At 59.8% G+C, this 56790-nt stretch carries 55 protein-coding genes and 1 riboswitch (2 of these 56 running past the window's edge); of the genes, 15 read left to right on the top strand and 40 right to left on the bottom strand.

All coding sequences use genetic code 11. The features are described 5' to 3' along the window. The 3 genes from rdgC to sugE form a co-directional block, all read left to right on the top strand. Positions 1-304: the 3' portion of a recombination-associated protein RdgC gene (rdgC, locus tag ASE98_RS11690; RefSeq protein WP_007969735.1), read on the top strand. The gene continues 617 nt to the left of window position 1, outside the view; only the last 304 of its 921 coding nucleotides appear in the window; its start codon lies off the left edge, out of view; the stop codon is at positions 302-304. Between the two features lie 146 nt (positions 305-450). After that, positions 451-1416 carry a bile acid:sodium symporter family protein gene (locus ASE98_RS11685; protein WP_060541518.1) on the top strand — a complete coding sequence of 322 codons (966 nt, stop codon included), beginning with the start codon at positions 451-453 and terminating at the stop codon, positions 1414-1416. A gap of 119 nt (positions 1417-1535) precedes the next feature. Further along, entirely contained in the window at positions 1536-1850 is a 315-nt protein-coding gene (sugE, locus tag ASE98_RS11680; RefSeq protein WP_060541517.1) for a quaternary ammonium compound efflux SMR transporter SugE, read from the top strand. Positions 1851-1973: 123 nt separating this feature from the next. Here sugE and ASE98_RS11675 read toward each other — a convergent pair whose 3' ends face one another. Together ASE98_RS11675 and ASE98_RS11670 are read right to left on the bottom strand one after the other, a co-directional pair. Beyond that, positions 1974-3848: an MFS transporter gene (locus tag ASE98_RS11675; protein WP_060541516.1), complete on the bottom strand. Its 1875-nt coding sequence runs from the start codon at positions 3846-3848 to the stop codon at positions 1974-1976. Positions 3849-3931: 83 nt separating this feature from the next. Next, positions 3932-5083: a TDT family transporter gene (locus ASE98_RS11670; RefSeq protein WP_060541515.1), complete on the bottom strand. Its 1152-nt coding sequence runs from the start codon at positions 5081-5083 to the stop codon at positions 3932-3934. Positions 5084-5380: 297 nt separating this feature from the next. Here ASE98_RS11670 and ASE98_RS11665 point away from each other — a divergent pair, with 297 nt between their 5' ends. Then, a complete protein-coding gene (locus tag ASE98_RS11665; protein WP_060541514.1) occupies positions 5381-8851 on the top strand; it encodes a hybrid sensor histidine kinase/response regulator in 3471 nt (1156 codons plus the stop codon). 77 nt (positions 8852-8928) lie between these two features. On the opposite strand, the gene rmuC is transcribed toward ASE98_RS11665, so the two are convergent. Both rmuC and ASE98_RS11655 read right to left on the bottom strand, forming a co-directional pair. Next, a complete protein-coding gene (gene rmuC, locus ASE98_RS11660) occupies positions 8929-10293 on the bottom strand; it encodes a DNA recombination protein RmuC (RefSeq protein WP_177336967.1) in 1365 nt (454 codons plus the stop codon). Positions 10294-10468: 175 nt separating this feature from the next. Then, positions 10469-10792, bottom strand: a complete 324-nt coding sequence (locus tag ASE98_RS11655) for a hypothetical protein (RefSeq protein ID WP_082457525.1) — start codon at positions 10790-10792, stop codon at positions 10469-10471. A gap of 992 nt (positions 10793-11784) precedes the next feature. On the opposite strand from ASE98_RS11655, the gene ASE98_RS11650 reads away from it, so the two are divergent. The 3 genes from ASE98_RS11650 to ASE98_RS11640 all read left to right on the top strand — a co-directional run bounded on the left by ASE98_RS11650 (position 11785) and on the right by ASE98_RS11640 (position 14184). Then, positions 11785-12009 carry a hypothetical protein gene (locus tag ASE98_RS11650; RefSeq protein ID WP_007898912.1) on the top strand — a complete coding sequence of 75 codons (225 nt, stop codon included), beginning with the start codon at positions 11785-11787 and terminating at the stop codon, positions 12007-12009. A gap of 274 nt (positions 12010-12283) precedes the next feature. After that, entirely contained in the window at positions 12284-12766 is a 483-nt protein-coding gene (locus ASE98_RS11645) for a hypothetical protein (RefSeq protein ID WP_060541511.1), read from the top strand. 146 nt (positions 12767-12912) lie between these two features. Beyond that, positions 12913-14184 carry an OmpP1/FadL family transporter gene (locus ASE98_RS11640; RefSeq protein WP_060541510.1) on the top strand — a complete coding sequence of 424 codons (1272 nt, stop codon included), beginning with the start codon at positions 12913-12915 and terminating at the stop codon, positions 14182-14184. An 89-nt stretch (positions 14185-14273) separates the two neighbouring features. On the opposite strand, the gene ASE98_RS11635 is transcribed toward ASE98_RS11640, so the two are convergent. The 14 genes from ASE98_RS11635 to cobO all read right to left on the bottom strand — a co-directional run bounded on the left by ASE98_RS11635 (position 14274) and on the right by cobO (position 25824). Then, positions 14274-14825, bottom strand: a complete 552-nt coding sequence (locus ASE98_RS11635) for a glutathione peroxidase (RefSeq protein ID WP_060541509.1) — start codon at positions 14823-14825, stop codon at positions 14274-14276. Between the two features lie 55 nt (positions 14826-14880). Further along, complete coding sequence (locus ASE98_RS27485) at positions 14881-15003, bottom strand: hypothetical protein (RefSeq protein ID WP_007977581.1); 123 nt, start codon at positions 15001-15003, stop codon at positions 14881-14883. Next, positions 15000-16208, bottom strand: a complete 1209-nt coding sequence (locus ASE98_RS11630; RefSeq protein WP_060541508.1) for an MFS transporter — start codon at positions 16206-16208, stop codon at positions 15000-15002. The genes ASE98_RS27485 and ASE98_RS11630 overlap by 4 nt, the downstream gene beginning before the upstream one ends. Before the next feature lie 51 nt (positions 16209-16259). Continuing rightward, on the bottom strand, positions 16260-16664 hold the full coding sequence (locus ASE98_RS11625; protein WP_060541507.1) for a MarR family winged helix-turn-helix transcriptional regulator: 405 nt from the start codon (positions 16662-16664) through the stop codon (positions 16260-16262). A 139-nt stretch (positions 16665-16803) separates the two neighbouring features. Further along, positions 16804-17535: an adenosylcobinamide-GDP ribazoletransferase gene (locus tag ASE98_RS11620; RefSeq protein ID WP_060541506.1), complete on the bottom strand. Its 732-nt coding sequence runs from the start codon at positions 17533-17535 to the stop codon at positions 16804-16806. A 2-nt stretch (positions 17536-17537) separates the two neighbouring features. Further along, positions 17538-18113 (bottom strand): alpha-ribazole phosphatase family protein, encoded by a 576-nt coding sequence (cobC, locus tag ASE98_RS11615; RefSeq protein WP_060541505.1) that lies wholly within the window; start codon positions 18111-18113, stop codon positions 17538-17540. Beyond that, positions 18110-19165: a nicotinate-nucleotide--dimethylbenzimidazole phosphoribosyltransferase gene (gene cobT / locus ASE98_RS11610; RefSeq protein WP_060541504.1), complete on the bottom strand. Its 1056-nt coding sequence runs from the start codon at positions 19163-19165 to the stop codon at positions 18110-18112. The genes cobC and cobT overlap by 4 nt, the downstream gene beginning before the upstream one ends. Then, entirely contained in the window at positions 19162-19683 is a 522-nt protein-coding gene (gene cobU, locus ASE98_RS11605; RefSeq protein ID WP_060541503.1) for a bifunctional adenosylcobinamide kinase/adenosylcobinamide-phosphate guanylyltransferase, read from the bottom strand. Before cobU ends, cobT begins: the two co-directional genes overlap by 4 nt. Before the next feature lie 147 nt (positions 19684-19830). Beyond that, positions 19831-21282: a cobyric acid synthase gene (locus ASE98_RS11600; protein WP_060541502.1), complete on the bottom strand. Its 1452-nt coding sequence runs from the start codon at positions 21280-21282 to the stop codon at positions 19831-19833. Next, positions 21279-22271 carry a threonine-phosphate decarboxylase CobD gene (gene cobD / locus ASE98_RS11595; protein ID WP_060541501.1) on the bottom strand — a complete coding sequence of 331 codons (993 nt, stop codon included), beginning with the start codon at positions 22269-22271 and terminating at the stop codon, positions 21279-21281. The genes ASE98_RS11600 and cobD overlap by 4 nt, the downstream gene beginning before the upstream one ends. Then, entirely contained in the window at positions 22264-23172 is a 909-nt protein-coding gene (cbiB, locus tag ASE98_RS11590) for an adenosylcobinamide-phosphate synthase CbiB (protein ID WP_060541500.1), read from the bottom strand. The genes cobD and cbiB overlap by 8 nt, the downstream gene beginning before the upstream one ends. Further along, positions 23169-23819, bottom strand: a complete 651-nt coding sequence (gene bluB / locus ASE98_RS11585) for a 5,6-dimethylbenzimidazole synthase (protein WP_060541499.1) — start codon at positions 23817-23819, stop codon at positions 23169-23171. The genes cbiB and bluB overlap by 4 nt, the downstream gene beginning before the upstream one ends. Continuing rightward, the gene (locus ASE98_RS11580; protein ID WP_060541498.1) at positions 23816-25216 is read right to left on the bottom strand and encodes a cobyrinate a,c-diamide synthase; all 1401 of its coding nucleotides are present in this window, start codon (positions 25214-25216) and stop codon (positions 23816-23818) included. Before ASE98_RS11580 ends, bluB begins: the two co-directional genes overlap by 4 nt. Further along, positions 25213-25824, bottom strand: a complete 612-nt coding sequence (cobO, locus tag ASE98_RS11575) for a cob(I)yrinic acid a,c-diamide adenosyltransferase (RefSeq protein ID WP_060541497.1) — start codon at positions 25822-25824, stop codon at positions 25213-25215. The genes ASE98_RS11580 and cobO overlap by 4 nt, the downstream gene beginning before the upstream one ends. 81 nt (positions 25825-25905) lie before the next feature. Continuing rightward, positions 25906-26140, bottom strand: a riboswitch (cobalamin riboswitch). 153 nt (positions 26141-26293) lie between these two features. Between cobO and ASE98_RS11570 the strand changes: the two genes are divergently transcribed. Both ASE98_RS11570 and ASE98_RS11565 read left to right on the top strand, forming a co-directional pair. Next, positions 26294-26878 carry a hypothetical protein gene (locus ASE98_RS11570; protein WP_060541496.1) on the top strand — a complete coding sequence of 195 codons (585 nt, stop codon included), beginning with the start codon at positions 26294-26296 and terminating at the stop codon, positions 26876-26878. A 67-nt stretch (positions 26879-26945) separates the two neighbouring features. After that, positions 26946-28259 (top strand): PQQ-dependent sugar dehydrogenase, encoded by a 1314-nt coding sequence (locus ASE98_RS11565; RefSeq protein WP_060541495.1) that lies wholly within the window; start codon positions 26946-26948, stop codon positions 28257-28259. 140 nt (positions 28260-28399) lie between these two features. On the opposite strand, the gene ASE98_RS11560 is transcribed toward ASE98_RS11565, so the two are convergent. The 6 genes from ASE98_RS11560 to ASE98_RS11535 all read right to left on the bottom strand — a co-directional run bounded on the left by ASE98_RS11560 (position 28400) and on the right by ASE98_RS11535 (position 33732). After that, complete coding sequence (locus ASE98_RS11560) at positions 28400-29062, bottom strand: O-methyltransferase (RefSeq protein ID WP_060541494.1); 663 nt, start codon at positions 29060-29062, stop codon at positions 28400-28402. Between the two features lie 18 nt (positions 29063-29080). Then, positions 29081-29617, bottom strand: coding sequence for a C40 family peptidase (locus tag ASE98_RS11555; RefSeq protein ID WP_060541493.1), 537 nt, complete (start codon positions 29615-29617; stop codon positions 29081-29083). A 166-nt stretch (positions 29618-29783) separates the two neighbouring features. Beyond that, positions 29784-30419, bottom strand: a complete 636-nt coding sequence (locus ASE98_RS11550) for a C40 family peptidase (RefSeq protein WP_060541492.1) — start codon at positions 30417-30419, stop codon at positions 29784-29786. A 222-nt stretch (positions 30420-30641) separates the two neighbouring features. Next, entirely contained in the window at positions 30642-31346 is a 705-nt protein-coding gene (hda, locus tag ASE98_RS11545; RefSeq protein ID WP_007898944.1) for a DnaA regulatory inactivator Hda, read from the bottom strand. Between the two features lie 228 nt (positions 31347-31574). Then, positions 31575-32648 carry an AI-2E family transporter gene (locus ASE98_RS11540; RefSeq protein WP_060541491.1) on the bottom strand — a complete coding sequence of 358 codons (1074 nt, stop codon included), beginning with the start codon at positions 32646-32648 and terminating at the stop codon, positions 31575-31577. A gap of 34 nt (positions 32649-32682) precedes the next feature. Continuing rightward, on the bottom strand, positions 32683-33732 hold the full coding sequence (locus ASE98_RS11535; RefSeq protein WP_060541490.1) for a DUF2066 domain-containing protein: 1050 nt from the start codon (positions 33730-33732) through the stop codon (positions 32683-32685). A 386-nt stretch (positions 33733-34118) separates the two neighbouring features. Here ASE98_RS11535 and purM point away from each other — a divergent pair, with 386 nt between their 5' ends. The 5 genes from purM (at position 34119) to ASE98_RS11510 (ending at position 38122) form a co-directional block, all read left to right on the top strand. After that, complete coding sequence (gene purM / locus ASE98_RS11530; RefSeq protein WP_060541489.1) at positions 34119-35177, top strand: phosphoribosylformylglycinamidine cyclo-ligase; 1059 nt, start codon at positions 34119-34121, stop codon at positions 35175-35177. An 11-nt stretch (positions 35178-35188) separates the two neighbouring features. Further along, entirely contained in the window at positions 35189-35839 is a 651-nt protein-coding gene (gene purN, locus ASE98_RS11525) for a phosphoribosylglycinamide formyltransferase (RefSeq protein ID WP_060541594.1), read from the top strand. A gap of 8 nt (positions 35840-35847) precedes the next feature. After that, positions 35848-36561, top strand: coding sequence for a DUF3108 domain-containing protein (locus ASE98_RS11520; protein ID WP_060541488.1), 714 nt, complete (start codon positions 35848-35850; stop codon positions 36559-36561). A gap of 221 nt (positions 36562-36782) precedes the next feature. Next, positions 36783-37199 (top strand): OsmC family protein, encoded by a 417-nt coding sequence (locus ASE98_RS11515; protein ID WP_060541487.1) that lies wholly within the window; start codon positions 36783-36785, stop codon positions 37197-37199. Between the two features lie 62 nt (positions 37200-37261). Next, a complete protein-coding gene (locus tag ASE98_RS11510) occupies positions 37262-38122 on the top strand; it encodes a pirin family protein (protein WP_060541486.1) in 861 nt (286 codons plus the stop codon). 120 nt (positions 38123-38242) lie between these two features. Here ASE98_RS11510 and ASE98_RS11505 read toward each other — a convergent pair whose 3' ends face one another. The 4 genes from ASE98_RS11505 to ASE98_RS11490 form a co-directional block, all read right to left on the bottom strand. Further along, complete coding sequence (locus ASE98_RS11505; RefSeq protein WP_060541485.1) at positions 38243-38971, bottom strand: dienelactone hydrolase family protein; 729 nt, start codon at positions 38969-38971, stop codon at positions 38243-38245. A 67-nt stretch (positions 38972-39038) separates the two neighbouring features. Continuing rightward, the gene (gene htpG / locus ASE98_RS11500; protein WP_060541593.1) at positions 39039-40943 is read right to left on the bottom strand and encodes a molecular chaperone HtpG; all 1905 of its coding nucleotides are present in this window, start codon (positions 40941-40943) and stop codon (positions 39039-39041) included. A gap of 81 nt (positions 40944-41024) precedes the next feature. Beyond that, the gene (locus ASE98_RS11495) at positions 41025-41477 is read right to left on the bottom strand and encodes a PaaI family thioesterase (protein ID WP_060541484.1); all 453 of its coding nucleotides are present in this window, start codon (positions 41475-41477) and stop codon (positions 41025-41027) included. Next, complete coding sequence (locus ASE98_RS11490; RefSeq protein ID WP_060541483.1) at positions 41474-41950, bottom strand: PaaI family thioesterase; 477 nt, start codon at positions 41948-41950, stop codon at positions 41474-41476. Before ASE98_RS11490 ends, ASE98_RS11495 begins: the two co-directional genes overlap by 4 nt. Positions 41951-42108: 158 nt before the next feature. On the opposite strand from ASE98_RS11490, the gene ASE98_RS11485 reads away from it, so the two are divergent. Continuing rightward, positions 42109-42345: a hypothetical protein gene (locus ASE98_RS11485; RefSeq protein WP_034146354.1), complete on the top strand. Its 237-nt coding sequence runs from the start codon at positions 42109-42111 to the stop codon at positions 42343-42345. A gap of 66 nt (positions 42346-42411) precedes the next feature. Here the strand turns inward: ASE98_RS11485 and ASE98_RS11480 are convergent, their stop codons facing one another. The 12 genes from ASE98_RS11480 to sdhC all read right to left on the bottom strand — a co-directional run. Beyond that, a complete protein-coding gene (locus ASE98_RS11480; protein ID WP_060541482.1) occupies positions 42412-42813 on the bottom strand; it encodes an MAPEG family protein in 402 nt (133 codons plus the stop codon). Next, positions 42813-43550 carry a DUF599 domain-containing protein gene (locus ASE98_RS11475; RefSeq protein WP_060541481.1) on the bottom strand — a complete coding sequence of 246 codons (738 nt, stop codon included), beginning with the start codon at positions 43548-43550 and terminating at the stop codon, positions 42813-42815. Before ASE98_RS11475 ends, ASE98_RS11480 begins: the two co-directional genes overlap by 1 nt. 320 nt (positions 43551-43870) lie before the next feature. Then, positions 43871-45184, bottom strand: coding sequence for a branched-chain amino acid transport system II carrier protein (gene brnQ, locus ASE98_RS11470; protein WP_060541480.1), 1314 nt, complete (start codon positions 45182-45184; stop codon positions 43871-43873). A 453-nt stretch (positions 45185-45637) separates the two neighbouring features. Beyond that, complete coding sequence (gene sucD, locus ASE98_RS11465) at positions 45638-46519, bottom strand: succinate--CoA ligase subunit alpha (protein ID WP_060541479.1); 882 nt, start codon at positions 46517-46519, stop codon at positions 45638-45640. Further along, on the bottom strand, positions 46519-47685 hold the full coding sequence (sucC, locus tag ASE98_RS11460; RefSeq protein WP_007919879.1) for an ADP-forming succinate--CoA ligase subunit beta: 1167 nt from the start codon (positions 47683-47685) through the stop codon (positions 46519-46521). Before sucC ends, sucD begins: the two co-directional genes overlap by 1 nt. Before the next feature lie 338 nt (positions 47686-48023). Continuing rightward, a complete protein-coding gene (gene lpdA, locus ASE98_RS11455; protein WP_060541478.1) occupies positions 48024-49460 on the bottom strand; it encodes a dihydrolipoyl dehydrogenase in 1437 nt (478 codons plus the stop codon). A 97-nt stretch (positions 49461-49557) separates the two neighbouring features. Continuing rightward, positions 49558-50778, bottom strand: coding sequence for a 2-oxoglutarate dehydrogenase complex dihydrolipoyllysine-residue succinyltransferase (gene odhB / locus ASE98_RS11450; RefSeq protein ID WP_060541477.1), 1221 nt, complete (start codon positions 50776-50778; stop codon positions 49558-49560). 42 nt (positions 50779-50820) lie between these two features. Continuing rightward, complete coding sequence (locus tag ASE98_RS11445; RefSeq protein ID WP_060541476.1) at positions 50821-53652, bottom strand: 2-oxoglutarate dehydrogenase E1 component; 2832 nt, start codon at positions 53650-53652, stop codon at positions 50821-50823. Positions 53653-53912: 260 nt separating this feature from the next. Next, positions 53913-54617, bottom strand: a complete 705-nt coding sequence (locus ASE98_RS11440; RefSeq protein ID WP_060541475.1) for a succinate dehydrogenase iron-sulfur subunit — start codon at positions 54615-54617, stop codon at positions 53913-53915. Between the two features lie 11 nt (positions 54618-54628). Then, the gene (gene sdhA / locus ASE98_RS11435; RefSeq protein ID WP_060541474.1) at positions 54629-56401 is read right to left on the bottom strand and encodes a succinate dehydrogenase flavoprotein subunit; all 1773 of its coding nucleotides are present in this window, start codon (positions 56399-56401) and stop codon (positions 54629-54631) included. Between the two features lie 3 nt (positions 56402-56404). After that, a complete protein-coding gene (gene sdhD / locus ASE98_RS11430) occupies positions 56405-56773 on the bottom strand; it encodes a succinate dehydrogenase, hydrophobic membrane anchor protein (protein WP_034146346.1) in 369 nt (122 codons plus the stop codon). Beyond that, positions 56767-56790, bottom strand: partial view of a succinate dehydrogenase, cytochrome b556 subunit gene (gene sdhC / locus ASE98_RS11425; protein WP_016773673.1) — the 3' portion only. Its footprint extends 351 nt past the window's final position; only the last 24 of its 375 coding nucleotides appear in the window; its start codon lies beyond the right edge, outside the window — the gene reads right to left on this strand; the stop codon is at positions 56767-56769. Before sdhC ends, sdhD begins: the two co-directional genes overlap by 7 nt.

Here is a 56790-nt window from a genome sequence, read left to right as displayed (position 1 = left end):
CGTGCGCTGCAAGCGCCAGGACCTGACCAGCGAAGAAATCCAGCTGCACCTGAGCACCGGCAAGGTGGTCACCCAGCTGTCCCTGGCATGGCAGGACAAACTGTCATTCGTCCTCGACGACAAGATGGTGGTCAAGCGCCTGAAGTTCGAAGACTTGCTCCAGGATCAGGCGGAACAGGACGGCGGCGACGAAGCCCTGGGCCAGCTCGATGCCAGCTTCACCCTGATGATGCTGACCTTCGGCGATTTCCTGCCGGCGCTGGTTGAAGCGCTGGGCGGCGAAGAGACACCTCAGGGCATTTAAAGTCTTGTGATGATCAAACTGTGGGAGCGGGCTTGCTCGCGAAAGCGGAGTGTCAGTCAACATATGCACTGACTGATAAACCACTTTCGCGAGCAAGCCCGCTCCCACAATGCTTTGTGATGCTACTTAATAATAAGGATCAGGCCATGCGCGCACTGGCTGCATTGAGTCGTTTTGTCGGCAACACCTTCGCTTACTGGGTACTGATTTTCGCGGTCGTGGCGTTCCTGCAACCAACGTGGTTCATCGGCCTCAAAGGCGCCATCGTGCCGCTGCTGGGATTGGTGATGTTCGGCATGGGCCTGACGCTCAAACTCGAAGACTTCGCCGAGGTCGCCCGCCATCCGTGGCGTGTGGCCCTGGGTGTAGTCGCGCACTTCGTGATCATGCCCGGCGTGGCGTGGCTGCTTTGCCAGGCGTTCCATTTGCCGCCGGAGATTGCCGTGGGCGTGATTCTGGTCGGCTGCTGCCCAAGCGGCACTTCATCGAATGTCATGACCTGGCTGGCACGCGGCGACCTGGCGTTGTCGGTGGCCATCGCCGCCGTCACCACCCTCCTCGCTCCGCTGCTGACTCCGGCACTGATCTGGCTGTTGGCCTCGGCATGGTTGCCGGTATCGTTCATGGAGCTGTTCTGGTCGATCCTGCAAGTCGTGCTGCTGCCGATCGTCCTCGGCGTCGTGGCGCAACGCTTGCTTGGCGACAAGGTTCGCCATGCGGTGGATGTATTGCCGCTGGTGTCGGTGGTCAGCATCGTGATTATCGTCGCTGCCGTAGTAGCCGCCAGCCAGGCGAAGATAGCCGAGTCCGGCTTGCTGATCATGGCTGTGGTCATGCTGCACAACAGCTTTGGCTTTCTGCTGGGTTACTTCACCGGGCGCCTGTTCAAATTGCCACTGGCGCAACGCAAATCCCTGGCGCTGGAAGTGGGCATGCAGAATTCCGGTCTGGGCGCAGCCCTGGCCAGTGCGCACTTCTCGCCGTTGGCGGCGGTACCGAGCGCGCTGTTCAGCGTCTGGCATAACATTTCGGGAGCGCTGCTCTCGACCTGGTTCCGCCGCATGAGTGAGAAACAGGATCGGGAAACGGCTGCCCGCCAGGCCACCGACTGAGCCGGAAACTTGATCCCCGGATTAATGCTGGGCACTATATTGCGCAAACGCGGGGACGACCCCGCGGCTCGATTGAGTCATTAATCTGGGGACGACCCCGTCAAGCGATGAGGTCTTTCATGTCCTGGATCATTCTGTTTTTCGCCGGTCTGTTTGAAGTCGGCTGGGCCGTTGGCCTGAAGTACACCGACGGCTTCAGCCGCCCTCTTCCCACTGCATTGACCGTTGCGGCCATGGCTATCAGCCTTGGCCTGCTGGGCCTGGCCATGAAGGAACTGCCGCTGGGTACGGCCTATGCGATCTGGACCGGGGTGGGTGCCGTGGGTACGGTGATTGCCGGGATCATTCTGTTTGGTGAGTCGATGGCGCTGGTGCGGTTGGCCAGTGTGGCGTTGATCATTATCGGGTTGGTTGGGCTCAAGGTCAGCGCCTAGGCCACTGGCCCCTTCGCGGGCAAGCCCGCTCCCACAGGGCCTTTGTTGTTGCACAAATTTTGTGAAAACCCAAGATCACTGTGGGAGCTGGCCTGCCAGCGATGGGGCCAGCACAGCCACCCGCTATCTGACAGCGCCCCGCAACTCCCCCACCAACGCCTGCAATCTGGCAGGCTCCGCCACCTCAACCGCCACCGCCGACCCCGCCACCAACGTCACCCGTGACCATAACCGGCGAAACAACCCTTTGCCCGGATCACGGCTGAAGAAGCTCCCCCACAATCCCTGCAACGCCAGGGGAATTACCGGCACCGGTGTCTCTTCGAGAATGCGCGTCAGCCCACCCTTGAACTCATTGATCTCGCCATCGGTAGTCAGCTTGCCCTCGGGAAAGATACACACCAGCTCGCCGTCCTTCAGATACTGCGCGATGCGGGTGAAGGCCCTTTCGTAGATCTGTATATCCTCCTGACGCCCCGCGATGGGAATCGTCCCCGCCGTACGGAAGATGAAGTTCAGCACTGGCAGGTTGTAGATCTTGTAATACATCACAAAGCGAATCGGCCGACGCACCGCGCCGCCAATCAGCAACGCATCGACGAACGACACGTGATTGCACACCAGCAACGCCGCGCCTTCATCGGGGATCTGGTCGAGATTGCGGTGTTCCACGCGGTACATGGAATGGCTGAGCAGCCAGATCAGGAAACGCATGGTGAACTCGGGGACGATCTTGAAGATGTAGGCGTTGACGCCGATGTTCAGCAGCGACACCACCAGGAACAGCTGCGGGATCGACAGCTTGGCCACGCTCAGCAGGATGATCGAGACGATCGCCGAGACCACCATGAACAACGCATTGAGAATGTTGTTGGCGGCAATCACCCGGGCCCGCTCGTGCTCGGCGGTGCGTGACTGGATCAGCGCATACAGCGGCACAATGTAGAAGCCACCGAAGATCCCCAGGCCGAGGATATCGAACAGCACCAGCCAGGCATGGCCAAAACCGAGGATTTCAATCCAGCCATGTCCCTGGGCACTGTCCGCAATTCCCCCTGAATGCCACCACAGCAACAGGCCGAAGACGGTCAGGCCAAACGAGCCGAATGGCACCAGGCCGATTTCGACTTTGCGCCCGGAGAGTTTTTCGCAAAGCAACGAGCCCAACGCGATGCCAACCGAGAACACTGTCAGGATCAGCGTCACCACGGTTTCGTCACCGTGCATCCACTCCTTGGCATACGCCGGGATCTGCGTCAGGTAAATCGCCCCGACGAACCAGAACCACGAGTTACCGACAATCGAGCGCGACACCGCAGGGGTCTGTCCCAAGCCCAGTTTCAGGGTGGCCCAGGACTGGCTGAAAATATTCCAGTTCAGGCGCATTTGCGGGGTCGCTGCCGCCGCGCGGGGAATGCCGCGACTGGCCAGGTAACCGAGCACCGCAATGCCGATGATCGCGGTGGACACAATGGGCGCGTATTGCGCGGACGACATCATCACCCCGGCGCCAATGGTCCCGGCAAGAATCGCCAGGAACGTGCCCATTTCCACCAGGCCGTTGCCTCCCACCAACTCATCTTCGTGCAGGGCCTGGGGCAGGATCGAATACTTCACCGGCCCGAACAGCGCCGAGTGGGTACCCATGGCGAACAGTGCCACCAGCATCAGCGACAGATGATCGAACATGAAGCCCACAGCACCTACCGCCATGATGGCGATTTCTCCGAGCTTGATCAGGCGAATCAGCGCGTCCTTGGCGAACTTTTCCCCGAACTGCCCGGCCAGCGCCGAAAACAGAAAAAATGGCAGGATGAATAACAGCGCACATAAATTGACCCAGATCGAGCGGTCGCCTTCGATGGCCAACTTGTAAAGAATGGCCAGGATCAACGACTGCTTGAAGACGTTATCGTTGAACGCCCCAAGCGACTGGGTAATGAAGAACGGCAGAAAGCGCCGGGTGCGAAGCAAAGTGAACTGTGACGGATGACTCATTCCATGTGTCCCTGAGTGGCCTGGATACAGCTATTTGAGTGTCGTATATCGATCCAGGCCACACATTACCTAATCTTTGCAGGTTATTTCTTCAATCCTGCAATGCACGGCGAGACAAACAGCTCGCCGCGCCATGCTCCCAGCACCGTACGTTTGCCGACGATCATCCACATCACCGCCAGCAACGCCACCAATACACAGCCGAACACACTGAAGAACGTCAGATTCAAGAGAGTGGCCAGTTTCAACGTCGCCAGAGAATAAACGCCCAAGGGAAAGGTGAAACCCCACCAGCCGAGATTGAAGGGAATGCCTTCACGCAGGTAACGCACGGTGATCAGCACCGCCATCAGCATCCACCACAAACCGAAGCCCCATAGCGTGATTCCGGCCACCAGCCCCAGCCCCGCGGCCGTTTCACCGATACCCGGCAAACCGTTGGCAGTAAAAATCAAGGGTGCATCGCCACCCAGCACCAGCATGCCCAATGCACCGGTGCCGATGGGACCAAGCGCCAGCCAGCTCGAAGCGGCCATGTTTTCGTGGGGCAGCTTATGCAGCGCCATGCGCAACAACAAAATTGTCAGAATGCTGAATGCCACCGGCAAGGAAAACGCCCAGAGCACATAACTGGTCACCAGCATGACCAACTGCGAGTGGGCATCGGCCAGGTGCGGCGCCAGCAGACCACCGCTGGCGGCCGCGACTTCCGCCGCCACCACCGGCAACAACCAGACGGCAGTCATCTGATCGATGCTGTGCTCCTGACGGGTGAACATCATGTAGGGAATCAGCACCCCGCAAGCCAGCGACATGGCGACGTCCAGCCACCACAGCACCTCGGCAAGCTGAATCACCCCTTCCCCCCAGCGCGGCAGGCCGAACACCAGGAAACCGTTGATGATGGTCGCCAGTCCCATGGGAATGGTGCCGAAAAACATCGAAACCGTGGAGTGGCCGAAAATGCGCCGCGCCTCGTCGAAAAACATGACCCAACGAGTCGCGTACACCGCGGTGAACACAAGGAACAGCACGATATTGAAAAGCCAAAGGGCTTCGGCAATGGCACGCACGCCCGGCACGCCGCCAGGTAACTGCGCAAGCGCCAACGCCAGCACGCCGGTGCCCATGGTGGCGGCGAACCAGTTGGGCGTGAACTGACGGATCACTTCCCGCGGGTGCTGCAAATGAGTGAAAGGTTTGATTCCGGGCTTGACGCTATTGGCGCATGTCATGAAGAACTCCTGTCCTCAGGTGAGGTAGGAATCCATCTTAGATCCGCATCGAATATCTATATAACGGGTAATATCTCTATAACTTATCTATTTTACAGATAAGAGTTCAGATCCGCATTTCCATTGGCGGTGCAGAATGGCTCGCGACAGGCCAGTGAAAACACCTGAGCGTCACCACAAACATTCCCTGCGACACCCCGCCACGCCACGACCTTGGTCGACACTGACTAACGCAAGCGGTCGTGCGAGACTGTCTGTCCGGGCGGGAGGCCCGGATGTCTTTCGTCGGGAGTTCCCATGTCGCTGTCCACCGGGCTGATCGCCGCCGTCGCCCTGGCCTATATGGCCATCATGTTCGCCATCGCCTTCTACGGCGATCGTCGCAGCGCGCCCTTGCCGCCGCGAGTGCGAGCATGGGTGTACAGCCTGTCGCTGGCCGTCTACTGCACCAGCTGGACCTTCTTTGGCGCCGTGGGCCAGGCCGCCGAACAGCTCTGGTCATTCCTGCCGATCTACCTCGGACCGATCCTGCTGTTGCTCGGCGCGCCGTGGGTGCTGCAAAAAATGGTGATGATCAGCAAGCAGGAGAACATCACCTCCATCGCCGACTTCATCGCTGCGCGCTATGGCAAATCCCAGTCATTGGCGGTGGTGGTGGCGCTGATCTGCCTGGTCGGCGTCCTGCCCTATATTGCCCTGCAGCTCAAGGGCATCGTGCTCGGCGTGAACCTGCTGATCGGCGCCGGTGCCGATGCCATGGGCACCCGGGCTCAGGACACCGCGCTGATCGTGTCGCTGGTTCTCGCACTGTTTACCATCGTCTTCGGTACCCGCAACCTCGACGCTACGGAGCACCACCGCGGCATGGTGCTGGCGATCGCCTTTGAATCGCTGGTCAAACTGTTCGCATTCCTCGCCGTCGGGGCGTTCGTGACCTACGGCTTGTACGACGGTTTCGAGGACCTGTTCGACCAGGCGATGCTCGCTCCACGCCTTGAGCAATACTGGAAAGAAACCATCAACTGGCCATCGATGGTGGTGCAGACCGGCGTGGCGATGATGGCGATCATTTGCCTGCCCCGGCAGTTCCACGTCACCGTTGTGGAGAACATCGACCCGCAGGATTTGCGCCTGGCCAAGTGGGTGTTCCCGGCTTACCTCGCTCTTGCGGCACTGTTTGTCGTGCCTATCGCGCTGGCCGGCCAGATGCTGCTGCCAAGCTCGGTGCTGCCGGACTCGTTCGTCATCAGCCTGCCGCTGGCCCAGGCGCATCCGGCGCTGGCCTTGCTGGCGTTCATTGGTGGCGCGTCGGCGGCCACCGGCATGGTGATTGTGGCCAGCGTGGCGCTGTCGACCATGGTCTCCAACGACATGCTCCTGCCCTGGCTGCTGCGCCGCAACAATGCCGAGCGGCCATTCGAAGTGTTCCGCCAGTGGATGCTGTCGGTGCGCCGGGTGAGCATCGTGGTCATTCTGCTGCTGGCCTATGTCAGCTATCGCCTTTTGGGATCGACCGCGAGCCTGGCGACCATCGGCCAGATTGCCTTTGCCGCCGTGACTCAGCTGGCACCGGCCATGCTCGGCGCGCTGTACTGGAAGCAGGCCAACCGCCGCGGCGTGTTTGCCGGCCTGGCCGCCGGCACCTTCCTGTGGTTCTACACCCTGGTCCTGCCGATTGCCGCCCACAGCCTCGGCTTGCCCTTGAGCAGCTTTCCGGGATTGGCCTGGCTGCACAGCAATCCGCTGGGCCTGCCGATCACGCCATTGACTCAAGGTGTGGTGCTGTCGCTGGCGGGTAACTTCACGCTGTTCGCCTGGGTCTCGGTACTGTCCCGCACCCGGGTATCGGAGCACTGGCAGGCGGGTCGTTTCATCGGCCAGGAAATCAATGCCCGTCCCAGAGCCCGTTCGATGCTGGCGGTACAGATCGAAGACCTGCTGCAACTGGCGGCCCGCTTCGTCGGTGAAGAACGTGCCCGGCAGAGTTTTATCCGCTTCGCCTACCGCCAGGGCAAAGGCTTCAACCCGAACCAGAACGCCGACGGTGAATGGATCGCCCACACCGAGCGCTTGCTGGCGGGCGTACTCGGCGCATCGTCGACTCGTGCGGTGGTAAAAGCCGCCATTGAGGGTCGGGAGATGCAACTGGAGGACGTCGTGCGAATCGCCGACGAAGCCTCGGAGGTCCTGCAATTCAACCGAGCCCTGCTACAAGGGGCTATCGAGAACATTACCCAGGGCATCAGCGTGGTCGACCAGTCGCTCAAACTGGTGGCATGGAATCGGCGCTACCTGGAACTGTTCAACTATCCTGACGGCTTGATCAGTATCGGCCGGCCCATTGCCGACATCATTCGCTTCAACGCCGAGCGCGGACTGTGCGGCCCCGGAGAAGCCGAAGTGCACGTCGCCCGCCGGCTGCACTGGATGCGCCAGGGCCGTGCCCATACTTCCGAGCGCCTGTTTCCGAACGGTCGGGTGATCGAACTGATCGGCAACCCCATGCCCGGTGGCGGTTTTGTCATGAGTTTCACCGACATCACCCCGTTCCGCGAAGCCGCGCAGGCACTGACCGAAGCCAACGAGGGACTGGAGCAGCGGGTCGCGGCGCGCACCCAGGAGCTGTCCCAACTCAACGTTGCCTTGACCGAAGCCAAAGGCACCGCCGAAGCGGCCAACCAGTCGAAAACCAGGTTCCTGGCGGCCGTGAGCCATGACCTGATGCAACCGCTCAATGCTGCGCGACTGTTCTCCGCAGCGCTCTGCCATCAGGAAGACGGACTGTCCGCCGACGCGCAGAAGCTGGTCGAACACCTGGACAGCTCGTTGCGCTCGGCCGAGGACCTGATCAGCGACCTGCTGGATATTTCCCGCCTAGAAAACGGCAAGATCAACCCTGCCCGCCAGCCATTTGTCCTGAACGAGCTGTTTGACACCCTTGGTGCCGAGTTCAAGGCCCTGGCCCGCCAGCAAGGGCTGACGTTCCGTGTACGTGGCAGTCAATTGCGCATCGACAGCGACATCAAATTGCTGCGTCGTGTGCTGCAGAACTTCCTGACAAATGCCTTCCGTTATGCCAAGGGTCCGGTATTGCTGGGTGTTCGCCGACGCAAGGATGAGTTGTGCCTGGAGGTCTGGGACCGTGGGCCGGGTATTCCTGAAGATAAACAGCAAGTGATCTTTGAAGAGTTCAAGCGCCTCGACAGCCACCAGACCCGCGCCGAAAAAGGCCTTGGACTGGGCCTGGCGATTGCCGACGGGCTCTGTCGCGTGCTCGGCCATACCCTGCGTGTGCGTTCCTGGCCGGGTCGCGGCAGCGTGTTCAGCGTCAGCGTGCCACTGGCGCGCACGCAAGCCGCGCTGCCGGCCAAGGTGGTCGAACTCAACGGTAAATTGCTCAACGGTGCACAGGTGTTGTGCATCGACAATGAGGACAGCATCCTCATCGGCATGAACAGCCTGCTCAGTCGCTGGGGTTGCCAGGTCTGGACCGCGCGTAACCGCGAGGAATGCGCCGCACTGCTTGCCCAAGGGGTACGGCCTCAATTGGCATTGGTGGATTACCACCTGGACGATGGTGAAACCGGAACCGAGTTGATGGCCTGGCTGCGCACCCGCTTGGGCGAGCCTGTACCCGGCGTGGTGATCAGTGCCGACGGCCGGCCCGAGACCGTCGCCCAGGTCCATGCGGCGGGGCTCGATTACCTGGCCAAACCGGTGAAGCCGGCGGCGTTGCGGGCGTTGCTTAGCCGGCATTTACCGTTGTAGGGTTTTCTGATCGTTCCCACGCGTGGGAACGATCAATACCGCGACGCGTTCGAACGATATCTTGATCTTTTGATCCGTTATTCCGGCAGCTCAACCAACCCGTCGACATCCGTCATCGCCCGCTCCAGTAAATCCGCCGGCAAGCTCTTGCTCGCCCGCGCGCCCAGCAATTTGAGCTGCTCACTGCGACTGACCAGGTTGCCGCGCCCCTCGGTCAGCTTGTTACGTGCCGAGCTGTAGGCCTTGTCCAGTTGCTGCAGGCGATTGCCAACCTCATCCAGATCCTGAATGAACAGCACGAACTTGTCGTACAGCCACCCGGCGCGCTCGGCAATTTCCCGGGCGTTCTGACTCTGGCGCTCCTGCTTCCACAGGCTGTCGATGACACGCAGGGTCGCCAGCAGCGTGGTCGGGCTGACGATCACGATGTTACGGTCGAACGCTTCCTGGAACAGCGCCGGCTCTGCCTGCAACGCCGCCGAAAATGCCGCCTCGATGGGTACGAAAAGCAACACGAAATCCAGGCTATGCAGACCGTCCAGGCGTTTGTAATCCTTGCCGGCCAAGCCTTTGACGTGATTTCGCAGGGACAGCACATGCTGCTTGATGGCGATCTGGCCGATGGCCTCGTCTTCAGCCGCCACATATTGCTGGTAGGCCGTGAGGCTGACCTTGGAATCGACCACTACCTGCTTGTCGCCCGGCAGGTAGATGATCACGTCGGGCTGGAAGCGCTCGCCGTCAGGGCCCTTGAGGTTGACCTGGGTCTGATACTCGCGCCCCTTCTCCAGCCCCGCATGCTCAAGCACCCGCTCCAGAATCAGCTCGCCCCAGTTGCCCTGGGTTTTTTGCCCTTTCAAGGCGCGGGTCAGATTGGTGGCTTCGTCGCTCAGGCGCAGGTTAAGTTGCTGCAGGCGCTCCAGCTCCTTGGCCAGGGAGAAGCGCTCACGAGCTTCGGCCTGATAGCTTTCCTCGACACGCTTTTCAAAAGACTGGATGCGCTCCTTCAACGGATCGAGCAACTGCCCCAGTCGTTGCTGACTGGTTTCGGCAAAACGCTGCTCACGTTCATCGAAGATTTTCCCCGCCAGTTCGGCGAACTGCGCACGCAGTTCATCCCGCGAGCCTTGCAGGTCATTGAGGCGTTGCTGATGGCTTTCCTGTTGCTCGCGCAGCTCGGCATTGAGCGAAGCGGCCCGGGCATCCAGCCGGCGCAATTCGGCCTCTTTACCAGCACGCTCGATATTCCACGCATGGGCGGCATCGCGCGCGTCGTCGCGTTCGATTTGCAGCAGTTCGACCTCACGACGCAGGGCGGCCAGGTCTGCCTGCCTGGCGGCGTTGGCCTGGCTCAGATCACCGACTTCATCACGACTGGCTTCAAGTTGCACATTCAGCCCGTCCTGCGCCAATTGCGCCATGGCCAGCCGCTCTTCCAGCAGCAAGACCTCTGCCTGGCTGGAACTTGCCCGACGCTGCAGTTGCCAGGCCAGTACCAGTAATGGCAACGCAGCCCCTGCCAGACCGAGCAAAACGCTGGTCAAGTCCATAGCCATAGCGACTCCTGCCATTGAAATAAAGCCTGAAGGTTAACCAAGGTGTCAGGTCTTGGACAGCTCAGTCTTCGATCAGACCCAGTTCCTGCTGCGCGCGTCGATCCCCGGCGCGAGCGGCCTGGCGCAAAAGGTCCTGGCCGATTCGACGATCCCGGGCGTTGCCGCACTCACGGCACATCAACTGGCCCAGGCGGCTTTGCGCAGCGACTATGCCTTCGCGGGCCGGTTGCTTGAGCAAACGTCCGGCGATGTGTTTGACGTTAGTGTTTTCGCCCAGGCGCGGGCTATCCAGCAGCCACTCGGCCACGCGCATCGAAAAGCGCTTGGGAGGGGTAACAGTGGAGGGTGTAGAGGAAGTCGAAGGCGTTACTGAGCGAAACTTCATAAAGCACTGTGGGGCAGATCGGAAGGCGCGCCACTTTACTCTCTTTTTCTTACAGGTAAAGCTGAAAAAGCCCCAGCACGCCCGTGCTAGAGCAAGCGCTCGGGACAATCCACAGATCCTGTGGATAACTCAGTGGACAACCCCCCTTGAACCCGCGCAAAGCCCTGTGGAATGGGGCTTACAGTCAAACTGACGATTTTTTCACCAGTAAAAAAAAGCGAGATTTTTCATTGACTTAAATTTTGGTTACAGGCACCCATGATGCTGGAACCCGAGATGACAGTGCGGTGACAGTCTGGGCAACTTATGTGCACAAGTGCCTTCGCGACGGTTATATCGGTGCACCGGTTCGGCGCATTTTTCCGTTTTTTTATGGATAAGCCCCGAAAACCCGGCGATAAGCGGGCTCACGATGTTACAAACTTCGATGACCGATGGTCGGATTCGGCCCGGATACGGGGTTCGCCAGTCAGTACCACCCGCACAACCCATTACGGGCAAAACAGCCAAGCGAACCGTGACGAGCAGACTTTTTCGCTATCACACTTCCCTTTACCAATTCAATACGTTAGTATCCGCAGCGTTAGTACCAAGCTGAAAGTCAATTCTGGTCGAACAAATCCCCCCGGTCGGTCTTCCCAACGGAAGACTCCATCGAACAAGCGGGATCGGCCACCTCGATGGTTTCCAGGTAAATCTTGCGCCAACACAGCCTCTGCCAATGCAAAGGGTGTTGCCAGGCTCACTTACTCTGACCGAACCAGCCTGCAAATTGATCAGGATCTTCACCCCGGGCCCAGAACCTTTGCCCTCGATGTGTTGCCTGCCCTCCTAAGTACCTACCTGCCAGCCCAAGCGCGCCAACTTATCAGCGCTTCAAACTGGCTGCTTTGTTCCAGTCGGGTTCTTCGTTCGATCAATGGTGATCGACGTTACTGGAACGTTTTAACGTTGCACGGTTCTTATCCGTGTCATATGCAGGAACACCAATAATGTCTACTCAAATCCACACTCAGGATGCCATTCGCACCCTAACCAACGCTTTTGCTCCAATGAACTGCCTGATCATGGCCGCTCGCAAAGGCTGCTTCAGCTTCACCCTGGTCAACGAACACGGCATCGCCCGTCACAGCGAACGCCTGTACCCCGATCAATACTCCAGCGCCGAGCCGTTGCAGGCCGTGATCGAGCGTACCCGTCAGGCACTGGTTGCCTGAGACGCCAGAAAGGCTGAAAACCTCAAAAGCCCTGCCGAAAAAGCGGGGCTTTTTATTGCCCGAGATTTCATGTTTCAAAGCCATCGGCTAAGCACCAACCGATATAACGGTTATAACTGTCCGCCAGAAATATTTTAAAAACAGGCCTTTACAGCACGAATATGACACTACACTTCAACTCAAGCGGCCCGTCCGCTTCCGGCGAGCCTGAGCCGATCCATTGCTGCCAAAGCCCATTCAGGTATCGCCGCCCAATTCGGTTTTCGAGGGTCTTATGGGTATCGCTGCCAGCGAACTGTGCCGTTATGTGATTCGTCCAACCCTGATTTATCTTGGACGCCATAGCGCAACCGCCGAATCCCTGCTGCTGGGCATCGCCGCCAGTCAGTCGGCCCTTGGCTCCGCCCTGCATGACCGCCGTGGACACGGTTTGTATCGAATCGCTGAACTGCGTCACCAGGCCCTCTGGGACCATTACCTGGCCCTTGATCCCGAACGCGCCAGCCTGGTTCGCGGCCTGGCCAGCCAGCATGCGTTTCTCAGCGGCCCGCACCTGGAACTGACCGTTAATCTGCGTTATGCCACGGCCATTGCCTGGCTACTGATCGAAGAACAGAACCCCCCCCTCCCCGCCCCGGATGATTTGCTCGGTATGGCCAGAATCTGGCGCCAGACCTTTCAACCCCAGGGGCGCCTGCGTGATTTTACGTGCGCCTGGCAAACCTGCGTTGCCCCCCTCAATCAAGTCGCTTGCTGACCCACCAGTTTCGCAAGATCGTGCAACAAGTGCCGAATCTGGTCTGATTGTCCTACAAAACCGCTCTAACTCAAGCGTTACAGCCTATGGCGCTGGGACGAAAATGTTGGTAATTTCCGCCCCGGTGATCACCAGGAGTTCTAATAATGAAAAAAGTAATGCTCAAAACCACCCTTAGCCTCGCTGTTGCCATGGCATCCACCCAGATCTTTGCAAGTGGCTTTGCCATCAACGAACAAAGCATCAGCGGGATGGGTACGGGCTTTGCCGGGCGATCTTCCGCAGCAGACGACGCTTCCACCATTTTTGGCAACCCTGCCGGCATGTCCCGCATCAAGCGCGAACAAGTCACCGGCGGTGTTGCAATGCTCGACGCACACACTGACATCAGCCAGGCAAGCTCCTTCCCGAACGGCGGCAGCAACGACGGCGACATGGTACCGTTCATCGCCGTACCCATGGGCTACTACGTCAAGCCAATCGACGACCAGTGGGCTTTCGGTGTGGGCGTTTACGCTCCGTTCGGTCTGGTAACCGACTACGAAAACGGCTTTGCCGGTCGCTACTTCGGCAGCAAGAGCGAAGTTAAAATCGTCACCGTGCAACCGACTGTCAGCTACGCCTTCAACGACAAGGTTTCCGTCGGATTCGGCCCGACCATCAACCGCATCGACGGCACCCTGGAATCGAATCTGTCGATCACCCAGGCCGCGCCGGACGGCAACGTCAAGATCAAAGGTGATGACACTGCGCTGGGCTACAACATCGGCGTGCTGGTGCAAGCCACCGACAGCACCCGTGTCGGCCTGACCTACCACTCGAAAGTGAAGTACAAGCTCGAGGGTGACACCAAGGTCAATTACAACGTGCTGGGCCTGATCGGCCAGAACCCAAGCCAGAAGTACGACGCATCGCTGGACCTGACCACCCCTGAGTCGGTGGACTTCTCGGTCACTCACCAGCTTGACGACAAGTGGACTCTGTACGCAGGCAGCACCTGGACTCGCTGGAGCCGCCTGAAAGAAATCACCGTCGAAAACAAAGGTGTTCCGGGTATTCTGAACGGTCAGTTCGGTACCATCACCGAAGAGCAGAACTGGCACGACACCTGGGCTCACGCCATCGGCGCGTCCTACCAGTTGAACAAGCAATGGGTACTGCGTACCGGTCTGTCCGTTGACCAGGCGCCGACCAACAACGTCGACCGTTCCCCACGCATCCCGACTGGCGATCGCAAGATTTTCAGCCTGGGCGCCGGCTGGAGCCCAACCGACGACCTGACCATCGACGTGGCGTACTCGTACCTGCGCGAAGATTCGGTCAAGGTCAACAACAGCAACGACCGTGGTCAGACCTACAACGCCAAGTATGAAAACTACGCGAACGGTTTCGGTGTCGGTGCGACCTACCGCTTCTGATGATTCCCGGCGAGCCTGAATCGCTCGCCGATCGAATCAAAAAAGCCCCGCTCTCTTGTACAGAGGCGGGGCTTTTTAGTGGACGCAGTTCAGGGTTTGGAGGCCAGAGCCTGCTCCACTGCGGCAATGAACTCGGGGTCGTCAGGTTTTGTCAGGCTGGAAAAACTGGCAATCACATTGCCCTTGCGATCGACCACGTACTTGTAGAAGTTCCACTTCGGCGCACTGCTCTGTTCGGCCAGGACCTTGAACAGGTGCGTCGCGTCTGCGCCTCGCACCGGTTGCGGCTCGGTCATGGTGAAAGTCACGCCGTAATTGACGTAACAGACCTTGGCAGTCTCGGCGCCATCCTTGGACTCCTGCTTGAAGTCATTGGAGGGCACGCCGATCACCTCCAGCCCCTGGCCCTTGTAGCGCTGATTGAGCGCCTCAAGGCTTTTGAACTGCGGCGCGAAACCGCAGAAGCTGGCGGTATTGACCACCACCAACGGCTTGCCCTCGAACCGCTGGCACAGGTCGATGGATTCCTTGGCGCGCAGCTTTGGCAGTGAGCCCTGCAGCAGCTCCGGGCACTCGCCCGCGTGGGCCAGCCCGGTCATCGCCACCAGCAACGCAGGAACTGCAATCCAGCGCATCAGCATGTCGGTGCATCCTTATCAAGTAGTCAAAAACGAAGTTACTCGCCCTCGCCGCTTGCTAGCAAGCACCCATGCCCAACTGCATCAGCGCCAGCCCGCCCTGATGCCAGCCCCACCAGGACAACGCCAGCAGCAAGGCGCAGACGGCCGCTACAGCGATCCGCGGCCAGAGACTGTTCATATCGCCCCCACCTGCGCTTGCAGACGCGCTACCGGCCGCTCACGCACCGGCCAGTTCAGGGCGGCGGCCAACAGGCTCAAGAGAATCGCCATTTGCCAGATCAAGTCATAACTCCCGGTTCGGTCGTACACGACCCCGCCCAGCCAGCCACCGAGGAACGCGCCGAGCTGGTGAAACAGGAACACTATGCCGCCGAGCATGGACAGGTTTCGCACACCGAACAAGGTCGCCACGGTACCGTTGGTCAACGGCACGGTAGACAGCCACAGGAAGCCCATGGCCATGCCGAACAGATAGGCCGTGGTGGTGGATACCGGTGCCCACAGGAATAGCGTGATGACCACTGCCCGCAGCAGGTACAAACCGGTGAGCAGACGCGGCTTGGACATGCGCCCGCCGAGCCAGCCGGCGGTGTAGGTACCGAAGATGTTGAACAGGCCGATCAGCGCCAGCACCGTGGTGCCGACCGTCGCCGGAAGATGTTGATCCACCAGATAGGCCGGCAGGTGCACGCCGATGAACACCACCTGAAAGCCGCAGACAAAAAAGCCGAACGCCAGCAGCCAGAACCCGGAGTGGGAGCAGGCTTCGCGCAGTGCTTCACCCAGAGTCTGTTCATGGCCCAATACCGGCAACGGCTTGTCCTTGAGCATGCTCACCAACGGTACGATCAGCGCCACCAACAGACCCAGCACCAGCAAGGCCGCCGACCAACCCAGCCAGCCAATCAGCCCCAGGGTGCCAGGCAACATGGCGAACTGACCGAAAGAGCCAGCGGCACTGGCGATGCCCATGCCCAGGCTGCGCTTCTCCGGCGGCACTGCGCGGCCGACTACGCCAAGAATCACCGAGAATGAAGTGCCGGACAAACCGATGCCGATCAGCAGACCGGCACTCAAGGACAGGGTCAGCGGCGAGTCGGAAAGCGCCATGCAGATCAATCCTGCCGTGTAGAACACGCCACCGATCAATACCACTTTCGCCGCGCCGAAGCGGTCGGCCAGGGCGCCGGTGAAGGGCTGGGCCAGCCCCCAGATCAGGTTCTGCAAGGCGATCGCAAAGGCAAAGACTTCACGCCCCCAGCCGAACTCTGCGCTCATCGGCGCCAGAAACAGCCCGAAGCCATGTCGCACTCCCAGAGACAACGCAAGGATCAGCGCACTCCCCAGCAGAACCCAACCGCACGTACGCCACATCGATGTCATTGTTCTTCTCCGGTGCGGGTATATACCCGCTTAAGATCGAACAAACTGGCATCAAGCCAGTTCGTCCAACAGCTTCAACAATATTTCGCGCTTCTCGGCGCCCAGGCGATCGACCAGGCGTTGCTGCGCCGCCTCCCAGGCCGGCAATGCCGCCGCAAGGCGTTCGGCACCGGCGTCGGTCAGCAGGACAATGCGGTTACGCATGTCTTCGCCCTCGACCAGCGTCACCAGACCTTCGCCTTCCAGCACCCGCAAGTTACGCCCCAGGGTGCTGCGATCCAGCCCCATGGCCTCGGCCAGGGTGGAAATACTCGGCTGATCCAGGCGCTGCAGGTTGCACAGCAAAGAATACTGGGCAACGTTGATCCCGAAGCCGTCGAGAGCGCCGTCGTAATGCCTGCTGACGCCACGGGCGGCGCGACGCAGGTTGATGCATAAACATTGGGAATCGAGCATGGTGCGTGTATATACCCGTGAATCGGTTAAATCAAGATACAGGATTGCACAGAAGATCAAAAGATCGCAGCCTGCGGCAGTTCCTACAGGGCAACGCGGTCCCTGCAGGGGCTGCCGCAGGCTGCGATCTTTTAAACCTTCAGGTCAACGCCAACCCCACCAGCACCCCAACCTCCAGCAGTTCGAGCAACGCTCCAGCCGTGTCACCCGTCGTCCCGCCTAATCGCCCTACCATTACTTGGCGCAACCAGACGAATCCAATAGCCGCCAACACCACTGCCACTACACCGCTCAAACCGCCGATCAGCACACACGCCAGCCCGCTAGCCGCCAGTACCCGCCAACCCGCCGCACGCGGCAGATGGTCAGCCAATGCCTGACCCAAACCTGCGGCGCGAACATAGGGGGTACTCAGGAACAGCCCGAGCATTGCACTGCGCCCGATCAAGGGCACAATAATCAGCGCAACCGCCTGCTGCTGCTCGATCAACGCCAGCAGCGCAGCAAATTTCAGCAGCAACACCAACACCAGCGTGACCACCGCTATAGGCCCGCTACGCGGGTCTTTCATGATGGTCAGCGTACGCTCACGGTCGCCAAAACCGCCGAGCCAGGCATCGGCGCTATCCGCCAGGCCATCCAGATGCAGCCCGCCGCTGAGCAGTACCCAAACGCTCAGCAGTAACGCCCCGTGCAGCAACGTCGGTATGCCCAGTAACAGCCAGTTCACCACCCACAGAATGGCGCCAAAGAGCAATCCCACCAGCGGATAAAACAGCAGCGACCGCCCCAACTCCCGGGGCTGCGGCATGCCCGGCAGACGAATCGGCAGGCTGCTGAGAAACTGCAGGGCAATCCAGAACGGCAACATGGTCAGAGCGCTTCCCTTAACAATCCACCGGACTCCACCGTCAGCGAAAACAGCGCCCCATGCCCCACTTCAACGTTGAGCAACTGCTCGCGGGGCAACCCCCGGGCCTGCGCCAGCAACAGGCGCATGACACCGCCGTGGCTGATCAGCAACACCCGCTCGCCTGCGCAGTTCGCGTGCAACCGCTCGATCGCTGCCAGCACCCGGGTCGCAAAGTCTGTGACCGGCTCCCCCTGGGGCGGCGTGAACGAATACGGATTCGCCCAGAACAGGCCGAGGGCTTGTGCATCGGTTTGCATCAACGCCGCAGCGCTCTGCCCTTCCCAGGCACCGAAGTGCAGCTCCTGCAGATCCTTTTCCAGCTGCACGGGCACAGTCAATTGCTCGCCCAGCTCTTGCGCGAATAGCGCACAACGCTGCAGGGGCGAACTGATCAGCCGATCCCACGGGCCCTGCTCAACCACCGCCGCGCGCATCTGCGCCCAGCCCGTGGCGGTCAGGGCATCGTCGAGGCTGCCACGCAGGCCGCCGCCGAGCTCGGTTTCGCCGTGGCGCAGCAGATCCAGGCGCAAGGTCATGCCGGACGATCCGCCACTGCGGCTTCGGCGAACGTCGCCATCTGCCCGTGCAGGTCACACGCCAGACGCAACAACGGCACAGCCAGAGCCGCGCCACTGCCTTCGCCCAGGCGCAGACCGAGATCGAGCAAGGGGTGCGCGTTCAAGGTCTCCAGCACATGGCGATGACCCGGCTCGGCTCCCCTGTGAGCAAACAGCAGCCACTGACGACACTCAGGGTTCAAGCGCACCGCGACCAGCGCAGCGACACTGCAGATGAAGCCGTCCACCAGCACCGCAATACCTTCCTGCGCGCACGCCAGATAGGCACCCACCAGCGCCGCGATTTCAAAACCACCCAGGTTGAACAGGGTCTGCAAGGCATCGCCACGCTGCGCATGGTGCAGCGCCAACCCACGCTCGATAACCTGCGCCTTATGGCTGACACCTGCGGCATCGAGCCCGGTGCCCGGCCCGGTCAAATGGGTCACAGGGCAATCGAGCAAAGCACAGGCCAGGGCGCTGGCCGCTGTGGTGTTGCCGATGCCCATTTCGCCACCGATGAACAATTGTGTGCCCGCCGCTTTGGCCCGCTGCACGCTGTCACGACCGGCCTGCAAAGCCAGTTGGCCCTGGGAACCGGTCATCGCTGGCCCCTGCACAAAGTTTGCCGTGCCGGCGCCGATGTTCAAGTGCCGCACGCCCGGCAGATTGAGCGTCGGCGTGATCGTGCCCAGATCCACCACTTCAAGGGAGGCGCCCAACTGCCGTGCCAGCACACTGATCGCCGCGCCACCGCTGACGAAGTTGTGCAGCATCTGCCCGGTGACTGCCTGGGGAAACGCCGACACCCCCTCGGCGACTACGCCGTGGTCGCCGGCAAAAATGGCGATCCATAGCTGATCCAGGCTCGGTTTGACCCGCCCTTGCAAACCGGCAAGCTGCACTGCCACCGACTCCAGCTCACCGAGAGAACCCGCTGGCTTGGTCAGTTGCTGTTGGCGCGCCTGCGCCTGTTCGAGCACTTGCGCATCGATCGGCTGGCACGGGTTCAGCCACCAGGATTGAGTCATAACGCAGTTCCTTTCAGAGTCAGGGGCAGGCCCGCCACGGTCAGCACGACTCGCTGACAGCGCTCGGCCAGGGCTTGATGCAGCCAACCGGCTTCATCGACGTAGCGGCGAGTCAATTCGCCCAGTGGCACGACACCCATTCCGGTTTCGTTGCTGACAAAAATGACTTCACCCGGCAAGGAAGCCAGGCAGTCGAGCAAGGCTTCGCGCTCGGCGTGCAGGCGTTCGGGGTTGTCGAGCATCAACAGGTTGGTCAGCCACAAGGTCAGGCAATCCACCAGCAGGCAACGGTCACTGCCGGCGTTTTCGCTCAGGACCCGGGCCAGTTCCAGGGGTTCTTCGACCAGCGCCCATTCGGCGGGACGGCGGGCGCGGTGATGGGCCACGCGATCGCTCATTTCACCGTCCAAGGGCTGGCTGGTGGCGATGTAGGTCACCTGAAGCTGACTGTCTGTTGCCATTTTTTCGGCCAGGCGACTTTTGCCGGAGCGCGCGCCGCCGAGGATCAGTTGGAGCATGGTTTATTCCTTAAGAACTTCGGTGAGGATGCAGGCCTATTCGCGGGCAAGCCCGCTCCCACAAGGATCGGGGCTGTTCACAATTTTGGGCACAATCACCGACCCGGTGGGAGCGGGCTTGCCCGCGATGGCGCCCTCAAACTCACCTCAAATCCCACAGAGCTGCCGCAGCTGTCGGGTATCCAGATGCTTCTCCACCAAATCTGCCAAGCGCTCGATATCGCGTTCGCGCAAGGCGTGGTAATCCACCGCCTGCACATCCTGCAAACCTGCCCAGCGCAACAGCGCGCTGCACGCCGCCGGTGACTCGAACAGGCCATGCAGATAGGTGGCGAAGATCTGCCCGTCGGCGCTTTGCGCACCATCACAGCGACCGTCATCGAGTTGCACCGCTGCGTTTTCCAGGGCCGGCCCGGTGGTCACGCCGGCGTGAATCTCATAGCCGGCAACCGGCGCATCTTCAAGCGCCAGGCGACCGCGCACATTGCGCAACTGTTTCTCTTGTTCGAGCTGCGTCTGGAACGCCAGCAAGCCCAGGCCGGCGCTGGAGCCCGGCGCCCCTTCGAGGCCGAGCGGGTCGTGCACTTGCTCGCCGAGCATTTGCAGGCCGCCACAGATACCCAGCAACTTGCCGCCGTAACGCAGGTGGCGGGCGATAGCGCTTTCCCAGCCGTTGGCGCGCAGATGAGCGAGGTCGCTGCGCACACTTTTCGAGCCGGGCAGAATGATCAGGTCGGCAGGCGGTATGGCCTGGCCGGGGCCGATGAATTGCAGGTCCACCTGCGGATGCAAGCGCAAAGGATCGAAATCGGTGTGATTACTGATGCGCGGCAGCACCGGCACCACGACTTTCAAGACCTGGTCGGCCTTGGCGGTCTGGCGCTGATCGATGCCGTCCTCAGCCTCCAGGTGCAGATCCATCACATACGGCAGGACGCCGATCACCGGCTTGCCGGTGCGTTGTTCCAGCCAGTCTAGACCCGGTTGCAGCAAAGCGATGTCACCGCGAAAACGGTTGATGATGAACCCCTTGACCCGCGCCTGCTCGCTCACCGACAGCAGTTCCAATGTGCCCACCAGATGGGCGAACACGCCACCGCGATCGATGTCGGCAATCAGCACAACCGGGCAGTCCACCGCTTCGGCAAACCCCATGTTGGCAATGTCACCGGCACGCAGATTGATTTCGGCCGGAGAGCCCGCGCCTTCGACCATGACCAGCGGATACGCCGCGCTCAGGCGCTCGTGGGAGGCCAGCACCGCCTGCATGGCGATGGTCTTGTAGTCGTGATAGGCGACAGCGTTCATGGAGGTGACCGCACGGCCATGAATGATTACCTGGGCGCCGGTGTCGCTGTTGGGCTTGAGCAGCACCGGGTTCATGTCAGTGTGCGGTTCGAGGCCGGCCGCCTGGGCCTGCACCGCTTGCGCGCGACCGATCTCGCCACCGTCGGCGGTCACCGCGCTGTTGAGGGCCATGTTTTGCGGCTTGAACGGCACCACCCTCACGCCCTGGCGCGTGACCCAGCGACACAGCGCGGTCACCAGCGTGCTTTTGCCTGCATCCGACGTGGTGCCCTGCACCATCAGCGTGGTCATTGGTTATCCTTGGCGTATTCTTCGAAAGCCTGACTCAGGCGCACCCAATCCGCCTCTTCGCCAGGCAGGCCGAAGCGCAGACTGCTGTTGTGGGTGAACAAGCGCAGCAGAATGCCGCGCCGGGCCATGAACTCATACAGTTCTTCGGCGCACTCGGTGATCAGCCACTGGAACAAGGCGCAACCACCCTGAGGTTTGAAGCCATATAGGTCCAGCAGCGCGGCCAGGCGTTCGCTGGCCTGCTCGGCGCGCTCTCGTTGCCTGGCCTGCGCTTGCGTATCGCGCAGGCAGGCTGCACCCACCACCCGGGTCGGCCCGCTGACCGCCCATGGCCCCACTTGCTCGGCCAGTAACTTGAGCAGCCTGCGCTCGGCCAGCACGAAGCCCAGGCGCACACCGGCCAGACCAAAAAACTTGCCGAACGAACGCAATACAATCAAACCGACCTGGTGGGCAAATGGCGCCAAACTCAGTTGCGGCGTGTTGTCCATGAAAGCCTCGTCCACCACCAACCAGCCACCGCGCTGAGCCAGTCGCGAGTGCCAGTCGAGCAAGCGAGCGGGCGTCAGGCTCAACCCCGTGGGGTTATTCGGATTAACCACCACCAGCACGTCGAGGCTGTCCAGGAAGAAGTCGACTTCATGCTCCAGCACTTCGCGCACGATGTAACCGTTGCGACGCCATGCTTCGGCATGCTCGGCGTAACAGGGCGACAACACGCCGACCTTGCCCGCACGACGCAAGCGCGGCAGCAGTTGAATGGCCATTTGCGAGCCGGCCACCGGCAAGGCCTGCAAGGTGCCGTAATAATCGCAGGCAGCCTGCTCCAGTCCATCGTCGGTTTCCGGCAAGCGCGCCCAAGCCCGCAACGGAATGTCCGGCACTGCAAAAGGCCAGGGGGCAAGGCCGGTGGACAGGTCGAGCCATTCGGCTTCGTCTATGCAGTAATCGAGCGCCGCCTTGCGCAATCGTCCACCGTGTTCAAGCATAAAATTCGGCCCCTATGCACAGGATCAGCAGCCATAACCATACCCCGCGCTGGACCAATTGCCAGCCCCGGTCGATCGAGTCGGCATCCGCCGGCAAGCCTTCGCCCAACTGCGGACGCTGATGCAGTTCGCCGTGATAAATCGCCGCCCCACCCAGCTCCACGCCCAGCGCCCCGGCTCCCGCCGCCATCACCGGACCGGCGTTGGGGCTGTCCCAGGTCAGCCCCTGGGTGCGCCAGCATTTGATCGCCAGCCGGGTTTTGCCAAGCACAGCGTAAGTCAACGCCACCAGCCGCGCAGGAATGTAGTTGAGTACGTCGTCGATCTTCGCCGCGGCCCAGCCGAAGCGCTCGAAGCGCTCATTGCGATAACCCCACATCGCATCCAGGGTGTTACTCAAACGATAGAGCACGACGCCCGGCGCTCCGGCCACGGCAAACCAGAACAACGCGGCGAACACCGCGTCACTGCCGTTTTCCAGCACTGACTCGGTGGCGGCACGGGCGACCTCGGTTTTATCCAGGTCAGTGGTCTTGCGGCTGACCAGATAGCTCACCCGGGTGCGCGCCTCCTCCAGGTCATCCCTGCGCAGCGCTCTGGCAACTGGCTCTACATGCTCGCCGAGACTGCGCATGCCGAGCGCGCAATAAAGCGCGAGGATCTCGACAATCCAGCCAACATAAGGCGCCCAGGAAAATGCGGTGGCCAGCAGAGTCAGCGGCAATACGGCGATCACCCAGGCGGTGACGCCATGGCTGCGCCAGCCACGCCCACCACCATTGAAACGTTGCTCGACGCGCTCGGCAAAACGGCCGAACGCCACCAGCGGATGCCAGCGTTTGGGTTCACCCAGCAGCGCATCCAGCGCCACTGCGGCGACACTCAACAACGCCACACTCATTGACTCACTCCCCAATAATTTTCGTACAGCAGTTCGCTCAACGGACGCGCTTGCGCCCAGCCTTCGAGTACCAGCATCGGCGCTGGATAGAATTCTTTGACCGGCCCCAGGCACAGCACCGCGAGGGGTTTGGCGCCGGGTGGCAATTTCAGTAGATTGGCCAGCGCCTGCGGTTCGAACAGAGATACCCAGCCCATGCCCAGCCCTTCGGCGCGGGAGGCCAGCCACAGATTCTGAATGGCGCAGGACAACGACGCCATGTCCATTTCCGGCAGGGTGCGGCGGCCGAAGATATGTCGCTCGCGATCATCCATCAGCGCGGCGACCAGCACTTCGGCGCAATCGCTGATGCCTTCGACCTTGAGTTTCATGAACTCATCGCTGCGCTCGCCGAGTGCTTCGGCGGTGCGGATACGTTCTTCTTCCACCAGTTGCCGGATCTGCCCGCGCAGCGTTCTATCGCTGATGCGGATGAAACGCCATGGCTGCATCAGGCCGACGCTGGGTGCCTGGTGTGCGGCTTCGAGCAGGCGCCGCAGTAGTTCGGGCTCGACGGTGCCGTCGCTGAAATGGCGCATGTCGCGGCGTTCGGCGATGGCGCGGTAGACGGCAGCGCGTTCGGCTTCGGAAAAGGCGTTGTCAGTCATGGCCTCTTCGCGGGCAAGCCCGCTCCCACAGGGTTCTGCATTTCTTCAGGCAATACATCAATCCTTGTGGGAGCTGGCTTGCCAGCGAAGGCGGCTTCAGGCTCGGGGGCAAATAGTGCGGCAATCGCTGATGGGTTGGATGGAAAATAGAAGTGCACGTAGGAAGCCGTCATCCGCCCCTCGCGATAAACCGCCTCGGCCCCACGTCCGCCATTCGGGCTCAAGCCTCGGGCAATCGGCTCAAGTCCAGTGGTGGTCAGCGAATGGTGATACGTGTGCCCACGCAGCACGCCCTCTGGCAACTCCACCGTTTGCAACGCCAGCGCCGCCAGACGCTCTTGCATGACAGCCTCACCCGGCAACAAACCGACCAGTTCGGCGCGGGCGCCCTCGACATCGGTCAACGAGTCGAGCAGGTAAAGCATGCCGCCACACTCGGCCAGTAGCGGTTTACCAGCTGCATGGTGGGCGCGTATCGCCGCCAGCATCGACGTGTTCCGCGACAGCGCCACGTGATGCAATTCCGGATAACCGCCCGGCAGATACAAACTGTCCGCCTCAGGCAAACCACTGTCGCGGATCGGCGAAAAGAATGACAACTCGGCGCCCATCGCGCGCAGCAGATCCAGGCTCGCGCCGTAGGTGAAGGCAAAGGCTTCATCACGGGCGATGGCAATGCGCACGCCGGCCAGTAACGGTTCGACTTCAAGCACATCGGGAGTCGCAAACTCTACCGCCGGTGGCAGCGTTACTTCGCAACTGCTGGCCAGGGCGTCGGCCGCGGCATCGAGACGCAAGTCGAGATCGTTCAATTCACTGGCCTGGACAAGTCCCAGGTGCCGGCTCGGCAATTCGATCCCGGTCTCACGGGACAAGGCACCATACCAGCGCAACCCTTCGGTGAGGCTGCCTTCGAGCAATTGCGCGTGACGCTGGGTGCCCACGCGGTTGGCCAGCACCCCGGCAAATGGCAAGTCCGGTTGATAACGCGCCAGACCCAGGGCCAGTGCGCCAAACGTCTGCGCCATGGCGGTGCCATCGATGACACCCAACACCGGCACACCAAAATGCCGGGCCAGATCGGCACTGGACGGCGTGCCATCGAACAGGCCCATGACCCCTTCGATAAGGATCAGGTCGGCCTCGCCGGCGGCTTCCCACAACAGGCGACGACTGTCCTGTTCACCGACCATCCACATGTCCAGTTGATACACCGGCGCACCGCTGGCGCGTTCGAGGATCATCGGATCGAGAAAGTCGGGTCCGCACTTGAACACCCGCACCTTGCGTCCCTGATTGCGATGCAAGCGGGCCAGCGCGGCGGTGACGGTGGTCTTGCCCTGACCGGAAGCCGGCGCGGCAATCAGCACCGCCGGACAATGACGGGATTGCTTCACAGCTCGACGCCTTTCTGCGCCTTGATCCCGGCCTGGAAGGCGTGCTTGATCATGCCCATTTCGGTGACGGTGTCGGCCAGCTCGATCATTTCCGCTTTCGCGGCGCGGCCGGTAACCACCACGTGTTGCATGGGCGGGCGGGCCTGCAGGTCGCTGAGCACCAGATCGAGGTCGAGGTAGCCGTGCTTGAGGGCGATATTCAATTCATCGAGTACTACCAGGCCTATGGCAGGGTCACGCAGCAGCTCGCGGCAAACCTGCCACGCCGCTTGCGCGGCGGCGATATCGCGCTGACGGTCCTGGGTTTCCCAGGTGAACCCCTCGCCCATCACATGAAAGCGCACCTGCTCGGGGAAACGCCGGAAGAACAGTTCTTCTCCGGTGCTGTTGCGTCCCTTGATGAACTGCACCACGCCGCATTGCATGCCATGGCCCATGGCGCGCGCGAGCATGCCGAAAGCCGAACTGCTCTTGCCTTTGCCGTTGCCGGTCAACACCAGCAACAGGCCGCATTCATTCGGGGAATTGGCGATGCGTTCGTCGATCACGGCTTTTTTGCGCTGCATGCGCGCCAGGTGACGTTCGTCACGATCGGGGGTATCAGTCATGGGGGAGCTCTCCGTTGAGTCTGGATAACGGCGGGCAGGCACAAGAATAGGTGGCAACAAGCCTGGCATCGCCCACCGTGATGCCACTGGATGAATCAGGCCGGTCTCCGGGCTCATGAGCGGCTTTGCGCCAGGCTGCGCGCCTTCCCATGTCGACAATGGACACAGTGGCTCAAGGCGCAGCTTTCACTCATTTACCGTTGCGGGGGCAGCGCCGGGATTGTGGGCTTTCGAACCCATCGAAGGCTCACTCACCGGCTTCCCTGTTTCACTCTGTCGACCCAAGCCACAGAGCACCTGAAACAAGCCGCGAAGGTTAGAGGGTTGGGGGTGGAGCGTCAATTAAAGCCGGGACGCTGGGGAGCAATTAAGTGCGCTGATCAATAATCCGACAGCCATCTTGTGCCTTGGCCCCAGCAGTGATATCAAAGCGCCATAAACTTACTACACAATAACAAGGGTGAACCCCATGCAAGGCATGATCATCAGCAATCCGAAGCTGGAATTCCTGCGCCCGGCGCTGGAACGCTGGTTCGACTGCATCGACCGTTACAACGCCATACGTGGCGACGCTGAAACGCCGTACTGGCACGACGAAAAGGCCAATCTTGGATTGCTCTCCGTGGCAGCCTGGATGGCCGAAATGGTCACCCTGCAACAGACGCAAACCCGCAAACAGACCGAAGAAGGCGAACGCAACAGCCGCGCCGATCTGTTTCTCGCGACACCCGACACCCGCGCCTACATCCAGACCAGCCAGCGCTGGCCACGGGTCAACAGCCTCAATGTGACTCAGGCATTGCTCGACGTCACCAGCGATGCCAGGCGCCTGAGTCATGCCAGCGAGCTGAAACTGGGCTGCCTGTTCGTCGCCCCGCACAAAGCCCAGCAGGGTGCCACACCGGAAGAGCTGCAGGACATGGTCGACGACCTGCAAAAGGAGCATACCTGCGCCGTGGCTTGGTACTTCCCCTACGCCTATCGCAAGTTGCGCAACGAGGCCGGCAACTACCACCCCGGGATTGCCGTGCTTTTCAAAGAAGCTCGCACCTGAGGCGTTGAACCTTCGCGCGATAACGCTTCTCTATGATTAGAAGAAGGTATTCATAGGGAAGCCCAGCATGCGCACCTCCCAGCTCTTTGTCATGATTACGCTCGTCGGTGGGCTCGCCGCCTGCGGTGAAAGCGCCAGCCTGAAAGTCGCCGACGGCACCGGGCCGTCCCCCCAGCTCCCGCAACCCAACAAAACCCTGCTGCCGACGATCAACATAGCGCCGGCAACAGGCTGGCCGCAGGGCGCGAAACCGGTCGCCGCGACAGGAACTCAAGTGGCGGCGTTCGCCGAAAACCTGGACCACCCTAGATGGCTGTACGTGCTGCCCAACGGCGACATTCTGGTGGCGGAAACCAATGCGCCACCCAAACCCGATGATGGCAAGGGCGTTAAAGGCTGGGTAATGAAGAAGGTCATGGGCCGCGCGGGTGCTGGCGTACCGAGCCCGAATCGAATCACATTGTTGCGCGACAAGGACCACGACGGCGTTGCCGAAACCCGCACAGTGTTCCTGCAAAACCTCAACTCGCCGTTTGGCATGACCCTGGTCGGCAATGACCTGTACGTGGCCGACACCGACCGCCTGCTGCGTTTTCACTATGAAACCGGCGATACGGTGATCAAGGCGCAACCAATCAAAGTGCTCGACCTGCCGGGCGGCACGCTGAATCACCACTGGACCAAAAACGTCATCGCCAGCAAGGACGGTAGCAAGCTGTACGTTACCGTTGGCTCCAACAGCAACGTCGCCGAACACGGCATGGACAAGGAAGAGGGTCGCGCGGCGATCTGGGAAATCGATCGCACCACCGGCAACCAGCGGATTTTCGCCTCCGGCCTGCGCAACCCCAACGGTATGGACTGGGAACCGAAAAGTGGCGCGCTGTGGACGGCGGTGAACGAGCGGGACGAGATCGGCAGCGACCTGGTGCCGGACTACATTACCTCGGTCAAGGACGGTGGCTTTTACGGCTGGCCGTACAGCTACTACGGCCAGCACGTCGACGTTCGCGTAGACCCGCAAAACCCGCAACTGGTGGCCAAGGCCATTGCTCCGGATTATGCCGTCGGCCCCCACACGGCCTCCCTTGGCCTGACCTTCGCCGAGGGCAGCAAGCTGCCTGCGCCATTTACCCAAGGTGCTTTCATCGGCCAGCATGGCTCATGGAACCGCAAGCCGCACAGTGGCTACAAAGTGATTTTCGTGCCCTTCAACGCTGGCAAACCCGCCGGGCCGCCAGTTGATGTGCTGACCGGTTTCCTGAATGACGAGGAGCAAGCCATGGGTCGGCCGGTAGGCGTGGTGATAGACCGGCAGGGTGACTTGCTGGTGGCCGATGACGTGGGGAACAAGGTGTGGCGGGTGTCGGCGGTCAAATAACCGCGACGCGCCCTTAACTGTAGGAGCGAGCATGCTCCGGGCGGCGTTCCGACGATGAACTCAAGAACACCGCGGGGTATCAGACTCCCCGCGTTATCGTTAACGCCCATCGCGAGCATGCTCGCTCCTACAGAGGGGCGTCAGCGTTTGCGGCAAAGGGTAAGCCCATCCCCCAACGGCAACAACGACAGATCCACCCGCGCATCCTCCTTCAACGCTCGATTGAGCGTCTGGATGGCACGGGTGTCCGCACTCTCGGGATCGCTCTCCAGCACCCGCCCACTCCACAGCGTGTTATCGAAAACCACCAACCCGCCTGATCGCAACAAACCCAAGGCATGTTCCAGGTATTGCGGGTAATTGGCCTTGTCAGCATCGATGAATACCAGGTCGAACTGCCCGCCCTGCCCTTGCCGTTCAAGCTCGGCCAGGGTTTCCAAAGCCGGCGCCAGGCGCAGGTCAATTCGCTCGGCGAGGCCGGCCTCCTGCCAGTAACGGCGTGCGGTAGCGTTGTAGTCCCCCGGGATATCACAGCAGATCAACGCACCGTCCGCCGGCAAAGCCGCCGCCATGCACAGCGCGCTATAACCGGTAAAGGTGCCAACCTCCAGCACACGCCTGGCACCGGTCAGTTTCACCAGCAGAGCAAGAAACTGCCCCTGCTCCGGTGCCACCTGCCAACGCGCCATGGCTAACGCCTGGGTTTCATCGCGCAGGCGCTCGAGCAACGGCGTTTCGCGCAGGGAAACATCAAGCAGGTATTGATACAAAGCGTCGTCAAGGTTGAGTGTGCGGGCGGTCATGGCCACAACCTCGGGCTACTACGGATTACGCGCCAGGTGCTCAGGTTCCAGCACACGCTTGGCACTCAGATAGGCCTTCTGCCAATACGCCTTGGACAAACTGTCGAGCTTGACCGTGCCACCCGTGGCCGGTGCGTGCACGAAGCGTCCCTCGCCGACATAAATCCCGGCATGGCTGACCTGGGAGCCGCCATTGGTGGCGAAGAAGATCAGATCGCCGGTCTGCAGGCCTTCCTTGCCCACGTTGGCCGCTCGCATGGAGATCATTTCGCGAGTGGTTCGCGGCAGGGAGATCCCCGTGACATCACGGTACACGTAGGCGATCAACCCACTGCAATCAAATCCGGAATCCGGTGTGTTACCTCCCCAGCGATAAGGTGTACCCACAAGGCCCAGGGCGCGAAACAGCACATCTTCCGCTTCAGGTGAAAAGGCTTGTGAGGATCCGAATACGATGGGCGCGCGAACCACCGGCGCAGGAGGCGGTGTGCGACTGGCGCAGGCGCTGAGCAGCGCTGCGAAGCAGATGATTGCGAGGCGGGCCGAGGTCATCATTAGCAGTGCATCCTGATCTGGCTGCGGCTTTTTTCTGCCGGGAGTGCAGAAAAGAAAACCGCCTGCGTGTCACGCAGGCGGTTTGCCATCATTCGTAGATCAGAATTTTAGCGGCTACGCGGCAAACTTCAAGTAAGACTTTAAGTTAACCCTACAAAATGTCGGATTACTTGCGCGCCGTGACGATTGCAGGGCTTGCCGCCGGAGCCATCGCAAGGGCGCGCTTGGCTTCGATGAAGGTCTTGCTCCAGTAGCTGTCGCCCAGGCTATCGATGCGCACACCACCGCTGCGGCGGCTGCTGGAGTGGATGAACTGGTTGTCGCCCAGGTAGATGCCGGCGTGACTGACGCGACCGCGACGACCATTGGTAGCGAAGAACAGCAGGTCGCCCGGCTCAAGCTTGCTGCGTGAAACCAGCGGCGCATCGACGTTGATCATTTCGCGAGTGGAACGCGGCAGATTCATGCCCGCCTCTTCGCGGAACAGGTAACCGATGAAGCCACTGCAATCGAAGCCGGCTTCGGAGGTACCGCCGAAACGGTAACGGGTACCGATCAGGGACATGCCACGTTCGAGGATGCTGTCAGCCAGAACCGGGAGCTGGTACGACTTGCCATCGGCGAAGTCAGCCAGTTCTTTTTCAGTGGCCAGCTCTTCCTGAAAAACGCTGGAAGACTGGGCGGTAACAGAATTTTTTACCTGCTGTTGCGGGGCTTGCTCGGACACCGGAGTGTGGGCAGCGCAACCAAACAGAAGGGTAACGAGTGCGAGAGGCACGAGGGGTGCGAAGCGATTTAGCATGGGCACGACCGTGGCTGAAGTTGTAAAGAAGCCGAGACTATGCCCGCTATCAACCTCATTTGCAAATTCAATCAATCTTTTTGTGACTTATCAGTTTCTCGTTAACATCTAAGCGCTTAAGCCCATTTTGAAAAGTCGCGCAGCCTGCAACCCTGCAGGAAAGCGTGTTTTCTGGCGCCTGAAATATGCCGAGCCGGCCAAATGCCCCGGTTTTAGCGGGCTCTACCAGCCCAGGGTTTCTTTGAGGAACGGGATGGTCAGCTTGCGCTGAGCCTGGAGCGAGGCCTGATCGAGACGCTCGAGCAACTCGAACAACGCACTCATGCTGCGGGTACCGCGAGTGAGGATGAAATGCCCGACTTCGTCGGTCAGGTGCAGACCGCGACGTGAAGCGCGCAATTGCAGGGCACGCAATTTGTCTTCATCGGAAAGCGGACGCATCTGGAAAATCAGCGCCAGGGTCAGGCGGGATTTGAGATCCGCCAGCTTGACCGGCAATTCGCGAGGCGAGGTCGATGCTGCAATCAGCAGTCGTCGGCCACTGTCGCGCAAGCGATTGAATAGATGAAACAGTGCTTCTTCCCAGTCGGCTTTTCCGGCCACCGCCTGCAGATCATCCAGACAGACCAGCTCGTATTGTTCGAGGTTGTCGAGAATCTCAATGCCGCGATCGAGCAACTCAGCCAGCGGCAGATACACCGCAGGCTCCCCCAACTGTTCGAAACGCAGGCAAGCCGCCTGCAACAGATGCGTACGCCCTACCCCGTCCTTGCCCCAGAGGTAGATCAGGCTCTCGGTCCAGCCGGCGTCGGCTTCGCACAGCCGCTCGACATAGCCGAGTGCAGCGGCGTTGGCGCCTGGGTAATAGTTGATAAAGGTGGCGTCGTCACGCAGACGCACACCTAGGGGCAGCTGAATCGGTTTCATGCTGACTGAACAGTTCCAAAGGAACCGTTAGTGGCCTCTGTGTAAAGTTTGCGAAGTTTATACCCGTGAAGCTGGCCGCACAATGCGACAGACCACAAGCAAAATCAAAGGTTTGCGTTAACGCACTGGTTTTATGACAGTTTCTTTGGCGGTACATGTGACAGTCAGATGACGGACAAGGGCCACCCCGGCATCAAACCGGGTAGCCGATGAACCCCGGCGACAACCTTATTGCCCAGGCCCCTCTACGTTGCCATAGGCATTTGAAACCTTATATAGGTCATGCATATGTCGCACCAGCACCATGATCACCGCCGCAACGGGCAACGCCAGCAGCACGCCGGTAAATCCGAACAGCTCACCACCGGCCAGAATCGCGAAGATCACTGCCACCGGGTGCAGGCCAATCCGGTCGCCCACCAACAGCGGCGTCAGCACCATGCCCTCCAGCGCCTGGCCGACCATGAAGACGGCGGCGATGCCCATCATCGGATACAGATCGCCACCAAACTGGAACAGACCCGCGATCAATGCCGCGCCAATGCCGATGATAAACCCCATGTACGGCACAATCGCGGCCAGGCCGGCAATCATCCCGATCAACAGCCCCAGCTCCAGGCCCACCAGCATCAGGCCGGCGGAGTAAATCACGCCCAATGCCACCATCACCAGCAACTGCCCGCGAATGAACGCACCGAGTACTTCATGGCATTCATCCGCCAGGGCGACAACGCGCTCTTCGCGATCACGGGGCAGCAGGCCGCGGATCTTGGCCATCATCAGATCCCAATCGCGCAGCAGGTAAAAACTGACCACCGGAATCAACACCAGATTGGCCAGCCAGCCAATCAACGCCAGGCCTGAAGCCGTTGCTTGCGTGAGTACCACGCCGACAATGTCGGATGTCTGGCCCACATGTTCGCTGATTGCCGCCTTGAGCTTGTCGAATTTCCAGAAACCTTCCGACAATCCGAACTTCGATTGCGCCCAGGGCAACGCCGTATGCTGCAGCCAGTCGAGCATTTGCGGGGCCAGCTCATACAAATGAAACAACTGCCTGGCAAGCATTGGCACCAGCACCAACAGCAGCGCGCTGAAGATCAGGGTAATCAGCGCAAACACCGCGACCACGCTCCAGGTCCGTGACAGCCCGGCCTTCTCCAGCCGGTCGACCACCGGATCAAACAGATAAGCCAGCAGCAACGCCACCAGGAACGGCGTCAGGATCGGATGCAGCAACCAGATAAAACCACAAAGCAGGACCACCCCACCAAGCCAAAACCACTGCCGCGTATCGGCCATGCACAACTCCTGCTTTTATATAAGGAAAGAAAAACTACCAGCGAAAACTCAACTGAGGCGTAGGCGCAGGCGCAGGCACAACAGCCGGTGCCGAACCGTCTGCCGCAGGCTGAGCCGGGGCTGGCGGCGCACTCACCGGCTGCTCCTGCAACCTCGCCAGCGACAGTTGCGCACGCAACTGGTCGGCGCTGCCATTGACCCGATAGAGAATCCGCTCGCCATTGACGCTTTGCACACGCCCGCCAAAGGGCTCCAGCAACCGCCCAAGCGTCGCATACCGCTCAAGGTTCATGCCCTGAACCTCGAGCAATTGCTGCCCCGTAGCGCCCGGTTTGGCGACGAATCGCGGCGCCAGGCGCTCGTTGACCGCCAGCATGACTGCATCGGCCACGCCGGCCTGGTCAGCACCCTGGACGCTGCCTGCCTCTTTCTGGTCGCCCAGCCACAGCCGCCAATTGGCTTGCCATTGCCCACCTTCTTCACGGGCATGCACCGCCAGCAACGCATCGGCGTTGTAGCGCTCGGAGGCAGCATGCAAAGGCGCCGGATCGGCGCTTTCCAGGTTCGGCGCGGTGGCTACTATCTGCTCATTCAGGTCCGCCAGCGGCAGACGCAAGGGCAAACCACGGTGTTGGGCCGCCCGCCGCAGCGGCGCCGCGCTGGCCTGACCGTCACCCACCAGGCTGGTTCCCTCGGCAGATTCGTTCAGCCACCAGCCCAGGATCGACGGCCGATTAGCGCCCCACATGGGTAATCCGGCACGGCGCAAGGCCTGCTCGGTGGTGCCCGGATCGAAATCGACTTTCAACACTTCCGGTGGTCCGGCATCAAAGCCGTACTGGCTGATGATTTGCTGAGGGTCCTTGCGAATGGCCGCCAAACCCGGACTTTGCGCGGCTTTTGGATCGCCGGTCAGGCGCACCACCAGCGTATCGAGTGCCCGCTGAGTGGCCTGATCGCGCTCCTCTGCGGACTGCCCATTCACCGGCTCGCGCACCTGATAAAGGCCTTTGACGGTTTCTGCATGGCTGATCAGGCTGAACAAGGACAGACAACCCACAAACAAGAATTTACATAAACGCATGGAAGATTCCTGACGACAAGAGCGGCTGGAACTGACCGCATGAAGACAATAGAGCAAGGCTGTGACCCTCGCCCGACGCAAAACATTCACAGGTACCGGGTAAGTTTTCGCACTGTCATAACGATAGCCGGTTAATTGCGATACCTTTATACAGCCATGCAGGATGCCACCGACACCGAGTCTGTAGCGGTTTTTTTAAGCGGATATGACCCTGTGGTCGGCCTGAGGATGGCCGCTGCGGCTCAAGCCTGATAAAATCGCGCGCCTTCGCAGACCGGCAACAGCCGGGCAGTGTCCGAATAGCGTGCAAGGCTCTCGCCTACGCAGTTTCGGCGTTCCCGCTGGGCTCGGTCGTTACCCAGAAATCCCCCCTAAAGGCCTGGATCATGAGCAAGCAACCCTCCCTGAGCTACAAGGACGCCGGTGTAGACATCGACGCCGGTGAAGCATTGGTCGAACGCATCAAGAGCGTCGCCAAGCGCACTGCGCGCCCGGAAGTCATGGGCGGCCTGGGCGGTTTCGGCGCCCTCTGCGAAATCCCGGCTGGCTACAAGCAGCCTGTGCTGGTTTCCGGTACCGACGGCGTCGGCACCAAGCTGCGCCTGGCACTGAACCTGAACAAGCACGACAGCATCGGCATCGACCTGGTTGCCATGTGCGTCAATGACCTGGTGGTGTGCGGCGCCGAGCCGCTGTTCTTCCTCGACTACTACGCCACCGGCAAACTGAACGTCGACACCGCTGCTCAGGTTGTGACCGGTATCGGCGCAGGCTGCGAACTGTCGGGATGCTCCCTGGTCGGCGGTGAAACCGCTGAAATGCCGGGCATGTACGAAGGCGAAGACTACGACCTGGCCGGCTTCTGCGTCGGCGTCGTGGAAAAATCCGAAATCATCGACGGCTCCAAAGTCGCTGCCGGCGATGCCCTGCTCGCCCTGCCGTCTTCCGGCCCGCACTCCAACGGTTACTCGCTGATCCGCAAGATCATCGAAGTGTCCGGTGCCGACATCGAAAACACCCAGCTCGACGGCAAGCCCCTGACCGACCTGCTGATGGCCCCGACCCGTATCTACGTGAAGCCGCTGCTCAAGCTGATCAAGGAAACCGGCGCTGTCAAAGCCATGGCCCACATCACCGGTGGCGGCCTGCTGGACAACATCCCGCGCGTTCTGCCAAAAGGCGCCCAGGCGGTGGTTGACGTGGCGAGCTGGACCCGCCCGGCAGTGTTCGACTGGCTGCAAGAGCAAGGCAACGTCGACGAAAACGAAATGCACCGCGTGCTGAACTGCGGTGTGGGCATGGTCATCTGCGTGGCTCAAGAGCACGTAGAAACCGCCCTGAAGGTTCTGCGCGAAGCCGGCGAACAGCCATGGGTCATCGGTCAGATCTCCACCGCTGCCGAAGGCGCGGCCCAGGTCGAACTGAAGAACCTCAAGGCACACTGATGCAAGAGCGGATGTCCAACACCTGTGATGTCGTGGTGCTGCTCTCCGGCTCCGGCAGTAACTTGCAGGCCTTGATCGACAGCACGCGGACCGGCGACAGCCCGGTCCGCATCGCCGCGGTGATTTCCAATCGTGCCGACGCCTACGGCCTGCAACGCGCCAGGGATGCGGGTATCGACACCCGTACCCTGGATCACAAGGCGTTCGAGGGCCGCGAAGCCTTCGATGCCGCGCTGATCGAACTGATCGACGCCTTCAACCCAAAACTCGTGGTACTGGCCGGATTCATGCGCATTCTCAGCGCCGGATTCGTGCGCCACTATCAGGGTCGCCTGCTCAATATCCACCCGTCGCTGCTACCCAAATACAAGGGGTTACACACCCATCAGCGCGCGTTGGAGGCCGGCGACACCGAACACGGCTGCTCCGTTCACTTCGTCACCGAGGAACTCGATGGCGGACCACTGGTCGTACAGTCAGTAATACCCGTAGAGTTGCAGGATTCGCCGCAGAGTCTGGCGCAGCGAGTCCATGTTCAGGAACACCTGATCTACCCGATGGCCGTACGCTGGTTTGCCGAAGATCGTTTATTGCTCGGCGAGCAAGGTGCTTTACTGGATGGACAGTTACTTGCGGCCAGCGGCCACTTGATTCGACCCTAGGAGATTTTATGCGTCGCGCCATGCTCTTCGCTTGCGCTCTGCTCGCCCTGCCCTTTGCCCAGGCGGCAGAACTTCAACCTTTCTCCGCCAGCTACACCGCCGACTGGAAACAGTTGCCCATGAGCGGTACCGCCGAACGTAACCTGGAAAGTCTCGGCGATGGAAAATGGAAGCTCAGCTTCAAGGCATCGATGATGATCGCCAGCCTGACCGAAGAAAGCACCCTGACCCTGGACAAGGACACCTTGCTGCCACAGTCCTACCACTTCGAACGTGGCGGTCTGGGCAAGGCCAAGAAGGCCGACCTGGACTTCGACTGGGCCAGCAAAATGGTCACCGGTACCGATCGCGGTGACGCGGTCAAGATTCCACTCAACCGCGGCATGCTCGATAAATCCACCTACCAGTTGGCGCTGCAGCACGACGTCGCCGCTGGCAAGAAAAGCATGAGCTATCAGGTAGTCGATGATGGCGAAGTCGATACCTATGACTTCCGCGTGCTGGGTCCGGAAAAAGTCGACACCAAGGCCGGCCAGATCGATGCGATCAAGGTCGAGCGCGTACGCGACCCGACACAAAGCAAGCGCATCACCGTGCTGTGGTTCGCCAAGGACTGGGACTATCTGCTGGTTCGCCTGCAACAGGTAGAAACCGACGGCAAGGAGTACAACATCATGCTCCTGGACGGCAAGGTCAACGGCAAGGCCGTCAAAGGCAACTGATCCGCACCGATACGACAAGCCCCGCACTCGCGGGGCTTTTTTTTGTGAATCAAAAGACCGCAACCTGCGGCAGCCCCTACACCGATCTCTAAGCTGCAGCAGGCTGCGATCTTTTGATTTGCCCCCGAAGCAATCCATTGGAACGCGAATCCAGCGTAATGCTCTATACCTTCAAGATCTTTTTGATCGAATGATTTTTCCTGCTACCAGCGAGGTTTGCTATGACTGTTACCGTCAATACCGTCTCCGCCGAAGGTTTTCGCCACAGCGTACAAATCGATGAACACGAACTGTTTGCCGACGTGCCCGTCACGGCTGGTGGCGAAGGTTCTGCTCCCGAGCCCCACGATTATTTCGATGCCGCACTGGGAGCCTGCAAAGCCCTGACCCTGAAGCTGTATGCCAGGAAAAAAGACATTCCGCTCACTGGAGTAGGCGTCGAGGTCAAGCGCGACAACAGTCAGGAGAACAAAGGCCAATACGCGCTGCACGTCAAACTGACCCTCAAGGGCGTGCTCACCGATGCCCAGCGCGATGAACTGCATCGTGTGGCCGATCGCTGCCCGATCCACAAGCTGATGACCACCAGCGACGTCAGCATCGAAACTCACCTGTCCGAAGGTGCGTTCAGCCAATAGCGGCAAGGGTTGAGCAAGCGGGTTATGCTCGACAGCATCACCCGCTCAACCTGGAATTCACCATGAACACTCCGCTCGTGATCCGCCCTCGCGCCGAAGATGTAGAAGGCCAGCCGATTCTGCGTCCATTGCCGTCGGCCAAATGTCGCAGCGTCGGGCCATTCGTGTTTTTTGACCACATGCTGGAAACCCGTTATCCGGCAGGTAAAGGCATGAACATCCGCCAGCATCCACATATCGGCCTGTCCACCCTCACCTACCTGTTCCAGGGGCAGATCCAGCACAAGGACAGCCTCGGTTCCGATCAGGTGGTGGACGCCGGAGACGTCAGCTGGATGACCGCAGGCAGCGCCATTGCCCACGTCGAACGCACGCCGCAAGCTCTGAAGGACAGCGGTTTCACCATGCATGGCCTGCAGATCTGGCTGGCCTCGCCCAGGGATCACGAACAGGGGCCGGGGCACTACAGCCATCATCCGGCGGCGACACTGCCGGTCAGCGAAAACCTTGGGGTGAAGATCCGCATGATTGCCGGAACAGGCTTTTGCCTGGAATCACCAGTGCCGGTGCTTTCACCGACGCTGTACGCGCAATTGGAGCTGCAAACGGCGACGACGCTGGTGATTCCCACCGAGCATCAAGAGCGTGCGCTGTATGTATTGAGCGGCGAGGTGCAACTGGATGGCGAACTACTGGAGCCGCATTCGCTGGTGGTGCTGCCGGTCGGGGAAGAAATGACACTGTTCGCCGAGAGCGACTGTCATGCGGTGCTGTTTGGCGGTGCGCCGCTGGATGGGCCACGACGGATCAACTGGAATTTTGTCGCCAGCGACCCGGCGGCTATCGACGAAGCACGCCGGCGCTGGGCGGCCGGGGATTGGCCGACAGTGCCGGGGGAAGTTGAGCGGATCGAGTTGCCCTGATTTCTCTGGTGCCTGGCTGGCCCCTTCGCGAGCAAGCCCGCTCCCACAGGGTTCGACGGTGAATCAAACCCTGTGGGAGCGGGCTTGCTCGCGAAGAGGCCGGTACAGGCGCCGACTGAGTCAGCCCTTGAACACTTCATCCAGCAAATTGTGCATCGAGGTGAACGCCCGAGCCGCGATCTTCGCGTCATACATCATCATCCCCGGCACCTGGGCGTGCGGGTCGGTGAACGAGTGGAACGCACCGCCGTAGCTGAGCAACTGCCAGTCCACCCCGGCCGCGTTCATTTCCTCTTCGAACGCCGGCAGTTGCTCCTTGGGTACCAATGGATCGGAAGCGCCGTGCAGCACCAGCACCTTGCCCTTGATGTTGTTCGCATCGGCCGGGTTCGGCGTATCGAGGGTGCCATGGAACGACACCGCCGCTTTCACTGGCGCACCGGTACGGGCGAACTCCAGCGCACAGCAACCGCCAAAGCAGAAACCGAACGTCGCCAGCTTCGAGCTATCGACCACCGCCTCACCCTGGCTTTGCAGCTGTTCGAACGCCACTTGCATGCGCTTGCGCAGCAATGCCCGGTCATCCTTCAACGGCATCATCGCCGCGCCCGCCTCGTCGTTGTTCTGCGGGCGAAGTGATTGGCCATAGATGTCCGCGATCAACACCACGTAACCCTTGGCTGCCACCGATTTGGCAATCTCTTCGGCACCGGCGCTGACGCCCATCCAGTTCGGCGCCATCAACAGGCCCGGGCGCGGGCCTTTATGGTCAGCGTCGAAGGCCACACGACTTTCATATGGCTGGCCGTCAATCTGATAGACAACGGAACGTACAGTGACTTGGCTCATTTGTGACTCCTGATTGTTGAACACCAGAATGAAAAAACCCGCCGAAGCGGGTTTTTCTGCAACACAGTTAAGCCGATAACTCGACCAACAGCTTGTTCAGTCGGCGCACATATTCCGCCGGGTCTTTCAAGCTGTCACCGGCCGCCAAGGCTGCCTGATCGAAGAGGATGTGCGACAGGTCGCCGAAGCGCTCGTCGCTCTGCTCGTTGTCGAGCTTCTCGATCAGCGGGTGAGCCGGGTTGAATTCGAAAATCGGCTTCGAATCCGGAACCTTCTGACCGCTGGCTTCGAGGATCTGACGCATTTGCAGGCCCAGGTCCTGTTCACCGATGGCCAGGATCGCCGGGGAATCGGTCAGGCGATGGGAAACCCGCACTTCAGCCACGGATTCGCCCAATGCGGTTTTCAAACGCTCGACCAGACCTTCCTTGGACTTGGCGACTTCTTCTGCGGCTTTCTTGTCTTCTTCCGAATCCAGATTGCCCAGGTCGAGGTCACCGCGAGCTACGTCGACAAAGCTCTTGCCGTCGAAATCGCTCAGGTAGCTCATCAGCCACTCATCGATGCGGTCGGTCAGCAACAGCACTTCGATGCCTTTCTTGCGGAAGACTTCCAGGTGCGGGCTGTTCTTGACTTGCGCGTAGGTTTCGCCGGTCAGGTAGTAAATCTTGTCCTGACCTTCCTTGGCGCGAGCCAGGTACTCGGCCAGGCCGACAACCTGTTCGCCGTCGTTACCGTTGGTCGAGGCGAACCGCAGCAGGCCGGCGATTTTCTCTTTGTTGGCGAAGTCTTCCGCCGGGCCTTCTTTCATGACCTGGCCGAAGTTTTTCCAGAAGCCCTGATACTGCTCAGGCTCGTTTTTCGCCAGTTTTTCCAGCATGTCCAGGACGCGCTTGGTCAACGCCGACTTCATGGAGTCGATGATCGGGTCTTTCTGCAGGATCTCCCGCGACACGTTCAGCGACAGGTCATTGGAGTCGACCACGCCCTTGATGAAACGCAGGTAAAGCGGCAGGAAGGACTCAGCCTGATCCATGACGAACACGCGCTGTACATACAGCTTCAGGCCCTTTGGCGCTTCACGCTGGTACAGGTCGAACGGAGCACGGGTCGGCACGTACAGCAGCGAGCTGTATTCCAGCTTGCCTTCGACCTTGTTGTGGCTCCAGCTCAGCGGGTTTTCGAAATCGTGAGCGATGTGCTTGTAGAACTCCTGGTATTCCTCGTCCTTGATTTCGGTGCGAGGACGGGTCCACAGGGCGCTGGCGCGGTTGACGGTTTCCCACTCGACAGCCGGCTGCTCTTCGCCTTCGACAGCGGCCACTTCTTTTGGCAACTCGATCGGCAAGGCGATGTGGTCGGAGTATTTCTTGATGATGTTGCGCAGGCGCCAACCATCGGCGAACTCGTCTTCACCGGACTTCAGGTGCAGGACGATGCGAGTGCCGCGCTCGGCCTTGTCGACGGTTGCAACTTCGAAATCGCCTTCGCCTTTGGACGACCAATGTACGCCTTCGCTGGCCGGGCTGCCGGCGCGACGGCTGAACACGTCGACTTTGTCGGCGACGATGAAGGCGGAGTAGAAACCAACACCAAACTGACCGATCAGGTGCGAATCTTTCTTCTGATCACCGCTCAGGTGCTTCATGAAATCTGCGGTGCCGGATTTGGCGATAGTACCCAGGTGGGTGATCGCATCTTCGCGGCTCATGCCGATGCCGTTGTCTTCGAGGGTGACGGTTTTAGCGTCCTTGTCGAAGCTCACACGGATTTTCAGTTCCGCGCCACCTTCCAGCAATTCTGGTTTGGCCAAGGCCTCGAAACGTAATTTGTCGACGGCGTCAGAGGCGTTCGAGATCAATTCGCGAAGGAAAATTTCCTTGTTGGAATACAGCGAATGGATCATGAGGTGCAGCAGTTGCTTCACCTCGGTCTGGAAGCCCAGGGTTTCCTTTTGAGTTTCCACACTCATGGTCATCAAACTCCAATCAGATGGCATAAGCCGCGACCTTGAGGGTCGGCGGCGGGTTGTCATCAGAGTTTGGGGCGCCGTTCAGGATTTCAAGGGCTCCTGGAGTTTGAAATGTGCCCGGGCCGTCGCGATGGGTTCGGCCTCGGTGCTTTGCCAGGCGGTAATCGCCACGTTGGCGACCCGGCGGCCCTGGCGGCAAACCTGGCAACGGGCCCAGGTGTCGCGAAATTGTCCCGCCCGTAAATAGTCCAGGGAGAAGTCGATGATCTTCGGCACTCCGGGCGAGCCGGTAAAAATCAGCAGGTGCAAGGCTGCTGACAATTCCATGAAACCGGCAATCACCCCCCCATGGATTGCCGGCAACAGCGGGTTGCCGATGTTGTCCTTGTTGGCCGGGAGGCGGAACAGCAACTCATCGCCAACGCGAGAGCATTCGACACCGATCAGTCTGGCGTAGGGAATAAGATCGAGCAGCGAGGCGTAGTCGCCCTGCTCATGGGCCTGGCGCAATTGCTCCTGCAAAAACTCAGTCATTTCGCACCTCCGGCAATCCTGCCGGCCATGCCTTTGCCGCCCTTGATGCCCGTGCCCATGCGCATGAAGGTGCCGACTACATGCGCGATCGGTTGTTCGGGATCGTCCTGATAGGCAAAGCCACGGGCGAAAATCACGTCAGTGGTCACTCGGTAACACTGGGCAAAGCCGAAAACATCTTTGTGTGGTTCGGCGGCATGCATGTAATCGATGCGCAAATCGAGGGTCGGGCAGACTTCGAATTCGGGCAGCACGCAGAGCGTGGCCATGCCACATGCCGTATCCATCAATGTGGTCAAGGCACCGCCGTGAATGACCCCGGTCTGTGGATTACCAACGATTTGCCGGCTGTAGGGCAGAATGATCGTCATTCCATCGTTGCTGGCGCTGTGAACCTGCAAACCGAGTACCTGACAGTGCCGCAGGGCCGACATAAACCGTGTTGCGCGCTCAAAAACGGGGTTTTCAGCCATTTCATTAAACTCTGATGAGTGTCCGCGCTCTGGGGTAAAAACCCCTGCAAAAGTTCCGTTTTAGACTAAACATATATATCTGAAGGTTTTGAGGAACTTAACCCTGATGCCTGTGCTCGAAAGGCCAAGTAGATATTTTCCATAAGGAGAGACACCCCATGCGTAAGACTTTAGCTATTGCCTTGATGTTGACCGCTTCCCTCGGTCTCGCTGCCTGCGATAAAAAATCCGAGGACAAAGCTCAAGATGCAAACCAACACGCCGAGCAAGCTCAGCAGGACATGAACAAAGCTCAGGATAAAGTGAACGACGCTGCGAAAGAAAACGCCGAAGCCGCCAAAGCTCAGGCTGAATCGAACGAAGCCGCTGCAAAAGAAGCTGCACCTAAAAACTAAAACAGTTTTTAGCGTGATAAAGAAAACCCGCCTGCTGCGGGTTTTCTTTTGCCTGCGATTTTTTGTTTACAGCAAGATCGTTCTGAAAGTCGGACTGACCATCAGCAACAACGAACACACCAGCCCAACCAACCACACCAGACTGCGCTGCCAGGCCTGGTCTGCCCAGTAGCACAACAGGTACAGGATTCGTGCAATCAAAAAGATGATTGCAAACGCGTCGATCAGCCATCCCGCCGTTTGAGTGGTGTGCGCCATCAACACCCCCACCGCAAACAATATGAACGCCTCGAAACTGTTCTGATGAGCCGCAACCGCGCGGGCGCCGAAACCTGTGAGCTGTGCCTGTTGCTGACGCGGCAGGTGATTGTCGTAACCGCCCTGCTCTTTCATGGCCTTGGCCACCGGCATGCGGGCGACATAAATCAACAGTGCACTGATAAACACACACCAGAACGGAATACTCATCAAGCGGCCTCTTTATTCACCTCAGGCAACGGCGCCTCTGTAGGGGTATAGACCATCACGTCGAGAACGTCGGAATGAAACTCGCGGCGATACAACACCAGCACCACGCCGGCACTCATCAACATGAATAGCCAGGGGCTGACAAACCAGGCCAGCATGGTCATGCCGAAGTAGTAGGAACGCAGGCCGAAGTTGAACTGGTTGGCGGCCATGGAGATCACCCGTGCCGCCCGGGCGGCAAAGGCTTTGCGCTCTTGTTCGGAAACAAGGCGCTCGCCGACCATGGGCGCCGAGCCAACCAGAATCGCTGCAAAGTTGTATTGGCGCATGCACCAGCTGAAGGTGAAGAATGCATAGACGAACACCAGCGCCAGGCACAGCAGCTTGATCTCGGACATGCCTTGGGAGGCTTGCTGCACCATCGGGATATCCGCCAGTAACGAGACTGCCCGCTCTGATGCGCCGAGCACGGTGAGAATACCGGCGAGGATAATCAGTGTGCTGGAGGCGAAGAACGATGCGTTGCGCTCCAGATTGCCAATCACGCTGGCGTCGGCGATGCGGTTATCGCGCAGCAGCATGCGACGCATCCAGTCCTCACGGTACAGATGCAGCACACTGGCCAGGCACGCGGTGTCGCGGCCCTTCCACGTTGCGTAACGGGTGTAGCCACCCCAGCAGATGACGAACCAGAGGGCGGCGAGGATGTGGATCAAATTGGCTTGGATGAACGACATGCAGGTCCTTGTGATGTAGTGGCAGAACACCGAAACCTTGTGGGCGCGGGCTTTTGTGTGAGGGGCCTTTGTGGCGAGGGGGCTTGCCCCCGTTGGGGCGCGTAGCGGCCCTTTACCAGTGTTCCGGGACTGCTACGCAGTCCAACGGGGGCAAGCCCCCTCGCCACAAGAGCAGCCCCCACATTCGGGTTTTGCATTGCTTCGACGTTAGCCCAAGAAAAAAGACACTGCATCCACTCCATAAAAAAATGCCCCGCATCGATTGATACGGGGCATTTCTTCAAGGCTCGAGACCCGCTTGTGGCGGGCCAATAAGCAGCTTAAGCCAGCGCTTCTTCGCGCTTGCCCAGCAGACGATCGCAAACCACCGCAACCACCAGCGTCATCACCGACGGCACCAGCCAGGCCAAGCCCTGCTCACTCAATGGCAGGTGAGACATCTGCTCCGGCATCCAGTCCGCCAGGCCGGCGCCCTTGAGGGCATCGATCAGACCGAAGATGAACGACACCAGCATCACCGGACCGACAATGCGGCCCTGCTCATGCCAGAAATCCTTGCAGAAGCTCAGGGCCACCAGAGCGATGCATGGCGGGTAGATCGCGGTCAGCACCGGGATCGAGAACGCAATCAGCTTGGTCAGCCCCAGGTTGGACACCAGCAGGGAGAACGCGGCCAGGATAATCACCAGGGTCTTGTAGGACAGTGGCAGCACACGGCTGAAGTATTCAGCGCAGGCACAGGTCAGGCCGACCGCCGTCACCAGGCAGGCCAGGGAAATCAGCACGGCCAGGAAACCGCTGCCCAGCGAGCCGAAGGTGTGCTGCACGTAGGCGTGCAATACCACCGCACCGTTGGTTGCACCGGCGGCCACTTCATGGCTGCCGGAACCAAGGCGGAACAGGCTGACATAAACCAGCACCAGGCCCAGACCGGCGATCAGACCGGCAATGATCGCGTAACGGGTGATCAGCGCCGGCGACTCGACGCCACGGGAACGGATGGCGTTGACGATGACGATGCCAAAGACCAACGCGCCCAAGGTATCCATGGTCAGGTAACCATTGATGAAGCCCTGGGAGAACGGTGCGGCAACGTATTCCGGTGTGGCGACACCGATGTCACCCGCCGGCAGGGCAAATGCCGCGATGCCCAGCACGGCCAGGGCGACGATCTTCAACGGTGCGAGAAAACGCCCCACGGTATCGAGCAGACGCCCCGGGTACAACGAGATGAAGAACACCAGCAGGAAGTACACCGAGCTGTAGAGGAACAGCGCCAGCGGGCTTTCGCCGGTCAACGGTGCCAGGCCGACTTCAAACGATACCGTCGCGGTACGCGGAGTCGCGAACAACGGGCCGACGGCCAGGTAGCAGGCAGCTGCCAGCAGGCCACCGGCAATTTTACCGATCGGGCTGCTCAATGCATCCATTGCCCCGCCGACCTTGGCCAGGGCGACAACGGTGATCACCGGCAGACCGACTGCGGTGACCAGGAAGCCCAGCGCCGCCATCCAGACGTTGGGGCCGGACTGCAAACCGACGATAGGCGGGAAGATGATGTTGCCAGCCCCGACGAACAGGGCAAACGTCATAAAACCAAGTGCCAGGATGTCCTGGCCTTTCAACACTTTCATTAAGGAAATACCACACTACTGAATCGGAATTTAGAGAGGGATTTCCCTATGGGTGAGGGAAATGCTGTCGGTCCGTATGGGACCAACCCTTTAAGCGCGTTACGGCCTTGTGGGCTGCGGACGCAAAAATGGCGCGTAGCCTAACGAATTTGTCTGACAAACGCACTGTTTGGGGGCGAACATTCCGATACGCGACATTTCCATGTCGCATTTACATATCTAATTTACCTTCACAGACCCCTGTGGCGAGGGGGCTTGCCCCCGTTGGGCTGCGAAGCAGCCCCGTATGCAGGCGATTGCACGTTGTCAGGTAGTCAATGAAAGCTGGTTTTGCGACTGCTGCGCAGCCGAACGGGGGCAAGCCCCCTCGCCACAGATAATACAAACCCCGGAAACGACAAAGGCCACCCGAAGGTGGCCTTTGTTTGGTGAAGCGTCAGCTAAGCGCGAGGCTTACTTGACAGCCCAACCGGTCAGCTCGGCCAGGGCCTTGCCGATGTCTGCCAGCGAACGCACGGTTTTAACGCCTGCGTCTTGCAGAGCAGCGAATTTCTCGTCTGCAGTGCCTTTGCCGCCAGAGATGATTGCGCCAGCATGGCCCATGCGCTTGCCCGGAGGAGCAGTCACACCAGCGATGTAGGAAACAACCGGCTTGGTCACGTGTGCCTTGATGTAGGCAGCCGCTTCTTCTTCAGCCGAACCGCCGATCTCACCGATCATCACGATCGCTTCGGTCTTCGGGTCTTCCTGGAACAGCTTCAGGATGTCGATGAAGTTCGAACCCGGGATCGGGTCACCACCGATGCCGACGCAAGTCGACTGACCGAAACCGGCGTCAGTAGTCTGCTTCACAGCTTCGTAGGTCAGGGTGCCGGAACGCGAAACGATACCGACCTTGCCTGGCAAGTGAATGTGACCTGGCATGATGCCGATCTTGCATTCGCCTGGGGTGATCACGCCTGGGCAGTTAGGGCCGATCAGGATGACACCCAGCTCGTCGCACTTAACTTTAGCGTCCAGCATGTCCAGGGTAGGAATGCCTTCGGTGATGCACACGATCAGCTTGATGCCGCCGAAAGCAGCTTCCAGGATCGAGTCTTTGCAGAAAGGAGCCGGAACGTAGATAACGCTGGCGGTTGCGCCAGTGGCTTCTACTGCGTCTTTAACGGTGTTGAACACTGGCAGACCCAGGTGCTCGGTGCCGCCTTTGCCCGGAGTTACACCACCAACCATCTTGGTGCCGTACTCGATGGCTTGCTGGGTGTGGAAACTACCTTGCGAACCGGTAATACCCTGGCAGATAACTTTGGTGTCTTTATTGATCAGGACGCTCATTATTTGCCCTCCGCAGCTTTGACAACTTGTTGAGCAGCGTCGGTCAGGCTGGTAGCAGCGATGATGTTCAAACCGCTTTCTGCCAGTACTTTAGCGCCCAGCTCAGCGTTGTTGCCTTCAAGGCGAACAACAACCGGGATTTTCACGCCGACTTCTTTCACTGCACCGATGATGCCTTCGGCAATCATGTCGCAACGAACGATGCCGCCGAAGATGTTAACCAGTACTGCAGCGACGTTGGTGTCGGACAGAATGATTTTGAACGCTTCGGTAACGCGTTCTTTGGTAGCACCGCCGCCCACGTCGAGGAAGTTGGCTGGCTTGCCGCCATGCAGGTTGACGATGTCCATGGTACCCATGGCCAGGCCAGCACCGTTGACCATGCAACCGATGTTGCCTTCCAGTGCCACGTAGTTCAGCTCGAACTTGGCAGCGTGCGCTTCGCGCGGATCGTCTTGCGACGGATCGTGGAAAGTCTTCAGCTTAGGCTGACGGTACATGGCGTTGGCGTCGATGTTGATCTTGGCGTCCAGGCAGTGCAGATCGCCGTCAGCCTTGATCACCAGCGGGTTCACTTCCAGCAGGGCCAGATCGTGATCCTTGAACAGCTTGGCCAGACCTACGAAGATCTTGGCGAACTGAGCAACTTGCTTGCCTTCCAGACCCAGCTGGAATGCCAGCTCGCGACCCTGGAATGGCTGAGCGCCAACCAGTGGATCGATAGTGGCTTTCAGAATTTTTTCTGGAGTGTCGTGAGCGATTTTCTCGATGTCCACGCCACCTTCGGTGGAAGCCATGAACACGATACGACGGCTCGAACGGTCAACGACAGCGCCCAGGTACAGCTCTTTAGCGATATCAGTGCACGATTCAACCAGGATCTTGGTGACTGGCTGACCATTGGCGTCAGTCTGGTAAGTCACCAGACGCTTGCCCAGCCACTGCTGTGCGAAGGCTTTGGCGTCTTCTTTGCTGCGAACCAGCTTGACGCCGCCCGCTTTACCGCGACCACCGGCGTGGACCTGGGCTTTGACAACCCACTCACTGCCGCCGATTTTGTCGCAAGCTTCTGCTGCTGCTTCCGGGGTGTCTACTGCGTAACCAGTGGAAACTGGCAGGCCGTATTCAGCGAACAGCTGCTTACCCTGATACTCGTGAAGATTCATGCTTTTTACCGTCTTCGTTAGGTACTGCGCATTCGGTGCTGCACTTGTTCAAGTGCCGCACCACCTGTGACTGCTGCTTGCGTAGCCTTTCCGGACAACCGGTGCAGCTACGCAAGACTGCGTCCAGCGGATATTCCGCGGTGAGTCTTGCGTGCAAGGCTCACGACGGGCCATGCCGCCGTGGTTTCTTATTATCTCTTTCGGACATGTGAAAACTGCTGCGCTAGGAAATACTGCGTTAAAAACAGGTTCGAAATGCTCATTGACTGACGTCAACTCCGCTTCCTCACCTGTTTTTGCCTTGTCTTTCCGTCGCTCGCTACGTTTTCACAAAGCCCTTAACGCTTCTTGCGGTTGGCGATGTGGATGGCGCCGCCATTCACTGCCAAAGCAGCTTCGTGCAAGGCTTCAGACAGGGTCGGATGGGAGAAAACCATCATGCCCAGGTCTTCAGCGCTGGTGCCGAATTCCATACCGATTGCGCCCTGCTGAACCAGTTCGGCAGCGCTTGGGCCAATCACGTGGACGCCCAGTACGCGGTCAGTCTTGGCATCAGCGATGACCTTGACGAAACCACCGGTGTCGTTGGCAGCCATGGCACGGCCAGAGGCTGCGAACGGGAAGGTGCCAACGTTAACTTCAACGCCCTCAGCCTTCAAGGCCTGCTCGGTTTTACCGACCCATGCGATTTCCGGGTGAGTATAAATAACCGACGGGATCAGATCATAGTTCATCTGGGCCTTGTGGCCCTTGATGCGCTCGACGACCATGATGCCCTCTTCCGAGGCCTTGTGCGCCAGCATCATGCCGCGAACCACGTCGCCGATGGCGTAAACGCCCGGTACGGTGGTAGCGCAGTGATCATCAACGTGCACGAAACCGCGCTCGTCCAGGGTCACGCCGCAGTCGGCTGCCAGCAGATCAGTGGTCACCGGACGGCGACCAACGGCTACGATCAGCTTGTCGAAAGTGATGGTCTGTTCGCCGTTGGCATCGGTGTAGTTCACCACGACTTCGTCGCCGTTCACTTTGGAGCCGGTCACGCGAGCGCCCAGCTTGATGTCCAGACCCTGTTTGGTCAGGGTTTTCAGCGCTTCCTTGGAGACAGCGGTGTCTGCTGCCATCAGGAAAGTGTCCAGGGCTTCCAGGACAGTCACTTCTGCACCCAGACGCGACCATACCGAACCCAGTTCCAGACCGATCACGCCAGCGCCGATAACGCCCAGACGCTTAGGCACGGCCTGGAATTCCAGGGCGCCAGTCGAATCGACGATCACATTCTGGTCAACCGGAGCCGGTGGAATGTCGATCGGACGCGAACCTGGGGCCAGGATGACGTTCTCGGCTTCGATGACTTCTACCGAACCGTCTGGCTTGGTGACTTCGACTTTCTTGCCGGCCAGCAGCTTGCCGTGACCCTGGATGGAGGTCACACCGTTGGCTTTGAACAGGGTCGCGACACCGGAGGTCAGGCCTTTGACGATTGTGGCTTTACGGCCGACCATCGCTGGCACGTCCATGGTCACGCCGGCGTGGTTGATACCGTGGATCGCGAAGCCTTCTTTGGCTTCCTTGTACTTCCAGGAGCTGTCCAGCAGCGCCTTGGACGGAATGCAGCCGACGTTCAGGCAAGTACCGCCCAGAGCCAGTTTGTCATCCTTGTCGGTGTACTTCTCGATGCAGGCGGTCGAAAGACCCAGTTGGGCGGCCTTGATGGCAGCCACGTAGCCGCCAGGGCCAGCGCCGATCACTACTACGTCAAATTTCTGCGACATTCAAAAAATCCTCTTTAGAGAAAAGCTTCAAGCCGCAAGCTGCAAGCCAGGCCGCGGGTTTTCCGCCCGCCCGACTTGCAGCTCATGGCTGCTTCTATCAGATATCCAGCAACAGACGAGCCGGATCTTCCAGCAGGTTCTTGATGGTCACCAGGAAGGTTACAGCTTCTTTGCCATCGATCAGACGGTGATCGTAGGACAGTGCCAGGTACATCATCGGACGGATAACGACCTGGCCGTTGATGGCCATAGGACGCTGGATGATGTTGTGCATGCCCAGGATGGCTGCTTGTGGCGGGTTGACGATCGGGGTCGACATCATCGAACCGAAGGTACCACCGTTGGTGATGGTGAAAGTACCACCGGTCATTTCGTCCATCGACAGTTTGCCGTCACGGGCTTTCTTGCCGAAAGTGGCGATGCCGCCTTCGATTTCAGCCAGGCTCATCAGTTCGGCGTTACGCAGAACCGGTACAACCAGGCCGCGGTCGCTGGACACTGCAACGCCGACGTCAGCGTAGCCGTGGTAAACGATGTCGCCGCCGTCGATCGAGGCGTTGACAGCCGGGAAGCGTTTCAGCGCTTCGGTGGCCGCTTTCACGAAGAACGACATGAAGCCCAGGCGCACGCCGTTGTGGGACTTCTCGAACAGATCCTTGTACTTCGAACGCAGCGCCATGACTTCGGTCATGTCGACTTCGTTGAAAGTGGTCAGCATCGCCATGTTCGACTGAGCTTCAACCAGACGCTTGGCCACGGTGGCGCGAACGCGGGTCATCGGTACGCGCTTCTCGATGCGGTCGCCAGCGGCGAACACAGGAGCGGCAGCCGAAGGAGCAGCAGCCTTGGCAGGCGCGGCAGCCGGAGCGGCTTTCTTGGCAGCAACGGCTGCAACCACGTCTTCCTTGGTCACGCGACCGCCTTTGCCGGTGCCGGCAACGGAAGCGATGTTGATGCCGTTTTCTTCAGCCAGCTTGCGAGCAGCCGGTGCAGCAACAGGATCGTCTTCGCCTTCAGCGCCAGGAGCAGCAGCTTGAGCAGCGGCAGCCGGAGCGGCAGCGGCTGGAGCGGCAGCAGCGCCGCCAGCTTCGATGGAGCCCAGGACTTCGTCGGACAGAACGGTCTCGCCTTCGCCCTTGACGATAGCGCCCAGCACGCCGTCAGCGGTGGCCAGCACTTCCAGTACGACTTTGTCGGTTTCGATGTCGACGATCAGTTCGTCGCGCTTGACCGCGTCGCCCGGTTGTTTGTGCCAGGTGGCAACGGTGCCATCGGCAACCGATTCCGGGAAAGTGGGGGCTTTGATCTCGATAGCCATTGTCTGTGGTTCCTTAAATTCGGTTTCAGGTGCGCGAAGGCGTTAAACAGTAAAGGCCGTTTGCAGCAGTTGTTCCTGCTGTTCGGCGTGCATCGATGCGTAACCGCATGCAGGTGCAGCAGAAGCCTCACGGCCCGCGTACTCGAGTACGAGAGACTTGTTGAGGTTGCTGATGCTGCGACGCATGTGGTGTTGGCTGCAGTACCACGCACCCTGGTTCATCGGCTCTTCCTGACACCAAACGGCATGCTTGACGTTGGTATAAGGAGCCAGGACTTCTTTCAAGTCGTCCTCAGGGAATGGGTACAGCTGCTCGATACGCACGATGGCGATGTCGTCACGACCTTCGGCACGGCGTTTTTCCAGCAGGTCGTAGTAGACCTTGCCGCTACACAGAACAACGCGCTCGACCTTTTTCGGGTCTTGGGCATCGATTTCCGGGATAACGGTCTGGAACGAACCTTCGGCCAGATCTTCCAGCGTCGAGATGGCCAGCTTGTGGCGCAGCAACGACTTCGGAGTCAGGACTACCAATGGTTTGCGCAGCGGGCGAATCACCTGACGGCGCAGCAAGTGGTAGATCTGAGCCGGCGTCGTCGGCATGCACACCTGAATGTTGTGCTCGGCGCACAGCTGCAGGTAACGCTCCAGACGAGCCGAGGAGTGCTCCGGACCCTGACCTTCATAACCGTGCGGCAGCAGCATGGTCAGACCGCACAGACGGCCCCACTTGTGCTCGCCACTGGTGATGAACTGGTCAATTACAACCTGGGCGCCGTTGGCGAAGTCGCCGAACTGGGCTTCCCAGATAACCAGGGCATTAGGCGTGGTGGTCGAATAACCGTATTCGAACGCCAGTACCGCTTCTTCGGACAGGAACGAGTCGTACAGGTCGAAGCGTGGCTGACCGTCGTACAGGTTCTGCAGCGGGATGTAAGTCCCTGCGTCTTTCTGGTTGTGCAACACGGCATGACGGTGCGAGAACGTACCGCGGCCGATGTCCTGGCCAGTCATGCGGATCGGGTGACCTTCGAACGCCAGGGTCGCGTACGCCATGGTTTCGGCGTAACCCCAGTTGATCGGCAGGCCGCCGGCTTGCATCTTCTGACGGTCTTCGTAGATCTTCGCAACCTGGCGCTGAACCACGAAGCCTTCCGGGATTTCCAGCAGCTTGGCGGACAGTTCCTGCAAGGTCTTCAGATCGAAACGTGTGTCGTGACGCGCGGTCCAGGCGTGGCCCAGATACGGACGCCAGTCCACGAACAACTCTTTGTTCGGCTCTTTGACCAGGCTCTTCACTACGTGCAGACCGTTGTCCAGCGCGTTGCGGTACTCGTCGACCTTGGCCTGAACACGTTCAGCGTCCAGTACACCGGCCTGAGTCAGACGATCAGCGTACAGCTCACGGGTGGTGCGCTGCTTGGTGATCTGCTGATACATGATCGGCTGGGTGCCGCTTGGCTCGTCGGCCTCGTTGTGGCCGCGACGACGGTAGCAGACCAGGTCGATCACTACGTCACGCTTGAACTGCATGCGGTAGTCGATGGCCAGCTGGGTCACGAACAATACGGCTTCCGGATCATCACCATTCACATGGAGGATCGGCGCCTGGATCATTTTCGCGACGTCGGTCGCGTACTCGGTGGAACGCGAGTCCAGCGGGTTGCTGATGGTGAAACCGACCTGGTTGTTGATCACGATGTGCACGGTGCCGCCGGTCTTGAAACCGCGGGTCTGCGACATCTGGAAGGTTTCCATCACCACGCCTTGACCGGCGAATGCCGCGTCACCGTGGATGGAGATCGGCAGAACCTTCTCACCGGTAGGGTCGTTGCGACGATCCTGACGGGCGCGAACCGAACCTTCGACCACTGGAGAAACGATTTCCAGGTGGGACGGGTTGAACGCCATGGCCAGGTGAACTTCACCGCCGGTGGTCATCACGTTGGACGAGAAGCCCTGGTGGTATTTAACGTCACCGGAACCCAGCTCGACCTTCTTCTTGCCTTCGAACTCGTCGAACAGCTCGCGCGGGTTCTTGCCGAAGGTGTTGACCAGCACGTTCAGACGGCCACGGTGGGCCATGCCAATGACGATTTCCTTGGTGCCGTAGGAACCGGAACGCTGGATCAGTTCGTCGAGCATCGGGATCAGGCTTTCGCCGCCTTCCAGACCGAAACGCTTGGTGCCCGGGTATTTGGTGCCCAGGTATTTTTCCAGGCCTTCGCCAGCAGTCACACGCTCGAGCAGGTGGCTCTTGATGTCGGCGGAGTACACCGGACGACCGCGCACGCTTTCCAGACGCTGCTGGAACCACTGGCGCTGCTCGGAATCGGTGATATGCGTAAATTCAGCGCCGATGGTGCGGCAATATGTCTGCTGCAACGCTTCGTGAATTTCGCGTAGGCTCGCTTCCTCTTTGCCGATGAACAGGTCGCCGGCACGGAAGGTCGTATCAAGATCGGCATTGGTCAAGCCGTAATGATTGATCGACAGGTCTGCAGGTGCAGGACGCTGCCACAGCCCCAGCGGATCAAGCTGGGATGCCTGGTGGCCACGCATACGGTAGGCCTGGATCAATCGCAGCACTTCAACTTGCTTCTTCTCGTGCTCACTGCTCACGCTGCCGGCGGAAACCGGTTGGGCGCGGCGCTGGTTCTTTGCCAGCAGAACGAAATGATCGCGAATTGTGGAGTGCGAAACATCGGTGGCAGAGTTGCCGTCAGCAGGCAACTTCTGGAAGTAGGTGCGCCACTCTTCTGGCACAGCGTTAGGGTCGTGCAGGTAGAGCTCGTAGAGCTCTTCCACATAGGCAGCGTTACTACCGGACAGGTAGGCGCTGTTCCACATGCGCTGCATCACGCTTTCTTGCATGCTTGGTCACCCTCGGTTAGGGGAACACCACCGGTGTCGACACCGAGCAAACTTGCAGAAGTCCGAATGCAGCGACCAAAACAAGCCACTAGGATCACACTGATAGTCCGGGTACCAGCCCGGATGCCCCTGCTTGTCTCATTTCTTCAAAATAAGAGCCGCTGCCTTTAAAGCAGCTGCTCTGGTTATAGCTACGGCGCGGGTTGAAGCCCGCGCCGAAGCCTCTACGGCACAGCAGTACTACATTTACAACAGCTGAATCACACGCCGCTCGAGAGCAACATGTTACGGATGTGACCGATGGCCTTAGTCGGGTTCAGGCCTTTCGGACATACGTTGACGCAGTTCATGATCCCGCGGCAGCGGAATACGCTGAACGGGTCATCCAGCGAAGCCAGACGCTCGGACGTCTTGGTGTCGCGGCTGTCTGCCAGGAAGCGGTACGCTTGCAGCAGGGCAGCCGGGCCCAGGAACTTGTCCGGGTTCCACCAGAAGGACGGGCAAGAAGTCGAGCAGCAGGCGCACAGGATGCACTCGTACAGACCGTCAAGCTTTTCACGCTCTTCAGGGGACTGCAGACGCTCGATGGCCGGAGCCGGCGTGTCGTTCTGCAGGTAAGGCTTAACCTTCTCGTATTGCTTGTAGAAGATGCTCATATCCACGACCAGGTCACGGATAACCGGCAAACCTGGCAGAGGACGAACGATCAACTTGTTACCTTTTACGACGGCAGACAGCGGCGTGATGCACGCCAGGCCGTTTTTGCCGTTGATGTTCATGCCGTCCGAACCGCAGACGCCTTCACGGCAAGAGCGACGATAGGAGAAACCCTCGTCCTGCTCTTTGATCAGGGCCAGCACGTCCAGCACCATCAAGTCTTTACCACCGGTATCGACCGAAAATTCCTGCATGAACGGCGCAGCGTCCTGATCAGGGTTGTAGCGATAAACACTGACTTGCAACATGGCGGTCACCCTTAATAAGTCCGAATCTTAGGTTCAAAAGTCGGAACAGTCTTCGGCGAGAAGTTCACGGCACGCTTGGCAACGCGTTTCTCACCCGGGAAGTACAGGGTGTGGCACAGCCAGTTTTCGTCGTCACGGTCTTCGAAGTCTTCACGGGCGTGAGCACCGCGGGACTCTTTACGTACTTCGGCAGCGATGGCGGTGGCTTCAGCCACTTCCAGCAGGTTCTGCAGTTCCAGAGCTTCGATACGCGCAGTGTTGAAAGCCTGCGACTTATCGTTGATCTTCACGTTGGCGATGCGCTTGCGCAGGTCGGCCAACTGGGCAATACCCTTCTGCATGTATTCGCCAGTACGGAATACACCGAAGTAGTTCTGCATGCAGCTTTGCAGCTCGCGACGCAGGGTAGCCACGTCTTCGCCATCGGTACGCTCGTTCAGAGCGGACAGACGTGCCAGGGCAGCATTGATGTCGGCGTCGGTGGCTTCGTCGTATTCGATGCCGTCGGTCAGCGCCTTTTCCAGGTGCAGGCCGGCAGCACGGCCGAACACCACCAGGTCGAGCAGCGAGTTGCCGCCCAGACGGTTGGCGCCGTGAACCGATACGCAAGCCACTTCGCCTACAGCGAACAGGCCAGGGATGATGGTGTCTACGCCTTCGGCGTCCTGAGTGATCGCCTGACCATGAATGTTGGTGGCAACGCCGCCCATCATATAGTGGCAGGTAGGAACAACCGGAACCGGAGCGACAACCGGGTCAACGTGTGCAAACGTTTTCGACAGTTCGCAGATGCCTGGCAGACGGCTGTGCAGCACTTCCTCGCCCAGGTGGTCGAGCTTGAGCATCACGTGGTCGCCGTTCGGGCCACAGCCGTTGCCAGCGATGATTTCTTTAACCATCGAACGGGCAACAACGTCACGACCAGCCAGGTCTTTGGCGTTCGGAGCATAACGCTCCATGAAACGCTCGCCATGCTTGTTGATCAGGTAACCACCTTCACCACGGCAACCTTCTGTAACCAGTACACCGGCGCCGGCGATGCCGGTCGGGTGGAACTGCCACATTTCGATGTCCTGGACCGGCACGCCGGCACGCAGTGCCATGCCGACGCCGTCACCGGTGTTGATCAGGGCATTGGTGGTGGAGGCATAGATACGACCTGCACCGCCGGTGGCCAGAACGGTAGCCTTGGCACGGATGTAGGTGGTTTCGCCGGTCTCGATGCAGATAGCGATAACGCCGACAAAGTCGCCTTGGGCGTTCTTTACCAAGTCAACAGCGTAGTACTCGTTCAGGAACACGGTACCGGCTTTCAGGTTGCCTTGATAAAGGGTGTGCAGCAGCGCGTGACCGGTACGGTCGGAAGCAGCGCAAGTACGGGCAGCCTGGCCGCCTTTACCGTAATCCTTCGACTGACCGCCGAATGGACGCTGGTAGATACGACCCTGCTCGGTACGCGAGAACGGCATACCCATGTGGTCCAGCTCGTATACAGCGGCCGGGCCTTCCTGACACATGTATTCGATAGCGTCCTGGTCACCGATGTAGTCGGAACCCTTGACGGTATCGTACATGTGCCAGCGCCAGTCATCGTTCGGGTCAGCGGACGCGATTGCGCAGGTGATGCCGCCCTGTGCCGACACAGTGTGCGAGCGGGTCGGGAAAACCTTGGTGATTACGGCAGTCTTGTGGCCGCCTTGAGCCAGCTGCAGCGCAGCGCGCATGCCGGCACCGCCACCACCAATAATGATGGCGTCGAAAGAAATCGTTGGAATGTTAGCCATGACTCAGATACCCCAGAGAATCTGCACACCCCAGACGAAGTAAGCGAACATCGCAACGCCGCATACTGCCTGGAAAAGGAAACGTATTGCAGTCGCGGACTTGCCGAACGCCATTGGCGTCAGGTAGTCGGTCGCAATGGTCCACATGCCGACCCAGGCGTGAGCGCCGAGGGCAACGAGAGCCAGGAGACTGAAAATACGCATCCAGTTATTGGCGAACAGTTCATGCCATTGGGCGTACTCGAGGCCAGGATGGGCCACGACGTATCCGATCAGGAAAATGAAGTAAGCCGCGAGAACGACCGCAGACACACGTTGCGCCATCCAGTCATAGAGGCCCGAACGCGACAGGTTCGTGACGTTAGTTACCATATCCAAACTCCTGCCAG

Origin of the sequence: Pseudomonas sp. Leaf48 (assembly GCF_001421885.1) — a bacterium.
Taxonomy (GTDB): Bacteria; Pseudomonadota; Gammaproteobacteria; order Pseudomonadales; family Pseudomonadaceae; genus Aquipseudomonas.
Note: the sequence above shows the minus strand (reverse complement) of the source record. Positions and strands in the feature narration are given on the sequence as shown.

Coding starts and splice junctions, on each gene's coding strand:
- ASE98_RS11675 (WP_060541516.1), bottom strand. CDS start 3,848: ATGAGTCATCCGTCACAGTTCACTTTGCTTCGCACCCGGCGCTTTCTG.
- ASE98_RS11640 (WP_060541510.1), top strand. CDS start 12,913: ATGAAAAAAGTAATGCTCAAAACCACCCTTAGCCTCGCTGTTGCCATG.
- purN (WP_060541594.1), top strand. CDS start 35,189: ATGTCCAACACCTGTGATGTCGTGGTGCTGCTCTCCGGCTCCGGCAGT.
- ASE98_RS11535 (WP_060541490.1), bottom strand. CDS start 33,732: ATGCGTTTATGTAAATTCTTGTTTGTGGGTTGTCTGTCCTTGTTCAGC.
- cobC (WP_060541505.1), bottom strand. CDS start 18,113: ATGACCTTGCGCCTGGATCTGCTGCGCCACGGCGAAACCGAGCTCGGC.
- cobU (WP_060541503.1), bottom strand. CDS start 19,683: ATGCTCCAACTGATCCTCGGCGGCGCGCGCTCCGGCAAAAGTCGCCTG.
- ASE98_RS11540 (WP_060541491.1), bottom strand. CDS start 32,648: ATGGCCGATACGCGGCAGTGGTTTTGGCTTGGTGGGGTGGTCCTGCTT.
- hda (WP_007898944.1), bottom strand. CDS start 31,346: ATGAAACCGATTCAGCTGCCCCTAGGTGTGCGTCTGCGTGACGACGCC.
- ASE98_RS11685 (WP_060541518.1), top strand. CDS start 451: ATGCGCGCACTGGCTGCATTGAGTCGTTTTGTCGGCAACACCTTCGCT.
- sugE (WP_060541517.1), top strand. CDS start 1,536: ATGTCCTGGATCATTCTGTTTTTCGCCGGTCTGTTTGAAGTCGGCTGG.
- ASE98_RS11645 (WP_060541511.1), top strand. CDS start 12,284: ATGGGTATCGCTGCCAGCGAACTGTGCCGTTATGTGATTCGTCCAACC.
- brnQ (WP_060541480.1), bottom strand. CDS start 45,184: ATGAAAGTGTTGAAAGGCCAGGACATCCTGGCACTTGGTTTTATGACG.
- ASE98_RS11620 (WP_060541506.1), bottom strand. CDS start 17,535: ATGTTGCCGTTCTGGATTGCCCTGCAGTTTCTCAGCAGCCTGCCGATT.
- ASE98_RS11655 (WP_082457525.1), bottom strand. CDS start 10,792: ATGAAGTTTCGCTCAGTAACGCCTTCGACTTCCTCTACACCCTCCACT.
- cobD (WP_060541501.1), bottom strand. CDS start 22,271: ATGCTTGAACACGGTGGACGATTGCGCAAGGCGGCGCTCGATTACTGC.
- ASE98_RS11505 (WP_060541485.1), bottom strand. CDS start 38,971: ATGAGCCAAGTCACTGTACGTTCCGTTGTCTATCAGATTGACGGCCAG.
- ASE98_RS11550 (WP_060541492.1), bottom strand. CDS start 30,419: ATGCTAAATCGCTTCGCACCCCTCGTGCCTCTCGCACTCGTTACCCTT.
- ASE98_RS11520 (WP_060541488.1), top strand. CDS start 35,848: ATGCGTCGCGCCATGCTCTTCGCTTGCGCTCTGCTCGCCCTGCCCTTT.
- sucD (WP_060541479.1), bottom strand. CDS start 46,519: ATGAGCGTCCTGATCAATAAAGACACCAAAGTTATCTGCCAGGGTATT.
- ASE98_RS11565 (WP_060541495.1), top strand. CDS start 26,946: ATGCGCACCTCCCAGCTCTTTGTCATGATTACGCTCGTCGGTGGGCTC.
- ASE98_RS11665 (WP_060541514.1), top strand. CDS start 5,381: ATGTCGCTGTCCACCGGGCTGATCGCCGCCGTCGCCCTGGCCTATATG.
- cobT (WP_060541504.1), bottom strand. CDS start 19,165: ATGACTCAATCCTGGTGGCTGAACCCGTGCCAGCCGATCGATGCGCAA.
- sdhA (WP_060541474.1), bottom strand. CDS start 56,401: ATGGCTAACATTCCAACGATTTCTTTCGACGCCATCATTATTGGTGGT.
- ASE98_RS11440 (WP_060541475.1), bottom strand. CDS start 54,617: ATGTTGCAAGTCAGTGTTTATCGCTACAACCCTGATCAGGACGCTGCG.
- ASE98_RS11570 (WP_060541496.1), top strand. CDS start 26,294: ATGCAAGGCATGATCATCAGCAATCCGAAGCTGGAATTCCTGCGCCCG.
- ASE98_RS11560 (WP_060541494.1), bottom strand. CDS start 29,062: ATGACCGCCCGCACACTCAACCTTGACGACGCTTTGTATCAATACCTG.
- cbiB (WP_060541500.1), bottom strand. CDS start 23,172: ATGAGTGTGGCGTTGTTGAGTGTCGCCGCAGTGGCGCTGGATGCGCTG.
- ASE98_RS11475 (WP_060541481.1), bottom strand. CDS start 43,550: ATGTCGTTCATCCAAGCCAATTTGATCCACATCCTCGCCGCCCTCTGG.
- ASE98_RS11555 (WP_060541493.1), bottom strand. CDS start 29,617: ATGATGACCTCGGCCCGCCTCGCAATCATCTGCTTCGCAGCGCTGCTC.
- ASE98_RS11600 (WP_060541502.1), bottom strand. CDS start 21,282: ATGACCACGCTGATGGTGCAGGGCACCACGTCGGATGCAGGCAAAAGC.
- cobO (WP_060541497.1), bottom strand. CDS start 25,824: ATGACTGATACCCCCGATCGTGACGAACGTCACCTGGCGCGCATGCAG.
- ASE98_RS11485 (WP_034146354.1), top strand. CDS start 42,109: ATGCGTAAGACTTTAGCTATTGCCTTGATGTTGACCGCTTCCCTCGGT.
- ASE98_RS11630 (WP_060541508.1), bottom strand. CDS start 16,208: ATGACATCGATGTGGCGTACGTGCGGTTGGGTTCTGCTGGGGAGTGCG.
- bluB (WP_060541499.1), bottom strand. CDS start 23,819: ATGACTGACAACGCCTTTTCCGAAGCCGAACGCGCTGCCGTCTACCGC.
- purM (WP_060541489.1), top strand. CDS start 34,119: ATGAGCAAGCAACCCTCCCTGAGCTACAAGGACGCCGGTGTAGACATC.
- ASE98_RS11625 (WP_060541507.1), bottom strand. CDS start 16,664: ATGCTCGATTCCCAATGTTTATGCATCAACCTGCGTCGCGCCGCCCGT.
- odhB (WP_060541477.1), bottom strand. CDS start 50,778: ATGGCTATCGAGATCAAAGCCCCCACTTTCCCGGAATCGGTTGCCGAT.
- ASE98_RS11650 (WP_007898912.1), top strand. CDS start 11,785: ATGTCTACTCAAATCCACACTCAGGATGCCATTCGCACCCTAACCAAC.
- ASE98_RS11490 (WP_060541483.1), bottom strand. CDS start 41,950: ATGGCTGAAAACCCCGTTTTTGAGCGCGCAACACGGTTTATGTCGGCC.
- lpdA (WP_060541478.1), bottom strand. CDS start 49,460: ATGTCGCAGAAATTTGACGTAGTAGTGATCGGCGCTGGCCCTGGCGGC.
- sdhD (WP_034146346.1), bottom strand. CDS start 56,773: ATGGTAACTAACGTCACGAACCTGTCGCGTTCGGGCCTCTATGACTGG.
- ASE98_RS27485 (WP_007977581.1), bottom strand. CDS start 15,003: ATGAACAGTCTCTGGCCGCGGATCGCTGTAGCGGCCGTCTGCGCCTTG.
- ASE98_RS11515 (WP_060541487.1), top strand. CDS start 36,783: ATGACTGTTACCGTCAATACCGTCTCCGCCGAAGGTTTTCGCCACAGC.
- ASE98_RS11670 (WP_060541515.1), bottom strand. CDS start 5,083: ATGACATGCGCCAATAGCGTCAAGCCCGGAATCAAACCTTTCACTCAT.
- ASE98_RS11510 (WP_060541486.1), top strand. CDS start 37,262: ATGAACACTCCGCTCGTGATCCGCCCTCGCGCCGAAGATGTAGAAGGC.
- ASE98_RS11445 (WP_060541476.1), bottom strand. CDS start 53,652: ATGCAAGAAAGCGTGATGCAGCGCATGTGGAACAGCGCCTACCTGTCC.
- sucC (WP_007919879.1), bottom strand. CDS start 47,685: ATGAATCTTCACGAGTATCAGGGTAAGCAGCTGTTCGCTGAATACGGC.
- ASE98_RS11635 (WP_060541509.1), bottom strand. CDS start 14,825: ATGCTGATGCGCTGGATTGCAGTTCCTGCGTTGCTGGTGGCGATGACC.
- ASE98_RS11480 (WP_060541482.1), bottom strand. CDS start 42,813: ATGAGTATTCCGTTCTGGTGTGTGTTTATCAGTGCACTGTTGATTTAT.
- ASE98_RS11495 (WP_060541484.1), bottom strand. CDS start 41,477: ATGACTGAGTTTTTGCAGGAGCAATTGCGCCAGGCCCATGAGCAGGGC.
- htpG (WP_060541593.1), bottom strand. CDS start 40,943: ATGAGTGTGGAAACTCAAAAGGAAACCCTGGGCTTCCAGACCGAGGTG.